Raw genomic sequence first — 48,980 nt, forward strand, 5'->3', positions numbered from 1 at the left:
TGACTCTATTCTCGATTCCAAGGTCAGAAGCCTCCAACAAACCCAGGGCGGTTCAAACGCCAGCATCGCGTTCACAGAGGTCGATATCACCACCAACGACCAAGCACTGGAATACATCAGCGAAGAACTCGGCTACTCCCAGGCCCCCGTCGTCGTCTACGAAAAAGACGGCTCAGAAGATCACTGGTCAGGACTGAACCCCGGAAAAGTCCAGCACGTCATCGAGCTACACAACACCCGAGTAAGAAACTCATCTACTCATTCCCTTAAATACTCACCAGCAACGACACACTAAAACCACTACAAAAGGTACGTTGATCCTCATGTCAGGCGAAACCATCATCACCGTCATTGGAAACCTCACCGCAGACCCCGAACTCCGATTCACCCCCAGCGGCTCAGCCGTCGCGAACTTCACCATCGCCTCAACACCTAGGACGTTCGACCGGCAGACCAACGAATGGAAAGACGGTGAAACCCTCTTCCTGCGCGGCTCCGTGTGGCGCGAATCAGCGGAAAACGTCGCTGAAACCCTCACCAAGGGAACCCGCGTGATCGCTCAGGGACGCTTGAATTCCCGCAGCTACGACACCAAAGAAGGCGAAAAGCGCACCGTGATGGAACTCGAAGTCGATGAGATCGGCCCATCACTTCGTTACGCCTCAGCTACCGTCAACCGGCGCCAACCAGGCAGCGGGGGAGGACAGGGAAACCAGGGCAACAACGCTCCCGCAGGGCAGCAGCAAGACCCCTGGGCAGCACCCGCCAAAAACCCCAACAGTGGGAACTCTGGTAACAGCGACGGATGGGGCAGGGGCCCCGAGCAGTCCGAACCACCGTTCTAGATCCACCCCGTCAGCGGGAACGCTACGCTGACCGGAGGCACAATAAATTTCCTTTCGCAGGGAACCCAGAAGAGACAACGGGGCCGGTAACTGTGTGGTGCAGGAACCGGCCCCACCTTCATGCAGACACTCAACGAGGAGCCCGCACCGTGAGAGATAAGCCCTACGCAGGCCCCAGCGATTCCAACGATTTTGATAACCTCGCCCCGGACGAAACCGCGAAGCTACTCAACCGATACCGACTACTAGGGGATTGTTTCGAGCAGTACGATGACGACGAAATGATGGGCCGGGGCTGGCTCGTCGACGGCTGGCGCGATCTCATCGACGCCAAGCAGGAAGCTCTAGCGCGTGCAGAGCGCGAGCTGACAGCAGCCGTGAAACTTGGCCGTCACGAAGGCGCGACGTGGCGCGACATATCCCAGCTTCTCGGCATCACTGCGAAGGAAGCACGCACCAGGTACGCGGCCCAGGATTAGACCCGGCTACTTTTCATCCGGCGCGGCAAGAGTGACCGAACCGACCCACACCCAGCCGCCCTGCTGGGGCCAAATAGGGTTGACATGATCACGCGTTGGGTTTGGTATTGCCCAGCACCTGCTTGATGAAGTAAATTGCGGTCCAGCCAATGGATTCGATGGCACTAGACCCGGAGCGGTGCAATGTTTTTAGCGGTCTTCAAGACCCATTGATGCTGTCTGCGACGAGGGTGCGGAACTCGTCTAGCGTTGTGGCTAGGACTTCTTCATCGTTGAGGAAGAAGGTGGGGGTGCCGGTAACGCCGAGTGCGGTTCCGTCGGCGACGTCGAGTTCGATTCTGTTTTTGGTTTCGGGATCGGTGATGGCCGCATCGTATGCGGCGAGGTCGAGTTCGAGGTCTTCGGCGAATCCGCGGAAGACGTCGGCTTTGGATTCGGATGCTTCGCCCCAGTCTGCCTGGGTTTCATACATGAGGTCGAGCATTTGTGTGAATTTTCCTTGTTGTGCGGCGGCTTCAACTGCCAGGGCAGCGTTCATGGAGTTCGTGTGGCCTGGCAGCGGGAAGTATCGTGCGGTGATCGTGAGATTCTCACCGAATTCTTGTTCCAGTTCGTCTACGAAGGGTTTAGCTGCGAGGCAGGCTTCGCATTCGAAGTCCAGGAACTCAACCAGTACGGCCTTTTCGTCGTCAGCCTGGGATATGTGGCGGCTGTTTTCTCGGGTCAGCTGTGGGCCGTCTCCGACGAGGGTTTGCTGGCGGTTGTTGTTGACGACATTGGCGATGACGACGGTCAGGATCATCGCCATGATGGCAGCAGCGATTATCGCCCAGATGATGATCCGTGCTTTTCGGGGACGGGTTTTCGTGGACGCGTCGGTCATGGTGGCTGATTCCTTAGTCGGTTGAGTGGCTCAAATGGGCGAAAAATGGTTTCCCTTTATGTTTGGCCTCAGCTGGTGTTCGTTGAGCTACAGCCTGGGTATAGCAGATGGTCTCGGGAGGGAAATCTGGGAGATTTGATCTCTTTATCAACGGTTAGAGCCAGCCGAATGGGTCTACCACGGCGTCATTGAGCAGAACCTCGAAGTGAAGGTGGCACCCGGTGGAGTTTCCGGTAGTGCCAGCGTTGCCGATCAATTCACCGCGGCCTACGGCTTGTCCTGTGAAGGCGCCAATCACGGAGAGATGGTTGTAGGTGCTCTTGAGTCCGTTGCCGTGGTCGATGACTATCCTGTTGCCGCCGCCGTACTGGCTCCAGCCCGCTTCTACGACAGTCCCATTTTGGGACGCTAATACCTTCTGGGTGGAGCAAGAGGCGGCAAGATCAAGCCCGGTATGTAGCTCACTCGCACCGGTGAGTGGGCTTAACCGGTAGCCGAATCCGGATGCGGTGGACATGGAGCTCAGCGGAGCACCCAGGAAAATAACTGGGTTGTCGACAGCAGCATTGGCAGCCTTCTCAGCGTCATCAACAACTGGATCGGAGGCCGGGGGGGCAGCCTCTTCCTGGACACTGCCGGAGGCATTGATGGATGGTTCCTTTATGCCTGGGGTTGGCCCAGCCAGACTGGACAGGGCCGTCTTGCCGAAGTTGAGTGTTGCCTTTGGGTCCGCCGTAATTCCTTCCGGGGCCTCTGGCTGGTTCTGGGCTACGAGGCTGGAATGGGTGTGGGCGTGAGCGGGGAGGGCTCCCGCGAGCAGACCAGCCGTCGTTAGAACCACGGTGGCTGGTTTAACCCAGGGTCGGCTTGGCCTGCCCGTAGGGGGCGTGGCGCGGCGTCTTCCACGCAGTTTAGGTGGGTGGGGCGAAGCGGCGTGACGTGGCCGGTCTGCGCGACGTCGACCAGCGGGTTTTTGCAACGCCACAGGATTTCCTTTCCAAACGCCGCCGAAGTTAGCTGTCGGATTCGGGTTAGGTAACGGCCCGGCCACCAAAGCGCTGATCGCGCGGTGGTGGCTTCACCCCAAGACGGTGCTCGGCACAGTCCGCAAAGTGGGTTCTCCATCCCCGCCGGATACAAAAGGAAGGCTGGTTCCCCGGCAGGGTTAGGCGTTGGAACCAGCGTCACCGCTTTCACAGCGACAAAAAAGAACTCTACACGGAACGCTGTATAGTAACAATTTCGTTATCTAATACCCCAGAGAGCAATCGAAGATAGGCGCTTTATCCAATGCGGGTTGAACTACTCCACAGCAAAGGCTCCGTTTTGGCCGCAACGCTCAGGGAAAGGACAGAACGGGTCCTGATCGAGGTTGCACCCTACGAGCACATCGATACGATTCCCACCAAAGCAACGGCGGAAATCTGGACTTCCACCACGCCTGTCTTGCGGGTCGAGGGTTTTGCGGTGTTGCCTTCGCAGAGTCGAGAATCTTCCGTCGCTGTTTCCGAACACTCGGAGAGGGTAAGCGCGGGGGAATCGATGATTCCTTCTGAGGAGGAAATTCGTGGGGCTCTGACATCGGCTGCTCTCGCTGCTGGGCCCGGGGCTATTAGGTTGCCGTTGCGGCACCGCCGTTTCGTGATGGTCGGAGTGTTGCTGATACTGGCCGGTGGTGTACTCGGGCTGCTCCTAACGTGGGGCTTGGCGGTTACTTTACTGGGGGTGGCCCTGTTGCCGGTGGGATTTGCCAGCAACGGACGACGCCTTGGTCAGCAGCCTTTGATGATCGCCGCGGGGGCCTGCGCTCTGGGGTGGTTCAGTTTCACTCTCTGGTACTGGGCGCCGTTACTTCTGGGATCGACCGAGCCCGCCGTTAGCCCACCGCAAACAGTTCTCTGGTTGGGCGCCGTGTTCTTCGCCGCGGCTTGGATAATGGCCCTCCGGGCGGCCTTGGTAAGGCGTACGCTCCGTCAGGACCTACGGAATTACCTGGCTTCGGCCGTCCAAGGATCTGAACCCAACATTTGGTAGCCCGGTGACCTACTCAGGGAGTGCGGGGGCCAGTCCTTTTTGGTTGCGATGCTTCTAATGGGTGAAGTCGTGTTCGTGGTCCCGGTGGGTTGGGGGTTCGAGTTGAAATGTAGAGTGCTCGATGCTGATCTCGAAGTGCGCGAGGACGCATTCCTGTAACAGATCCAACATCTCGTGACTGCGTCCGAGGGTGATGATCTCCTCCTCGACGACCACATGGGCGGTAAGCACAGGCAACCCGGTGGCGATCTGGGTGATGTGTAGATCGTGGACTTCTCTCACACCAGCAGTTCCGATGATGTGCGATCGGATGTCTTCGAGGTCAATATTGCGGGGTGTGCTCTCGAGGAGGACGTTGATGGTCTCACGCAACAGGATGAAGGTTCGCGGCAGGATCAGCACACCGATGAGCATCGCCACCAACGCATCGGCCTGAACCCACCCGGTGAACGTGATGATGATCGCGGCCACGATGACAGCAACCGACCCGAGGGCGTCGTTGAGGACCTCCAGGAAGGCTGCCCGGAGGTTGAAGTTCGCCGAACGCCGCGATGAGAGCACCAGTAGGGCGGCGATGTTGCCAGCCAGTCCGATGATCCCGAAAATGATCATTTCTTCCGAGGCCACCGGTGTCGGGGTAATCAGACGCTGGATTCCTTCGATGAGGACATAAAGGCCTACGGCCATCAAAATTGCCGCTTGAGCCAGGGCTGCAACGACCTCGGCGCGGCGGAAACCCCAACTCCGCTGCGCTGTTGCAGGCCGCAAAGCCAGCGAAGCCGCGGCGAGGGCCATCGCCAGGCCGCCAGCATCAGTGAGGACATGGGCGGAATCAAATAGAAGCGCCAGGCTGCCGGTCCACAAGGCGCCGAATACCTGAAAAGCGAAAACGGCTACGGTGATACCCAGTGCGATTGCAAGAGGACCCCGATGGGTGTCGGCAGCTAGCCCATGATCATGATTCTGCATACGACAAATAGTACATGCATTAATGAACTCAGCATGAACTGTATATTAGGGGGATGGAATCACTGACTACTGGATCCGTCCTGGCGAAGTTCGGGTATGCCCTCTCCGACCCCACCCGCGCCCGGGTGTTACTGGCGTTGCGGTCCGGCCCGAACTATCCCGCTGTCTTGGCGGAAGTACTCGGGGTCTCGAGGCAAAGCATGTCCAATCACCTGACATGCCTGCGCGGATGCGGGCTTGTCGTAGCGGTGCCCGAAGGGCGTAAATCGCGCTACGAGCTGGCCGATCCGCGCCTGGCTCATGCCCTGGGAGACCTACTCGATGTGGTATTGGCACCCAATACCGACCTGTGTTCCGGCTCGGACCGTGCAGATAGCGCCGCTGCCTCTACGACAGAACGGCCTTGACCGACCCGGGAGTGGAGGGCCCGGTCTGGGTACCCACCGCACCACCGTCTCTGGAGGCATTCCTCGCCCCGACCCTGCAGCCAATACCTCTGATCCCTGCCATCGCCGCACTACTGGCGTTGCTCTACCTCAGCGGTGCAATCAAACTGTGGTTGACCCACCGCCGATGGCCCATATGGCGGACAGTAACGTTCCTGGTAGCGTGCGTAATCATCATGGTCGTCATGGGCGCCGGCGTCGAAGGTTACGGCCTGCGCATGTTCTCGGTATTCATGTTCCAACAACTGACTCTCATGATGGCCGTACCTCCATTACTGATCCTGGGGCGCCCCGGAACGTTGCTGCTGCGCGCCACCCCACACAGCGGTCTGGGCAGGATCGTACTCAGAGTGGCTCACGCTGGGCTGAAAGCCCGATTGTCGAGAATCGTGCTGCACCCTGGATTCATGATTCCGGTGTTCTTAATGAGTTTCTACGGAATCTACTTCAGTGACCTCGCCAATACGCTTCTGCCGACCTGGTACGGCCACGTAGGGCTGGAACTGTTGTTTCTGATCTCGGGAATCATTTTCACTGTTCCCCTGATGTCAACCGACCCGCTACCGGCTAAGCAGTCCCACTTTGGGCGCCTCATCGACGTGTTCGCCGAAATGCCGTTGCACGCCTTCTTCGGGGTCATCGTCATGATGGCCACAGTCCCCATGGTGGACTTCTTCGCGAACCCTCCTCCCGCATGGAATGTTGACCCCCTGGCCGATCAGGTGCTGGCCGGTGGCCTGGCCTGGTCCTACGGAGAGCTTCCCTCGGTGCTGATGCTCATGTTCATCCTGGTGCGGTGGCAACGCGACGACGCCGTCACGTCAAAAGCAAAAGACCGCGAGGAACAAACCGACGGAACACCGGAACTCGACGCCTACAACGACTACCTTCACCAGCTACGCCAACGAGCAGAACGCTACTAAACCTCAACATGACAGGTACCCTCTCCTCAACATGACAGACACCCGTGCCGGGGAGGAGCTACCGAGAGGCTGCCTCCGCTATCGCCTGACGAAACTCAGCTAAGGTAGTAGCCCGGATTTCCTTCCCATCGAGGAGGAAAAACGAAGGAGGCGAGCTGATACCTAAGGCCGCACCATCGGTTTTGTCCGTTTCAACCCTCTGCGTCATGTCACGGTCATTAAGGGCAGCATCAAACCCAGGCATGTCCATACCGAGACTCTCGGCGATCGTCCGATACTTTAGCGCTGCCGATGCGCTGTTTTCTTCTGGCCCCGCACTGACCTTGGTATCCGCCCCGTCGGGGGCTTCCAGGGGGATCGCGTAAATCGCTTCAAGTAAGTCGTCGAATCTGTCCTGTTCACCGGCAGCTTCCAAAGCCAGAGCCGCAGCGAAGGACTGCTCCGAGACCGGAAAATGTCGAACGGCAAAAGTCACCTGCTGCCCAAAGTCCACTTTTAGCTGCTCAACAAAAAGATGCACCGCCCTGCAGGACTCGGACTCCGCATCCAGAAACTGCACCAGCACAGCCCTCTCGTCACTGGCTCGGGATGTCACCCGACTGCCCTCGCGCATCACCGGTGCTGCCTTCACAGGGCGAATCCGGGGGAAATCCACTGGGGCCGGGGCATCGGATTTCCCTCCAGGCCGGTCAGAGAAGTGCCCTCGATAACCGAGGAAGAACGCGGCCGAACCTAAAACGAGAACGAGGACAAGCGGAATAAGGGCGTATAGCCAAGGACTCATAAGAAAATGTTGCCTTTTCTGTGAGATGGTGAGCCAAGATCGGGGAGATCTCGCTCGAAGATTGCGAACTAACCGTCAGGTCCGTAGTGTGCCGGACGGAAGACGCCTGTCTACAGGGTCTATTTTTTCCCGACAGCTCTCAGGCTGCGGCGGGTGAAGAAAATGAGCCCTCCGATCACGGCCAGGCCGGCGAGCACCATTACCAGAATTACCCCTCCCATGCCGCTGATAGTCGAGTCAGTATTTGCAGTTGCTTCAGTGTCGGTACTGCCGGACTCCTGAGGTTCCGCGGACGGCGCTCCGCTCTCGGTGGTTTGTCCTGTTTCTCCGGCAGGCGCTCCCTCAGTGGCGGTAAAAGAATAGGTGCCTTCGATAGGGTGACTGTCGGAAGACACCACCCTCCACTGGACCGTGTAGGTACCTGCCGGTGCGCCGGGTCGCAGCAGCTGGGTGGCGACGGTGTTGGTGACGCTCACCGGTCCTTCGGCCCAGTCTGTCCCGTCGTCGTCGGAGACGATGACGGTAGCTCCGATACCAGAAGGGGGGTTACTGAAAGTGAGTTGAATTTCGCCCGGGAGGGTCGGGACGGTCTCTTCGCTGGCGGGGGCGCTGGCAGTCAGCCCGTCGTGCGCTGTTGCCGGCATAGTAGAAAGCAGCAGCGAAGCGATCACGAGAATGACAACGGAGAATGATCGGGCGTAGATTTCCCTGATCTGTGGAAGAAGCGGCACTGTCTTCGAGGGGGCTCCGACGGGGCTGGTGGTGGACGTGGGGTTAAGCACTGGTTTGCCTTTCGCGAGGGTGATCTGGTCCGCCCCATCCCACACAGGGTGGATGAGGGCGGACCAGATCAGAGTCATCACTTGTGAGGAGAGGCCGGGAGTTAGTTGGTGCGTGTCTTCCCGGAGCGGATGAAGGCAAGGACGCCAGCGATCAAACCGACGAGACCAGCGATGAGTGCAATCCAGGTGACCGGCGACGTGGACGAGGCTGTCGAGGCCTGTTCTGTCGCGGCTGGCTCAACTTCGCCGGTGCCCGCAGATGATTCTTCCGTGGCTTCTTCGGTTGTTTCAGTCGATGGTGCACCGTGGCCGGCCCCTTCGGCCGTGGTGACGAACGACGGTGCTCCGTCGTCGGGTTCCACCCCAATTTCCTCGGTCGGCTGGTCCCAGTTGGAAACACTGCCGTCAGAGTAGGACTGGATCGTGGGCAGGTTGATGATGGTTCCTTCTTCTGGCAGGGCCCGAGCGGAGAGAGAAAAGTTCTGGTACTCCTCTGCCGACAGTGAGTGCTCCTCATCATCAGCGGTCCAGATTACCGAAAGCGGTGCCTCGGTGATTTCCGCCCCCTCGATCATCACGGGTTCGGGGAGGTCGCCACGGACGATTTCAGCGGTCCAGCCTTCTACCGGCAATGCCCGCACCGAGGTAAAAGGGGTATCGGTAGGAAGCTGAACTTCGACTTTGTTGGTAAAAGCGGTCTCAGATTCACTCGGAACCCGGAACGTCAGCTGTGCGGACCCTCCTGCGCTGGTGGAATCGGGAGTCACCGAAACGTGCGCGGATGCAGCACCCAATCCGAGGGCCATCAAGGCCGTGGTGGCGGCGAGAATGGCGGTTGTCTTCACTGCAGCGGGTGGAACACGAGTCGGCAGGATCGAAGCGATGTCGATGTGGTTCATGAGGAATACCTTTCAACGGGCAGCTATGGCCAGGGAGGCGCAGCAGATGCAGCTGCTTGTTCAAGGGGGTGAAATTGGTGAAGGCGCGAGGACGCGTCTTCAGCCCATCCGACGGGTTAGAAACCAAGTGGGCATGGGACTATGCGTCCAGAGGTGCGTTGCAGGTCAACGGTTGGTGGCCCACGTCGTGAATGTGGGCTGGCGTTCCGCCAAGCATGCGTAATTAGCGGCGCGCGAGGTATTGCCCGCAGCGGCCGGACTGCTGAGGGCATCGTAGGTACCGGGTGGGGGAGCTGCGCTCTGGTCCACGCCTTGAGGTGCTCCAACGCTAGGTCCCCGCGAGCAATGACCGAAGCAGTCACGATGACCGCGACGACGTGGGCCATCATCATCGGTGAAAAGAACCCTGCCTGGACGAGCGGTAGTGACAAGCCAGCTGGTTCCGCCGCAGGGACGGAAGCGCAGTGCATTGCGAAGGACTCGACGTGATGAGAGTGCCCAGCCGTGATAGCGGGATCGCAGCTTCCTTTCCCAGGCAGAACCGCGAACGCGGCATGTAGGAAAACCTGGCCCCCGCCCAACAGCCCGAGAAGGACCCTAAAGGACATCGGCCGGTAACTAACCGCCGCCACTGGAACGAGCGTAAGCGTCGCTAGGGCAACGAGAATGGGCCACTGAGGCAGGACACCGCCACCCATGACGTGAGCTCCGGCGGCCAAGGAAAAAATCACCGCAGAGATAAGAACTGTCCGGGGAAAGAACAGGGCGCTTCGACCACCGCTCATCGTATGCGTCCTTCCTCTCACCCAGCCTGCACTTTGGTTTCCCTCCGGCCTAACAAATTAGTTCTACCGTAGTTCGCGTTGATTACTGCGTATCAAGTTCAGATGAAAACGGGCAAGAAACGGAAAAACACGGAAGCCGCGGTGACCAGCCAAAGGACGACAACAATAATCCAGGCCCAGTCGCGGAGGAAGCTGATCAGGTGGGCCGGCGCTTTGATCACACCGTGAACCATGTTACGGATCGTGAGCAAAATGAACAGGGGGATCATCGCTGCCCAGACGACCATGCAATAGAGACAAAGGATGCCGATGTCGAAAAGAGCCTGGCTCCAGAGCCACGTAACGAAGACGAATCCCAGGCTCACGCCTGCTTGCAGCCCGAGCCAATACCAGCGTCCCAGACGGGCACCGGAAAGGATGGCCAAGGCGGTGGTAATCACTACGGTGAAGGCAACGATGCCGATCAAAGGATTAGGGAACCCGAACAGCGAAGACTGCCAGGTTCCGAAGACCCGACCACAAGAGACCAACGGATTAACGTCACAGCTGGTCACATGGGCGGGATCCTCGTAAAGCGCGAGACGTTCCAGCACAAGAATTCCGGAGGCGATCCACCCGACGACGCCGGTAACTAACAACACCACACCGAAGGGGCGGGTACGGGCGAAGGAAGTCATGTCGGGTTCAACCGTTCTTTGGGTCATCAGATAGGTAGCAGGACAGAGTTAGCGAACCAGTCCTGCAGCTGGGAAACCCACATCCCCCACACTCCAGAGACCATGAGTAGGCCCAGAAGGATCAGGATGGACCCCCCAACCCGCTGCAGGTTATGGCGGTGATCCCTAAAAAACGCCAGCGCACCCATGCCGCGGCGCGCACCCAGCGCGATGAGGAGGAACGGCACGCCGAGCCCAAGGCAATAAAAAAAGGTCAGCAGCGCGCCCTTAGCAGCTCCGGAGCCATCACTGAAGGCCAATAACTGCACAGCGGACAGGGTCGGCCCGATACACGGTGCCCAACCAAGCCCGAACGTGACCCCTAAGAGGGGCGCCCCCCAGAGCCCGGTCGGCACCCTGGCATGAATCTTCGCGTCGCGTTGAAACCAGGACAATCCGCCAAGGAAGATCACACCCATCACAACGACAACCAAGCCAAGAACCTGGGTGATCCAGGCCTGTTCGGAGCTTTGCAGCCACGCCCCAAGTTGCCCAAAGACCGCACCAATAGCCATGAAGACCACGGAGAACCCCAGCACAAAAAGACCGATTCCCGCGAACATGCGCCCACGTTTCTGCTGTTCCAGGTCAACCCCAGTCAGCCCCGTCACGTAACCGAGGTATCCCGGGACCAAAGGTAAAACGCAGGGCGAGGCGAAGGACACCAGGCCCGCGAGGACGGCCACAGGCACCGCGAGCAGCAGAGAACCGGCGAGGACGGTTTCAGCGAACGGGTTGTTTACCGCCGCCGACAACCCGGCAGGGACCACACCCGAAAAAATTAGGCTCACTCTTCGGCCACCGCGTCACGGATCAACGCCTCGAGTGTGCTTTTCTCTGCCAGGCCGATGATGCGTCCAGCCACCCGTCCCTGCTTGTCCAGCACCAGGGTGCTGGGCACCGCCTGCGGCGGGACGTATTCGGTCATGGACAGCAGCATCCCGCCGTCTTTGTCATCGAAGCTGGGATAGGTGATGCCGAAAGTTCGTTCGAAAGCTTCGGCAGTGGGCTTCTCGTCACGGATGTTCACGCCGAAGAATTGCACTCCTGCGTCCCGGTATTCCTCATGAAGGGCTTGGAGATCGGGGGCTTCTACCCGGCAGGGCGCACACGCGGCGTACCAGACGTTCAAAACGGTGACCTTTCCCTTCCAGTCCACCGCGTCAACGGTAGTGCCGTCATAGAGCGTGGCAACCAACTCCATCGGTTTCCCACGGGACTCGGGAGCGTATTCCGTGACCGAGCCATCGCCGGCGATGTAGTTCTTGTTATCTCCGGCGTCAGCCTGATCCGTGAGAGGATCACTCGCAGCGCAGCCGGAAAGGGCAACTGACACGACGAGAAGAACCGCCGCCACGGTACGGGGGCCCAGGGGTGCCCGTCGGCGGGCGTTTGCGTGTATCACGGTGGTCTACCTTTCGCGGTCATGATGACCCAACTATTCTACAAGCCGTAGAAACACTGGGGTACGCCGGTGAAGTCGTAGTGTGAACAGTCTCAGCAGCAGAAGTAACCGGTACGCCGGGCAGTCACTGTCACTGTCACCGTCACTGTCACCGTCACTGTCACGGTCTTTGTCTTGATCAGGGTTTCGGTTTTTTGGGGCTTTTTATCAGCACCGATATGGCCACAGTTGCTGCACCGAGGGTGATGAAAACGTCTGCGAGGTTGAACGTGGGGAACCAACCGGTGTGGAGATAATCGACGACTCCGGCCCCATCAGCCCTATCGACAAGGTTCCCTAGAGCACCACCGAGAACAACCATCAGACCGATTAGGTAGAGGCGGGGACGGTGAGCGGACGCCTCATGCAACAAATATCCGGCCAGGAACGCGGTAATGATGCCGGTAATGACCACGATCACCCAGGGTGGGAAGGCATCTCCCATTCCGAAGGCAACCCCGGTGTTATAGCCCAACCGGATATTGATGATTCCGAAGTCAATGATCTGCCCGTCGGCAAGCCGGTTTTCCACCAGAGCCTTTATCAAAAGGTCTGCCGCGGCGAGGACGGCAGCGACCCCTAGCCAGAGAAAACGTTGGGAATGTCCCCTGGTTGGCCGGGTCTGTGGTGATCCAAGGTTGGGCCCGGACTCGGGTGCTGGTTCAGGGTTCATGCGTTGACGCTCGCGGTAATGGGGGACGGTACGCCCTGACGGGCTGTGAGTGATTTTCGGATCTTCCCTGCGCGGACACCGTTGCCGATGACCAGCACTTCAGCTAGTTCGTGAATGAGCACGACGGCGGCGAGCCCGAGCACACCAAACAGGGCCAGTGGGATTAACACAATGATCAGAAGGAGCGACATTCCGACGTTCTGAAGCATGATGCGCCGTGTCCGGCGGGCGTGATCGAGGACTTTGGGCAGGTGGTTGAGATCTTCACCCATGAGGGCGATGTCTGCTGTCTCGATGGCCACATCCGTTCCCATGGCGCCCATCGCGATCCCAATGTCGGCCGTGGCCAGGGCTGGGGCGTCGTTGACGCCGTCCCCGACCATGGCCACCGGCTGATGTTCTTGGAGGTCACGGATAATCCGGGCCTTGTCCTCCGGGCGCAAATCGGCGTGGACCACGGTGATGCCTGCTTCGGTAGCCAACGCGTTCGCGGTGACCGGGTTATCCCCGGTCAGCATCGCCACCCGGTATCCGCCGTTGGTGAGCCGTGTGATGACTTCCCGGGCCTCGGGGCGCAGTTCATCGCGGACCGCCACGGCCCCAATAACGGCCCCATTCTCTTCGATGAGCACCGCGGTCGCACCGGATTGCTGCATCCGTTCGACCTTGAAGCGCAGCGTCCCGGGGTTGATCCACCCTGGCCGGCCAAGGCGGACAGGCAACCCGTTCAGCGTGCCTTCCACCCCAGCCCCTGGCACAGAACTGACATCGGTTGCTTCCAAGGGTGTGCCAGCGGCGGTGAGGATGGCCCGGGCGAGGGGGTGTTCACTGCGAGCCTCCAAGGCAGCAGCCACAGCAAGAACATGACCCTCCCCTCCGGGTGTGATGGCGGCGATCTCGACAACCACGGGGTCGTTCCGGGTCAAGGTGCCGGTCTTATCCAACGCGATGGTCCGGATTTTGCCCAGCGTTTCCACCGCGGCTCCACCCTTGATGAGCACCCCGATCCTACTGGCGGCCCCTACAGAGGCGACGACAGTGACCGGCACCGAAATTGCCAGGGCACACGGAGACGCAGCAACCAAAACGACAAGAGCCCGTTCAATCCACAACAGAGGCTCCCCAACAATGAATCCGAAGACGACGATCAGGACCGCGGCGATCAAAATCCCTGGTACCAGCTTCCCGGCTATAGCGTCAGCCAAGCGCTGCCCGGTGCCCTTACGGGATTGTTCAGCCTCGACAATGTGCACAATCCGGGCTAAAGAATTGTTCTCCGCCGTGCTGATGACGTCGACTTCCAGAGGCCCTGAGCCATTAATCGACCCGGCGAATACCTCATCGCCCGGTCCTGCTTCGACGGGTACCGATTCACCGGTCAGCGCGGACGTATCCAGGGTGGTGCGCCCGGCACGGATAATCCCATCGGTAGCGACCCGTTCACCTGGGCGCACCACCATTCGGTCCCCTGGCACCAGCTCCGCCGGGGCTACGGTAGCCTCGACACCGTTGCGTAAAATCCGTGCCTCATCAGGGGCAAGATCCAACAGCGCTCGAAGCCCGCGCCGGGTCTTGGCCAAAGAGTACTCCTCCAACCCCTCAGCAATCGCATACAGGAACGCCAAAGCGGCAGCTTCGCTCAGCTGCCCTAACAGCAAAGCGCCCACAGCCGCGATCGTCATCAGCGTCCCCACACCGATCCTGCCCTTGGCCAGTCGGCGAAGAGTAGACGGAATGAAGGTCCAACCGGCCAGCAGCAAAGCTGCCGTCTCCAAGGTAGTTGAAATCCATTCCTGGGCCCCGCTCATCCCGACAACCCAGCCGGCTAGCAGCAGGACTCCGGCTGCTAGCGCCAAACGGATCTCGGTGACTTGCCAGAATGTCTCCGGCTCTCGCTCGTCCACCCCTTCGCTAGTCTTTTGGGGTGTGTCGTCCGGGCCGCAGCATGCATCACTCATCGCACGTCCTCCAGCGCCCTCACGTGGTGGGTTGATTCATTTCCGTTTCCGTAAACCGGGCACAGACTTACCGCATTACCCGTTGCGGCCAACAGGATCTCGGCCTGGGACAGTAGATCCATCAGTTCAGGCTGGGCCAGCGAGTAATAGACGCTTCTGCCTTCGACGCGTCCCGCGACTAAACCACAGTCCCGCAAACACGCCACATGCGCCGAAACAGTGGACTGGGCCATGCCAAGCTCGCCGGTGAGGTCGCTGACTCGAACTTCACCGGCAGCCATGGACTTCACAATGGCAAGCCGCGTCGGATCACTTAGCGAGTGAAACAACGCTACTGCAGGATCCAGCCGCCCACCTTTAGTAGTTCTACAACCATTATTCATCGTCATATGACGATGATAGCCCCAGATGGGGATTTATCTCCACAGATGGAATCAGCTTCGTTACTGTTTTCATGTAGCTTCTGTGTAGTTTTCGGTGTAGTTGAGAGGTAGCCTTTCATCATCACTTATTTTAGGGAGCTGCCATGTCCATCGATACGACCGTAGGTACCGCCGCTGTCCGTACCAATGAACTAGGTATACGAGAGATCGTTCGCCGACTCAACAACGGCATAGGGCCAACCTTGGTCGCAGGGCTGACTGGCAGCAGAGATCGTCGTATTTCGCATAAGTGGGCAAAAGACGATGGGCCCGAGCCGAACCAAGCTGCCGTTCGCCGGCTCATGTCAGCAATCCGGCTCTGGACCGAGCTTTCTGACGCACACGGGGAGCACATAACCCGACTTTGGTTCATCGGTTCGAACCCTTGGTTGGATGAGGATTCACCCGTTGAGGCGATTATGGAAGATCGCTTTAAGGAGGTTCGCGTAGCAGCTAATGCCATGCTTACCGGGAGTTTTTCGGGTTGAGTCCTCGTATCTGCGGGACCACGGGTCTGGCGTTGGTCCCTGGCCCGGTCTCTGGATACCGAATCGCCACCGCCACCTATGGTGCGCTCAATCCTGAACTGCGACATGACGGGGAGTCTCGTGATGATTGGAGTCGCTGGGACACACCTGGTCGCACCTTATACATTGCGGACACTCCCGAAACCGCGTTTCGAGAGTGTTTGGCGTGGGCACGTATGAGGCCCAGCCATAAGAAAAGACTGGAAAAGCTGGCTGCGCTCTGGGCCATCACTCCGGAGGAAGTGATGGAAGAGATTCAGGCCGACTTCGATCGACTAGGTCACATGCAGCCGGGGCACCTGGCTTTTTCTTGGCGGAACGAGCGGCTCAAACATGTGATCGATATTCCCGAGGAGACGGGGATGTGGGTAGATATGGAAGATCAGGCCACTTTGGATGCACTGTCATTAGGGCCGGCTGTCGATGTCCAGGTCTTTACTGGACTCGAGGAAGTCGACAGGGCTGCTGCATTCTCGAACGATCGAAATGTAACGACGCGCCTTGCCGAGTGGTTACGCGGCCTTACCTTGGATGACGGCAGCGAACTGGCGGGAGTTAGATTCAAGTCCAGAGTAGGCAATGGAACCTGCTGGGCATACTGGATGCGACGAACTGACCTGGGTTTGACGGAGCTTGCGGAAGCGACAGTAGGAGAGGAAATTTCACTTACCGACCCTGCAATGGCCGCCGTGACAAAAGCATGGGAAATCCGCGCGTGGTGAGATCAGACAAGGGCTCAGGATCCGCTTCGGAAGGCCCGCAGAATCTTAGCCCTCTAACGAATGGTGGTACTGGAGAAAATACCTTCTGCCGTGACAAAGGAATTGTGTGGTGTGCACTCATACGCAACAGATCGGGAATCTATGAGGATGCTCGACGTTCCGCGGACGACAGAACAGGGTGCTAACAGCGTTTGGCGGGAGTAGGACTCTCGCTGGTCTTTAGCCAGGTTTTTGGATCAGTCGGGGGAGGGCTTTGACGTAAGCGACCATGCCGAGGAGCTCGACCAAGGTTTGGGTAACGACGACCAGGGCTACGAGAGATAAAGGCTCAGGGAGGGCTAGTGCCAGTGGGAGGACGACCAGTGAGTTCCTAGTCGCCCCGCTGAAGACTACTGCGGTGGTGCTGCCTGCATCGAGGCGTGCTACGCGGGCTGTGAGTATCCCGACGGGGACCATGATGATGAGAAATCCGATGTAGATCGGGATGACGGCTAGAAGTGATGCGATCTCCTGGCCAGCGCCGACGATCTGGGACCCGATGACGGTGGCAAGGGTGAGCATCATGAGCGGGACCATGAGGGATTGCATCAAAGACATCAGGTGTTGCGCTGCCCGTGCTCCGTTCGCCCACCACTGGGTCAGTGCGGCGGCGACCAAGGGGATGATGATGAGCACGACCAGTGCTTCAATGAATGGTTCCGGTTCGATCGCAGAAACAAGATCCGAGCCGATAAAGATCAGTAGATAGAGCGGCAGGAGCAGCATCTGGGCGAGCATCAACAGTGGTGCGGCCGCGAGCAGTCGATCACTGGATCCGCCGGCGAGGCCGGAGAACACAATGACGTAATCAATACACGGGGTGAGTAGGACCATCATGACCCCGACCAAAAGGGCCTGGTCATAGGCGACGAACCGGGATAGACCGAACACGATGGCTGGCACGATCAGGAAGTTCAGGACCATCACGGTGGCCATGAATCGACCATCGCGTAAAGCCTGCCCAATTTTTGCGAAGGGGATGCCCAAGAACGTGGCAAATAACAACAGGCCTAGCACTGGATTGATGGCGGCCTCCAGCGGTTCAGCGGCGGTAGGCACTAACCATCCGAAGAGACCCCCGGCGACGATGGCTGCAAGGTACAGGTTGATTTGATGCCGTTCCATACCTGCAACGAGGCGAGCTGTATCCACAGATCCAGCCTAAACCGTGCCGCTCCGCGCGGATCCGGACCGGCTTCATGTTCCCTCGTTGACGTATTAGAACGTTATCGGCGTCCCCCCACCGGTCTTTGGTTGCGGTGCTTGGACAAGGTGATCCACTGTCGTTTAGCGGGCCTTTTCGAATCATGTACTCTACTTGCCGTTCGTTGACGGGTCCGACAACGGGGAGCGCTGTCAATAGTTCCGCTCCAACTTCACCGCCAGCGGTGTGCTATCAGATTAGGCTCACCGTATGGACCTTGACAGCGCATTGACGACATTCGACAAAGTAGCGGTGAATCTTGAGAAGCTTGAGAAGCTTGAGAAGCTTGAGAAGCTTGAGAAGCTTGAGAAGCTTGAGAAGGTTTGGGAACGAGCGCATCCGCATGTCCCAAATAGTCCTTCTATGGGCACTCATCCGGAATACACCACGCTCGCGCGCAACTGGCTTGATCTACTGCCGGGTCTGCCGCCTATCGACGGGTGGAGAATCACGGAGGGACTACCTGACATCAACGCGTTGGGCTAGGCATTCCTTGATTATGCAGAGATCGGAGTACTGCCTCGTGATGCGTGGGCAGAGGCGGAAAGGCCCGGGGAAGAGCTCGCAACATATCGTCACCTTTTGGACCAAGCGCGCCGTCGAGTAATTGCCTCTCGACTGACAGAGCTGAGCACGCAGGTAACGGAACTTATTAGGAGAGTGGTCGAGCCGCTTCCTGCTCTAGCGGACCTGGATTTTTCTACCCCCTCCAATCGGGCACGAATCGAATCGGCAGAGGTCGATGAGATTGAAGCTTGTTTGACAGAAATTGAACGTCTTCTAGGCCAAACTGTGGATCGTAAAGGCAGATGGGGTGAGTTGCGTCGCCATCTTCGATTTGGCCAACCTCACGACTGGCACGAAATTTCGACCTTCGATTGGCCGTCGGTGCAGTCAGACATCGAAGCAGCAAAAATTGGGGAGACGGATCCTGTTCCAGTACCAGATATTGACCTAGGAAGACTCAGTGAAACAAAGCTAACCGGGCAGGCAACGACTGGACTGGCCTGGAAAAATATGGACGACGATGGATTTGAGCGCCTTCTGTTCGACCTATTAGGCAATCTTCAGGGATACCGAAACGTCCAATGGTTGTCCAGAACCAACGCTGCAGATCGAGGTAGGGATCTTTCATTGGACCGCGTTCTAGAGGATGGTTCGGGAGACATGCGGGTGGAGCGTGTCATTGTCCAAGCGAAGCACTATACGTCGAAATCCGTTTCTCCAATAGACGTTCACGGAACGTTGGCCAGCTTGCCCCTATGGGGGAAAATTGACGCTCTCATCATCGCGACCAGTAGCAGATTTACCAGCGACGCAATTGCGCTAATTGACCAACATAATAATCAACCGAACTCTGTACGCATAGAGATGTGGCCTGACAGCAAACTTGAGGTGTTGTTAGGGCCGCGGCCGACGCTCGCTATCACCCACAAACTGCGTGATTAACTTCTAGCCACCTACTATCGTCGGTGCCAGCCGCCCGCGCAGGGCGGCGTTAACCACCGATGCGATGCTGCCTCGGGACATATCTGCTACTAGAGTCAGATGGATGGAGGACTGCAATGACTTACGCGATTGAAATCGCGACGTCCACCCCGCGCGCTGGACGTCGTTTCGAGCCTATCCAGGAACGTGAGCTGCATCAGGATGCGCTGGCAGCAGTCCAAGGTCTACCAGGCGCTGCTCGCGGTCTAATTGTTGTGCCTGAGTTCGCAGGTCCGCTGGGCATACCTGACTTCACGGCGTATGTGGGCGATATCGATCGCATCCGGCGCCGTCATCGCCTAGATGTAGATCCCGTGGTCAATGAGTTGGAATCAGGTATCGTGTCGGCGGCATATTCTAAGCGTCCCTCTAGCTCGCGAGATATTGCTCACGCACTGGGATGGCCAGTGGAGACTGTCGCTGAACGGCTACGGGGGCTAGTTAGACGGGGAGCCCTCATCGAAACATCGTCGGGCAAATATGTGCGGCCAGAATCATTGGAGCCAAGCGGGCGTCTTTATGCTGTCGAAGCAAAGGTAAATGACTGGCGCTCCGCGCTCCGGCAGGTACGCACTTATCGGGTTTGGGCGGACAGTTACGTCCTCATCATGGGGCCGCTAACGACGCGCGCGAGAGCAGCGGTAACGGCCGAAGTTAGGCGCGATCGTGGTGGGCTAGTCATAGAAGGTCACTGGGTTGACCGTCCTCGCCTGGGATACACCACAGCTCGCCGCCGAATCCAGGCCGCAGAATTGTTCGCGGCAGCGACCAGAGAGGGTCTAGGGCGTCCACCCCTCGCTCTGCGCGTACATGCGTAATCCCTGTTGGTAGGACGTGATCCAGGTGCTTGTCCTGTCGCGGAGTTCGGTGGCAACCCGGACCGCCGCCCAATTTGTAGCAGCCTCAGTGTACATTCGGTCGAGTTCGTTATAACGATCCCTATAGGATGACCCCGCACCTTGGATCCGCCGAACTGCAGCATCAAGCTGGACTACATGGTGACGAAATGACTCTTTTGGACCAGGCACAGTAGGTAGCCCGCCTAGCCGGGCCGCAAGTGAAGGATCCTGTTGCTCGAGAAGTGCACCGTCGCTCTTCTTGTCCAGTGTGCTCAAGAGTCCCAAGAGCGTTGGACGCTGGTACCAGCTTGCCTGCCCCGTGCTCTCAGCTCGTGTTAGGTAGTCAGTGAACGATACTACTCGTTGGCGTTTGTCCCATCCTGTGCCGACCGTTGTTGCGCCGGCAGCTACCGCGGGAAGTGCCGCGAAGTCTCCGTGAGAGACATGTACCGGCGCATACTCGCTGAGCGATCGAACTGTTCGGCATATTCCGTACACCTCATCGGCGGTCAATTTCGGCGGAAGCTCGTTGTCTGGCTGAACAAATGAGATAAACCATCCTTGTGGGGCTAGCGCCGCAAGCGCCCCCACATGAGCATCGAGGTCATGGCCGTCACTCCAAAAGGTACCTACGCCAGCGATAGTGAGCGAGGAGTGGGGCTGCAATTCCAAAGCCACCATCGATGTCTCAAGTGCGAGCGTGCTGATGTTGTTTAGACCCGAAGGGAGCAGAGGGGCTGGCGCGAGAAAAGGTGTGTTCAGTGCTGACTGGTGTTTGAAAACCCTTCGGACATGTTCGCGACGGTAAGCGTCTTGAGTTAGATCGCCGATTGGCCCACCCCAAAGACTAAATTCGGCGTAGTAGCGGAAATCACCCACGCCCGGCATCTGAAGCGCGTGCGTAGTCGCATCAAACCAGACGGGCACACCAGCGTCCTGGAGTTCTTGGACGCGAGTTCCTATTCCGGGTTTCAGGCCCGGGCCACCGCGATGGATATAAGGCGACGCCCACGGAGTAAGGACGGCACCCGTGGTTGCCCCGCCGGTGTGCGCATCTGAAATCCACCCTGCTTGAAAGGAGCGGGGGCTGTCTTCGATAAAAGTGGTCATAGTGTCGCCTCCAGCGCATCACGGAGCGCGGCGGCGTTCCTAAACCGGCGAGCTGGTTGCGAATGAAGTGCTCGGCGTATGACCTCGGTCTGCTCCGGGCTCAGATCAGGCCGATGCTCCTCAAGGGGTTTCATTGCGCCGCTCTTAAGTCTTGAAATGTACTCGTAATCGTCGCCTGTCCATGGATATGGCGAGACACCAGAAAGGGCAGTGTACATAAGGATGCCGACCTGAAATACGTCCGACATTGGCATAGGACCGCCGCTGTAACTGTTGAGGTGTTCAGGAGTTAGATACCCGGGTGTACCCGGCTGGCCCGCAACAGTGACGCCGGAGCGCAACGTATGGCGGGCGAACCCGAAGTCGAGAACTTTGTAGGTGCCGGTACTGAGCCTGCGAACGTTGTTTGCGCTTAAGTCACGATGGATTACAGACTTCTCATGCCCTGCTGCTAGACCATTAGCTACTTGTACACCCATGGATTTTGCATCTGTCCACGTCCACGGTGCTGTGAAAAGATTACCTAAATCATCGCCGTCTAAGTACTCCTCGATCCACGCCGCAGCGTGGACCGGCGAGCCCAGCTCTACCAAATCGGATTCAACCTTCACCACGTTAGGGTTGGCGATGCTCGCCAGCAGCTGCACCTCGCGCTCTGCGCGTTTTAGAGTCTCACCGGTCGTGAACTCAAGCGCCACCACTTTCAATACAAAGGTATGACCATCTCTTGAAACTCGGCGTACAGCCTTCTGTCCTCCGACGGCACCGATCGCGCCCTCATCTGATAATCCGAGTACTGCAACTGCTTCTGCTACGAGCTTGTCATCCGCGACGGTCATTGGACGAACTTACCCGCGTCTTTAGTGCAGCTTGTTCTGTGTCGGACTACGGCGTGTCGCCGGAGGCGACTTTCGCCTTGCTGAGGCCGCCTGAATGGGAGAGAACAGCGGAACTAGAGCCGGAGATCGACCGCTGCTTTCCTCCATAGCTTCCCTGCCGAGTACGCGTGTTCCTGTTCAGGACCCATCTGGTCCTTGTTCAGCGGTGCACGCGATTTCTTCCGTAAGTCGGCTTCGGCCTTGTCTAGGACTTCTTCATTATTGAGTACCAGGAAGCTCAGTAAAAGGTTATTGTTCATCCACTCTGTAAGTAACGCGTCATCGTTCCTTGAGATGCCGGGATGAGCCGATTTGCCTCGCCAGATAGCTCGGTAGCCAGCGAGAGACGACAGAGTGCGCCGCAGCGCGGAGCCTGAAGTGGGTAGTCGATGGTGTTTGGCTCGCGTCCTCAGATTTGTTGCCTTTCCCACGTACAGAAGATCTCCCATTTCTAAGGGTATGAGAGTAGACGGCCAGTCAAAGGAAACCGGGAGCGGGCCGTCAAGGTACCACCGGTAAAGGCCAGGTTCGCCGACCGGGGTTAAAGGCCAGGCTTCATTGGGGCGCAAAGAGTCGGTCCACATTCCGACGGCAAAAGACCCCATAGCATTCCTTTCACTGAGTCTTGCTGCCTGCAGTCTCAAGGCGTTCGCTTCACTATGCGGTACACCGTACTCCGAGCAACCTTGAATAGCTCTGCGATTTCGGTGGTGGTGTGTTGTCCTCCCTTATATAGGGAGATGAGGTGTGCCTCCTGGCTTTTGGTGAGTTTGGGTTGTTTGCCGCGGAGCTTGCCTTTGGCTCGGGCGACTTGCATGCCTTCGCGGGTGCGGGCGCGGATGAGGTCTGATTCGAATTCGGCGACCATGGCGAGGACGTTGAAGAGGAGCCGGCCGACGGGGTCGGTGAGGTCGTGAACGGATCCGCCGATGCTGAGTTTCACGTTCCTCTTGGTGAGGTCTTCGATAATGTCGCGGGCGTCGGGGAGTGACCGGGCGAGTCGGTCGAGTTTGGTGATGACGAGGGTGTCACCGGCTCTGCAGGCGGCGAGGGCTTCGCGCAGTCCTGGTCGTTCGCGGTTGGTGCCGGTGAGTCCGTGGTCGACGTAGATCCGGTCTTCGGGGACATTGAGTGCGGCGAGTCCGTTGCGTTGGGCAGTGAGGTCTTGTTCGTTGGTGGATACGCGTGCGTATCCGATGATGTGTCCGGCCATGAGTCTTGATGATGTGTCCGGCCATGAGTCTTACTGTAGCGCTAGAGCTACCTAAGCGAGACAGTTTTACGGGCGGGGTATACGCGAATCCAAGAGCTGTGACTGTTAGTTAGGAATGGCGGTTAATCGCAGCTTCAGTTGGCGGTCCTGTCGTCCTATTTGACGATCCCCAACCACGACACCAGGTTGTGAAAATCCATACGCGGGTCTGCATAAGCGGGGCGAGTCGAAAAGTCGGCATCCCGAGTTCGACTCGTATTGTGGACCGGGAGATTAGTGGCATCTGCGCATAATCTGTAGTGAACACCTTTAGGAGCCATATGCCGTTTGAATCGCACCTGCCTCCCGTCGGGCCCTCTTGGGCTGGTCCACCTTGGCACGTGCAGCCGGGGAGTACCGCACTGTCGGTCGAAATTGGGCGTTCATCCTCGACTGTTGTTCGGTTAGAGGGCGCTGCTGTCTATCAACAGGGTCTCGTCCTACGGTTGGTGGTGCGAATCCGGGAAACTGATCCTGAGCAATGGCGCCGAGCCCTCCGGGGCTTCACGATGTTCGGTGAACATCGTGCCCATGCCCCACTAACACCCCCGGGATTGATTTGGGGTGTCGAATTCCCCGACGGTAGGCGGACCTCCACAGAGGCTGAATCGCCATGGGCAGCAGGTGCCCCCGAGGGAGCGGAGATCGATACGTGGGCACCGGATCATCCCATCATTGAAGCCATCGGGGGACCACCGAGCCGGTTCGCCGATAGTTGGAGTCGAGAAGTATGGCTGTGGCCGCTCCCGCCACCGGGCGTGCTGAATTTCTCCTGTTCTTGGCCGGAGCGGAGCATCTCACCGACTACAACTGCGACCGAGATCGGAACAACACTGAGCGAGGCGGCTTCGCAGACCACGCCAATCTGGCCTGACGAATCTAAGTAGCAACAGGTGAGCCCGATCGACGCGAGTTGTCGCGGTTGGCCATCGGCTTACGGGCGAACTAAGACGGTCGGGATGGGACTGCTTGAAGAGGCCAGTTGATGGCTCATTGCTTCCTTCGATTCATGCCCTGAACGATGAGCAATGCGAGGGCTCCGGTAAGACCGATGAAGAGCAGCCCGGGGGCGAGTTCGGAAAGATTCCCCAGCGCATTGGGCTCACCATAGGTCGGCGCGTAGATTGGAATGCCGGTCTCTGAATCAACTACAACGGTGTCGGCATATAGTGCAGGTTCTGGGCCTGAGTAGTAACCGATAATCCAAAGTATTCCTACGCCGATCATGAATGAGACAAGAATCCACGCACTGTAAAAGTACGGATTCCTCCGATGGGTCACGGTGGCAGATTCACTGCCGGGTTCGTATTGACCAAGATCACAGGGCGCCGAACCCGCCCCAACTTCAGTGATTTGGACTGCGTCTGTCGTTTGGTCTCTCTGAAAGTTCCCCATAGAGCGACGGTACCCGAATACCCGATGATGATCCGATAAACGGATCGTCGAGGGCCGCCAAGGGATGAACCGCCCCGGACAAGTACCTACAGCACGAGGCCGGTTTCTCTGCCGCCCATCAGGGCTAGGTGAAGTAGACCATCTGAATCGGGCACTGCATCTTCCAATCGTTCCGAGGCCCAACCGAGGCAGGTAGAGGGCAGTATTATGGCTGGCACGCGGGGCAAGCCTACGGACCGGCACGCCGGATTTTGCCGCAGACAGGCTTGGGTACGCGCCGCTGCCCTTGATTCGTCTGGGATGTGTCACCGTGACCCGGATCCCGCGAGCCTCATGACAACCTGCAGCCCGCCGGTGCTGCCCGTCCAGTGCTTGATCAGCGTGCCTGGCCCCGCCCGGTGGATAACGGAGCGTAAAACCAGGGCAATGATGATCACGTCGTCCGCGTAACCGATAACAGGCAGGAAGTCCGGAACAACATCGATGGGCATGAGCAGATAGACCAGCAGCAGGACCAGCCTTATCCGAACACCCGAGGGTAGGGACCGATCAGCGGTGAGGGATCTGAGCAATCGCAAGAGGTCCGGTAGTAGCCTCAGCGTGTCCTTCATAGTGAGTGTTTCCGGGTGCTTGCGGGCATAGCACCACAGCAGGATCAACAGCACCGCATATAGAACCAGCAACCCTCCCACGACCGCCAGGACGCTCTGCCACCAGACGAACGGCACCGCTTCGATACCGTTCACGGGCCGCTGAGCTCGAGCCGCCGATCATCGAGGCAAGGTGAACGTTTTCCCGCTGCCGGTCCAAAGGATCGGCGGCAAGTGCATCGCGGCCCCTTCACCGCGGGCAGGGTCAGCCAGATAAAACGTTCCAGGTTGTTGTAATCACCGAAGTCCAGCAAGGCCCCATCGATTTTTGGTGCGAGGTCATTGCTGACGCTGAGCTGAATCGCAGTGAGGTTGTTTCCTTCGCCGGTGGGATCGGTGGCGTGATCTTCACGGTCTGCTTCTGGGGCGGAGATGGGGGACAAGGTACTAAAAACCGGTTTCCGCGGAAGGGCGAGTGAGAAATACAAGCCCTGCGAACGGCAGCCTCCCGGCCCATGGAAACAGTGCAGGACGCCGCCAAAGACCTTGATCATTTCGAGCGCGTCCTGCGTGATGGAGAACGTGTGGCCCTGCGGGAGAACCCCCTGAGCGGCGGCCTGTGATTGACGTTGCACTTTCGACTTTCTGTTAGTGGGAGGGGCTTTCCTGCTAGGCGAGGTCAACCCGTTCGCACTCCAACAACGGCTGTTCCCGGTCGGTCAGGAAGCCGGTGTCTGCTGCGGAAATACTTGCTGCAAGGACTCCGGTTCCAGGATCCGTGAGGTCGAAGATTTATTCGTGTGCGGGTTCTCCGGTGACGCGGTGGTCAGCGTGGTTGAGGCCCTCGAGTACGAGTCGGGCCAGGTGGCCGTCGGTGATGCTGTAGACGATATTCCGGCTTTCTCTGCGGGTGGTGACGAGCCCGGAGAATCGCAGTTTCGCTAGGTGCTGGCTGACTGAGGTTCGGGCTGCGCCGGTCTGTTCCACTAACGAGGTGACATCCATCGGTCCGAGGGTGAGAAGCCACAGGATATGCAGTCGGGTGGGGTCGGCAAGCATTCGAAAGGTTGCGGCGCCGGTTTCCAACCGCTCAATATCGGGGGGAGCGGGGTGATGCAGGCTCGGTTCCGGGTGGATCTGGGGATCATTCACATCAGTGAGCCTTCTGCGTTGACGGGACTTCGTGGATCGCTTCCTGGTGTCGGGGCCATAAACGCCAGGCAGCCACTGTGCCCAGTGTAGCGAGCACTGCGAGGACTGCCGCGGCTGCGGTCTGCCCGGCAGTCGCGCCGACCCACCCGGCGATGGGGTAGGTGAGGATGAAGCAGGCATGGGAGAGGGAGAACTGTGCGGTGAATAGGTAGGAGCGGGTATTGTCGGTGGCCGTCCGGCGCAGCAGCCGGGCCGAGGGGGTGTTGATCATCGACGTTCCTACCCCCAGAATCACCCATACGACGAGGAGTAACGGCCAGGACTGTTCGGTCCACGCAATCGCTGCGGCCGCGATGATCCCCAGCGGCAAAATGACTCCCCCGAGAATCATTAGAGAACGATCCGAGACCCGGTCCAGCACCCTCGGCGCGGCGAGAGCGACGACCATTGACCCTGCACCATAGCAAGCCAGGGCCAGAGCCAGATCCGTATTTGATCCCTCGAACACCTCCAGGGCGAAGATCACGGTGTTGACCAGGACCAGCGCCGTTGCGCAGGCGACGACCAGGTTCAGGGCCATCAGGCCGCGAAGGGAGGGCTCGCGCAGGAAGATCCGTGTTCCGAGGGTGGTCCGGTGCAGTAATGACCCTGACCGTTCAATGTCCGGTATCCGCGGCAACCTGGTGGTGATGACCATGAGGGCCGAGAGTAGGAACCCCGCCATCGTGCCGATGAAGAGGTCGTGGTAGGACATGAACGTCAGCAACGCCGCAGCGATCACCGGGCTGAGCAGCGATTCCAGGTCGTAGGCCAGACGGGATAACGATAGCGCCCGGGTGTAGTCCTTCTCCTTTGGCAGAATGGCGGGGATGAGTGCCTGAAAGGCGGGGGTGAAGGTCGCAGACGCTGACTGCAGGAAGAACACCAGTACGTAGATCTGCCAGATTTGATCAATGAAGGGCAGGCTCAGGGCAATGCCCGCGCGCACCAGGTCCGAACCGACCAGCACGGCCTTGCGCGGCAACCGCTCCACTAACGCAGCCATCACCGGGGCGACGAACACGTACGCCAGCATCTTGATTGTCAGTGCCGTCCCCAGAACGGCTCCGGCCTGACCGCCAGCCAGATCAAAAGCCAGTAAACCCAACGCCACCGTCAGAAGGCCGGTCCCCAACAGGGCCACAACCTGCGCTGTGAACAGCTTCCGATATGCAGTGACTCGAAGCACCTGAAGCATCGCGAACCTTTCCGTCAGAAGTACCAATCAAGCTCAATATATAGCATGCGTGAACACGCGTGCACATATTGGAATAGATGACTGACGGCTTACGCGTGACATCCGCACCATCGACCGACTTGACCTATACCCCTAGGGGGTATATATTTGTGGGTACCGGACTGGGAAGTCCGAGCCTGACTAAAGGCCGCTTACTCCTTGAAGGTCCCTCAACGCGACTGCAGCCCACGTGGACGACCACCATGTTGTTTCAGCCGCTGAATCTCGAATACTCACCCCTTCTGTTTGGAGATCATCATGTGCGGCACTTCTTCCGATCTGCCTCTGACTGACACATCATCTTCCGGATGCGCCTGCTGCGCCCCGCAGGACAGCGAAACTCAGACCGCTCCTGCAACTGGCAATATCAGCGCCAGTTTCGGTGTCGCCGGCTTGACCTGCGGTTCATGTGCATCCCGGGTTACCTCTGCAGTCGGGGAGATCGATGACGTCACCGATGTCCAGATTGATCTCGTTTCTGGCGGGACCTCCACGGTCACCGTCCTCAGTAACCAGGCTGTTCCCGCAGCAGCAGTACGCTCCGCGGTCGAGCAGGCCGGGTACCAGCTTTCTCACGCCTGATCTTTTCTCGGGTCCGGGACACGATCCCGTTTGACTGAAGGAGAAAAACCATGAAACACCAGAACCACACGAACAACGAGACGCACGGCCAAGCCATGCCCACGACGAAAACAACCTCCGCGTTGGATCCCGATCAGCCCGAAGACCACGGTCACCAGACCCGGTCCGGGGATGCAGATCATGAGATGCATTCCCACGGCGAGCATGCGGGGCATTTCACCGCAATGTTCAAGAACAAATTCTGGCTGAGTTTGGTCATGGCTGTTCCGGTGGTGTTGTTCAGCCACATGTTCGCCACGATTGTCGGCTACACGCCACCGGATTTCCCAGGTGCCATGTGGATTTCACCCATCTTGGGCACCATCATCTTCTTCTACGGCGGTGCACCGTTCCTCAAAGGTGGGATGGCGGAGCTCAAGACCCGGCAACCGGGGATGATGTTGCTGATTGCGATGGCGATCAGCGTCGCGTTCATCGCGTCCTGGGTGACCACCCTGGGGATAGGGGATTTCAACCTGGACTTCTGGTGGGAACTGGCTCTGCTGGTTGTCATCATGTTGTTGGGGCATTGGATGGAGATGCGTGCCCTCGGATCCGCCGCGGGTGCCCTTGATGCGTTGGCTGCGCTCCTGCCGGATGAGGCAGATAAGGTCACCGACGCGGGCGTTGAAACTGTCTCTGTGAGTTCGCTGGCCACCGGCGACGTCGTCCTGGTCCGGTCCGGCGCCCGGGTGCCGGCAGACGGGGAGATCGTTGAGGGGGTGGCCGAGTTCGATGAGGCGATGATCACCGGTGAATCCCGCACCGTGCAACGCACGATCGGTGAGGTAGTTGTCGCGGGAACTGTGGCAACCGATAACGCGGTCCGGGTGCGGGTAACTGCAGTCGGGGCAGACACCACTCTGGCAGGGATTCAGCGCCTGGTCGCCGAGGCGCAGGCCTCGTCGTCGAAGGCCCAGGCCCTCGCCGACCGTGCGGCTGCGCTGTTGTTCTACTTCGCGCTGGGCGCCGGTATTCTCACGTTCATCGCGTGGATCCTGTTGGGCAGTCCCGATGATGCCATCATTCGCACCGTGACGGTCCTGGTGATTGCCTGCCCTCATGCGTTGGGTCTGGCGATCCCGCTCGTGATCGCCATTTCGACGGAACGCGCGGCGAAAGCGGGTGTGCTGATCAAGAACAGGATGGCGTTGGAGCGTATGCGAACCGTCGACATTGTGTTGTTCGACAAAACCGGGACCCTCACCGAAGGACGGCACGCAGTCACCGCCACCGTCACCTCCGGAGCGATGGCTGATGCACAAATGTTGGCTCTGGCCGCAGCGGCTGAATCCGACAGCGAACATCCGGTGGCACGGGCCATCGTCACGGCCGCTATGGACACACCAGAAGCGTTGGCGTTTGGCTATCGCGGTAGTGACTTTTCGTCGATGACGGGCCGGGGGGTTCGGGCGACGGTCGATGGGTCCGAGGTCATTGTTGGCGGCCCAAATATGCTCAAGGAACTGCAGGTGGAAACCCCGTCGGACATGAGCGCTACCGTCCAGGAATGGGTTGGTCGCGGCGCCTCTGTGCTGCATGTAGTCCGCGACGGTGCCGTTATTGGTGCCGTGCGGCTTGAGGACCGGGTGAGGGACGAGTCCCGGGCCGCCGTGAAGGCGCTGCAGGATCGGGGCGTGAAGGTCGCGATGATTACCGGGGACGCACGCCAGGTCGCGGACGCCGTCGGAACTGAGCTCGGTATCGACGAGGTTTTCGCTGACGTATTGCCACAGGATAAGGACTCCAAAGTCGCCGAGCTGCAGGCCCGCGGACTGAAGGTGGCGATGGTCGGAGACGGCGTGAATGACGCCCCCGCACTGGCCCGGGCAGAGGTGGGCATCGCTATTGGTGCCGGGACCGACGTCGCAATGGAGTCCGCCGGCGTGGTCTTAGCCGGCAACGACCCGCGATCGGTTCTGGCGATGATCGACCTGTCCAGGGCCAGTTACCGGAAGATGATCCAGAACCTGGTGTGGGCAACCGGATACAACCTGATCGCCGTGCCCCTGGCCGCCGGCGTATTGGCCTTCGCCGGTTTCGTCCTCTCGCCCGCAGCGGGAGCAGTGCTCATGAGTGTCTCGACTATTGTGGTCGCACTGAACGCTCAGCTACTGCGCAGGATCGACCTCAGCCCCGAACGCTTCACCACCACCTAGCGGTGTGGGATGACGGCCGGCCATTTTCCTCCTCATTGGAGGAAGAAGTCGGCCGTCACTAGGCTGGAAATAATCAACGGACATGGAAGGGTACTGGCGGTGATGGGCACATTCAGGTTGCGGGCAATGCTCGATCAGTCGCGTTCAGCCCTGACCTTCCTGGGGTTTACCGCCATCATCATCGGGATCCTCGCAATGCATGTGTGGATGGGCGGCCACGGTCCCACAGCCCACGGTTCACCTGCACAGAGCGACTCCGTTCACGGTGCTGCTGTCGCAGCGAACCCGACGACAACGGATATCGGATCCCCAACGTCTATGGGCGGTTCGCATCAAGTGCAAACGAGTGATTCCTACCCTGTTGAATTTCAAGAAAGCACCGGCGACTCGGCGCAAGGTTGCGTAGCGTCCTGCGGGGATGAGGGTATAGCACTTGGCATGTGCCTTCTGGCCGTTATCGTCGTCGCCGCACTGGCATTCCTGGTACGTTCCGGCCAATTCGTTCCCGGATCAGTGCTCCTCCGGGGCCCGCCGCTGATCCGCCTGCGACCCCTATCGATCCCTGTTCCTTCTCTGATTCAACTCTGTATCAGCCGGACATAAAACACCGGCACCTGCCTTCGTGGTGAACGCCGATTGCGCGCACCCGACGGCTTGCACGCCCAGCATGGGCTCCATTACAGACTATTCATCAGATGAATTCACTAAGGATCAGATCACCATGAAGCGTTACCTCTCCCTGTCAGCATTGAGCGTCGCAGCCGTCATTACCCTCGCGGGGTGCGGAAGCGGCAACGAACCCGCTACCTCAGCGTCCGAGGCGACCGCTTCCACCCAGGAATCATCACCGTCGCCAACCGAATCCGGTGCTGAGGTGTCCACTGAACACAATGACGCCGACGCGATGTTCGCCCAGATGATGATTCCCCACCACCAGCAGGCAGTGGAAATGAGCGACATGATGCTCGCCAAGGACAGCATCAGCCCCGAGATCACTGACCTTGCCACCAGGATCAAAGATGCGCAGGGCCCCGAAATAGAAACCATGACCAGCTGGCTAGAAGCCTGGGACCGGCCCATCATGCCCGAAGGTGGCATGGACGGGCATGACATGGGATCCATGGGTGGCATGGACGGGATGATGGACGAGGATCAGATGGCCGACCTCGAATCCGCCGAAGGCGACGACGCGGCCCGGATGTTCCTTGAATCCATGACCGAACACCACAACGGGGCAGTGGACATGGCGCAGGAGGAAATCGACAACGGCGAGAACCCTGAAGCGATCGCCCTGGCCGAGACGATCGTGGAAACCCAGCAGGCCGAAATCCAGGAAATGGAAGCGCTACTCGCCGAACTCTAACCCGGCGCTAGTTTCGTTGGTGGGAGGGCCAGACATCTGGCCCTCCTGCCCTGTCCCCTATTTTTGTGACTCCAAAGGATTATCACCGTGCCTCGCCCCCAAATTCTCGTCCCACGCCCGCACCGGGTTACTCGAATGGCTGCCCTCACCGTCGGTCTCCTAGTGGCCACTGCCTGTTCCCCAGAAGTCCCGCAAGGCTCGGACACCAGCGAAATCTCTGAGTCTTCCGCCAGCGCGCAGGATTATCCCGCCGGCCATATCCATGGCATGAGTGTGGACCCGGGCTCGAATCGGGTGCTCCTGGCAACCCACGACGGGCTGTTCGACGTATCTGAGTCACCGGCAATTCAGATCGGACCGACCATCGACCTGATGGGTTTCACCACGGCAGGGAACGGCAAATTTTACGCTTCGGGTCATCCCGGCCCGGAAGCTGACCTACCCAACCCGGTGGGCTTGATCCGATCCGACGACCAGGGCCAGACCTGGAAACCGCTGTCCAGGCAAGGAGAATCTGACTTCCACGCCCTCGCCGCCACCGACGGCGGGATAGTCGGCTTCGACGGTCAGCTCCGGATCAGCGCCGACGGAACCTCCTGGGAACCCGTGGATGAACAGATTCCTGCTTTCAACCTGGCGGCAACACCGCGGGACAGTATTGTTCTGGCAACCACCGAGGAAGGCTTGCAACGCTCCACCGACGACGGCACGACGTGGGCCGCTGTGCCGGGGGCACCTTTACTGATGTTGACCGCCCTCTCTGAAGGGAAAGCCGCCGGGATCACCCCCGATGGCCGGATCCACACCAGTGGTGACGCTGGTCTGACCTGGGTCGAACGGGGGACAGCCCCCGGAGAAGCGTCCGCGATCGCAACTCACATGCTTGATGACTCCACACTGCGGATCTGGGTGGCGACCGAAGACAGTGTCCAGGTATCCAACGACAACGGTCAAACCTTCATGGACATCAGGTCGAACCACCAGTAGCCGCGAAGAACCCTCCAAGCGTGTTCTAGTGGTGCGTGGCCACGGGTCGGAAAACACCACCCGCACGAGAAGCTGAACCGTACCGGGCAGCCTGGAATGGCGTCTTTGTGGTTAGCGCAGCAGTCTGCTGATCGCCTGGGTTGCTTCCTTGACTTTCGCGCTGATGGCTTCAGTGGATCCGGTCGTTCCGGCTTCGTGGGCTGCGTCGACGACGCAGTGTTGTAAATGGTGTTCTAGCAGTCCCAGACTGACGGCGTGCATGGCACTGTTGACCGCTGCGACTTGGGTGAGGATGTCAATGCAGTACTGATCCTCGTCGACCATGCGCGCTATCCCACGAACTTGACCTTCGATGCGCTTCAGGCGCCGCAAATAGGCTGCTTTGTCTGGGGTATAGCCATGCACTGCTGGAACGGCCGCCGGATGATGAGTCGCTGGTGGTTCGTCTGGTGGCTCCGTCGGGGAGAACTCTGTGGGGACTGCCTTCGGCGCTTCTGTCGTACTTCGAGATCCAGATCCGGCGCTCACGTGCTTTCCTCCCATTACCAACCAATGATTCCGGTTACACCCAGATAAGATCGTTGGTCCGTCCCCAACTACACACTCCGCGCAGCAACTATAAGTATGAACGACGCTCCAGCCTGCTGGGTGAGCAATCAGGATTCGGAATGGTTCCATCTATGCGGTGCGTGCCTGCAAAGTGCGGCGGGACGGGAGCGGCAATCCGCTGCCGTTACCTTAACGTGACTTTGATACCACGGTGGGGTATTCTCATCCGAGTGGTCCTGACACCCCGTCAAGATCATATTCCCGTGCAGAATGCCGAGCCCTGCCGCTGCACCGGGACCCGTTCGCATAATCCAGATGGCAGGGACGGGGGAACCACGTTTCCACCGGGCCACCGCACGCGGTGACCCTCGGGGTTAAGTCGATCGACTAGCCAGTGTAGGACCTGCCGTATCGTCCGCGATTGCAGGGACAGCACTGATGGTGGACGGCCGGGTGACTCCCATCCGAACCCGACAGCTCACCCCGCAGGCATGGGAGAGGCAAATCACCATGTCACGTAAGACCATTTCGGCACGCCACCGCGCTGCCACCACCCACTCCGTCGCCCTAGAGGGCCTGTCTTATTCCGCTAAGGCGAATGCTGTAGCACTAGGCAAGCCAGCCATCATCGCAGCAGCGACCGGCAGCCTCGTCTTCTCCTTCGGTGCTACCGCCCAAGCAGGAACCTACACGCAGGAAGCTGCAAACACCGCCCAGGCGCCCGCCGTTTCAGCGCCCGCCGCCCCTGTAGCTGCTCCTGCCGGTACCAATGTCTACACGGTTGTCTCCGGTGACACGATGGGCGCGATCGCGGCACGCCACGGCATCAGTCTTGATGCCCTGTTGGGACAGAACGGTTTGTCATACGCGTCAGTCATCTTCCCCGGACAGCAGATCCAGCTCTCCGGCGGTGCGAGCGGGGCAGCTAATCCAGCCACTGTCCCCGCAGCGAATGCGAGCCGAGTGCTCGCACCGGCCCCAGCACCAGCAGCAGAGCCAGCCGTAATGTCATTGGCTTCCGGTTCCATCACCCCGATCGCACCTAAGAGCTCGTCGTCGGTTCCCGCCAGCAGCGTGGGTGCAGCGCTTGTCGCTTCTGCTTATGGTCAGCTCGGTGCCATCCAGGACTGCACCATCCTCGTGGAGCAGGCATTGCGCTCCATTGGCCTGAATGTTGGCGACCTCGGACCCCTGCAGTTCGACCAGTACGGGACCAGGGTCTCAACCCCAGCCCCGGGCGACCTTGTCGTCCGCCCCGGCCACATCGCGATCTACGTTGGGAACGACAAGGTGATCAGCAGCGGTATGAACGGTTCAAACCAGACCATCGAACACCCACTATCCGATCTCGCCGGTTCTTACTTCGTGCGAGTCAACGGCTAACATCGCGGCCCTACGGAAACACTCCGTAAACTGATCAAAGTGGCAGGTGTCCAGGACGGAGGACACCTGCCACTTTTGTGTTCGGCGTTTTCAACATCGTCTAACCCAATCGCGGACGCTGGGCCTCAATGATCCCCTGACCTCGCCGGAATTCTTTCTACTTGTACCTCCGCTACATCCCCGCTCCGGTGTCGGCGGATGACGATGGTCGAAGGCACCACCTACATCATCACGGAAACAGTCGACGAATTGATCGAGTTGATCGCGGCCTACCGCGCCCCGTCGCCCGGGCCCAGGCGGCACGTCAGGAGGCTGAAGTCGAGCGCTCCGCTGCCGCAGCCCACGGCGATGAAGTAGTGATCGGAGCGGCGGTAGCCGGCGCAAACAGGGAGGGCCGCGTACGTTTTACGGAGCCTGAGCAAGCGGGGTGGGATACCGCAGAGCGCCGCAACAACCTTGTAACCGCTCTGGAGGGCAACAACGACCGCGAAGCAGTGCACGCCAGGTTAGTTGCTGACGCGCACCAAGGCACGCACCCGAGCGCCGCTGTGCAGATTCGTCCTCAATCAACACCAGTTGCGAGAAAAACGATTACCAAAGGCAAAGGGCGCGCAGCCGAACGGGGCTTGGCCCGGTAATGGTTGTGCACGCATTCAGTGCGGCAAAGCGTGGCGATGCACGGTGCGTATGTGCCAAAGATAAAAAAGCGACCGCCGCAGGAACCGAATGGTTCCCGCGGCGGCCGCTGGTGAACTGATGACCTAAAAGGTGTGGCCGGTCAGTTCGTGATGTTGGTGCTGTTATGCCTTGGCGTTGCTGCGGCGAACCATGAAGGTTCCGCCGGCTGCTGCTGCCAGGACAAGGCCGCCTCCGAGGGCGATCATGGTTAGGTTGGAGCCGCTTTCCTGGGCGACTCCGGTGTCGGCTCCGCCTTCTGGCATGGCTCCCATTTGTGATGCTGCGAGGTTTCCACAGAGGGCTGGTGAGGTTGCGCCGAGGGGTAGTGCTGGGTCGAGGTCACTCGGGGAGTTGAAGACTTCCTCGGAGACACCGGCGGTGGCGGGATCCAGGCCGTGAACGACGACGACAGCGGTGCCAGCGTCGAGTGCGTCCTGGGTGCCCTGGTTGATTTCGAAGGACCGCTGGATGGTGTAGCTTCCACCCTGGCCGGCGAGGGCCAGGTTGAGGCCTTCTTCAGGTCCGGTGGCGCCCGAGGTGGTCAGCGTGGTCTGGATTCCGCCGTACTTGGCTGCGCCTTCGGTAACGCTGACGATCCCGTCAGCGTTGGCGTCGTCAGCGCCAGTGGGGCAGGTACCCATGGCGAGGCCGTGGATGTGCTGGACGTGTGGGTAGGGTCCGTCCATGAAGGTTTCGGCGAGGCCGGAAACTTCGAGGTTCACTGTGGCGGTGGTGCCTTCGACGTCAACGGTGACGGTACCGGTGCCGGTGGTGCCGTTGAGCTGCCCGAGGTTTGAGGAGTAGGAGCCAGTGGCGTGATCGGCCATGGCGGGGGCGCCTGCCATGGCAACGGTGCCAAGGGCGAGGACGGGGACTGCGAGGAGGCGCATCTTCTTATTCATTCGATAGATCCTTCTGTGCGGCGATCGCGCGTCCTGACTGGACGCGTCTTATTGTGATTCGTAACACTCGGGGAAAAGGATGGGCCACGTATAAACGTTTCTGGGACCCTCTGGGGAAATTTTCTGCTTCGAGGTCGTATGCGCGGCTACTACGCCACATTCTCAGGTAAATCGCAGAAACCCGCTGTATCATTTTTCCTATCCTCTAGTGCGAGTGATTATTTACTGGGCGTTCGCGTCCGAACCAGAAGCGCCGGGAAACACGACAAGCGACCTCCATCGCATGTGTTTTCCGGCGCTTCTATGTCTACGTCACGTTGTCCTGAAGCACACGCATGTTCGTCGAGAGTCCCTCGCCGGTAGGTGAGCTGGCGAGAAGCGAACCACTAAAGTCGTCAACATAATGTAGGCGAACCTGGTAACCTCACCCAAAAAAAGATTTTTAGGTACGGCTAAAAATGGTATCTTGACGTATGTTCCGCTCTAGCGCGTCATCGCAGGAATCGCCGTCTGATGAGGCTTCTGAGCCAGGCGCCATGACCGGCCAGCGGCTCGTCTGGCTTCTAGGTCCAGCCTTGGTCGCTGGCGTAGCCTATCTCGACCCAGGAAATGTTGCCAGCAACATGACCGCCGGGGCCACCTTCGGCTTCCTTTTAGTCTGGGTTGTTGTCCTGGCCAACACCATGGCGTGGCTGGTGCAGTACCTCTCCGCGAAGCTCGGAATCGTTACCGGCAAGAGTTTGCCGGAAATTCTGGGCGAGAGGATCGGATCGAAATGGGCCCGGCGTTTGTTCTGGGCCCAGGCCGAGCTAGTGGCTATGGCCACGGACATCGCAGAGATCGTCGGTGGTGCGATCGCGCTGGCCCTTCTTTTTGGGTTGCCTCTCCCCTTGGGTGGAATAATTACCGGCGTCGTGTCCCTCGTCGTACTCCTTCTGCAGGGCAGTGGACGCCAAAAAACTTTTGAGCGCGTCATCATTTCGCTCATGCTGATCGTGGTTATCGGGTTTTCCACTGGTGTGGTCCTGCACCCTCCCGAAGCTACGGAGGTCATTGGCGGTCTCGTCCCCAGCTTCGACGGCAGCGAATCTGTCCTTCTGGCCGCTTCGATCTTGGGTGCCACCATCATGCCGCACGCGATTTACGCTCATTCGGCCCTGGCCCGAGACCGTTTCCCCGACCGGCTATCTGGCATACCAACTAGTCGGCTTCTATGGGCCACTAGATGGGACGTCACGATTGCACTGGTGATAGCCGGGGCGGTGAACCTTGCGATCCTGCTGCTTGCGGCGACCTCGCTTCAAGGAGTTGAAGGAACCGACACGCTGGAGGGCGCCCACGCGGCGATCGCTACCGCCATGGGGAGCGTCGTTGCCACTATCTTTGCCCTTGGGTTGCTGGCCTCGGGGTTGGCCTCGAGCTCTGTTGGTGCCTATGCCGGCGCAGAGATCATGCATGGGCTGCTGCGGGTCCGTGTGCCGATTCTCCTGCGGCGCCTTGTCACCCTCATTCCGGCCCTGCTGATTCTTGTTCTTGGTATTGATCCCACCTGGGCCCTAATCCTGAGCCAAGTGGTCCTTTCCTTCGGTATACCGTTCGCCCTGATCCCTCTGGTCTGGTTGAGTGCCCAAAGCTCCGTGATGGGCCACCACCGAAGCCGCTGGTGGACAACGGCCCTTGGAGCGATTGTCTCCTTGCTCCTAGTGACTTTAAACATTACCCTGCTTTACCTCATCTTCACCGCGTCCTAGAGAAGAGATCTCAACCCGGTCGCCTCAGCAATCTCGCTTACGCTGCCGGGGGGCTAAACATCGCTCAAACGTATGATTGAGCCTTATGGGAGATACCGGACGCATCGCTGTCCCGCTGGAATCGAGGGCGGGCCATCACAGAGCCCGGAGACAGGGACGACCTGCGGACGCGGCGATCGAGGATTACCTTAAAACGATTTATCAACACACCGAGTGGCAGAGTGATCCGATCACGCCTTCCGTTCTGGCTTCAATGCTGAGAATATCGCCAGCATCGGTCACCGGAATGGTGAAAAAGCTTGCCGCGAGTGGCCTCGTCGAACACAAACCCTATGGGCCGCTGCTCCTCACCGCTGAAGGTCACTCTCGTGCCGTTGCCGTAGTCCGGCGCCACCGGATAGTCGAGACTTGGCTCGTGAATGAGATGGGCTATTCCTGGGATGAGGTGCATGATGAAGCGGAAGTTCTGGAGCACTCCATCTCTGACAAGCTCCTCATAGCCATTGATGACCGACTGGGTAATCCCGAACACGACCCCCACGGAGACCCGATCCCCACCGTTCAGGGCCACACCAGAAGACCGAACTTCACTCTCCTCAGTAATGCTCACCCAGACGATGAGGGGACCGTACTTCGGATTAGCGACCGAGACCCCGATTTACTGCGGCTGTTGGCCTCTCACAACATGCGGCCTGGCGCTCATGTTCAAGTTCACCAGTTCAGCAAGACCACTATCTTCATCTCGATTAATAACTCAGGAAAGATTATCGAACTCCCCGGCTCAGGTGCCGACATCATCTGGATTACCGCATCAGACCCAGGCCTCCTGAAACGTCCCGGTAGTGCGCCAAGTCAGACGGTAGACGAGCTCCATTAGACGTGTAATTGCCATGGGCAACAGGCGCCCGCCTCAACGACGGTGGTGAAAATGTGGTCACGTCGCAGCTACATAAGATCCCAGCGGCCAGCAGGGATTTCATAGTGGGCGTTTCCCGGCAATGTCTTCAGGACAAGCCTGAAAAACAATGTGACTGCAACGTTCGCGCACTCATTCTGGATGACCGGCCCAATAATCGGGCCGGTCACCGCCATCTTCTAGCCGGTTTTTTCAGTGAGTAGCTCAACTAGTGCATCGGGGTAGCGTGATGATGCGAGCCAGTAGGGGGTGCGGTCCTCAGGGTCCGTTATCTCGATTTTAACGACTGGGTCGATCCATCCGCGGATGCAAAGGTAGGTCAACCCGTGAAGGTTTGGTCCGCGCTCGGTGGTGGCTTCCGCTTTGCTAAAACCCTCCACATGGCCGACATAAGTCCGATCTATCTGTGCCCTGCCAACTCGAAGGGAAGAGGCGGTCACGAGAATCTTCGGAGTTGACATGACCATGGCAAAAACAAGCACCATCAGGGTGATGACCGAGGCGATGATCCCGATAGTTATGTCGATGGGCACAAAAATCACCGAGGGGACAAAGGACAGGGCCACGGTGATGGCCCAGACTCCGACGGTCGGACTGAGACGTTCCATGTAGAGAACTGACTCATCCCCATAGTGGTCTTGCTTGATGCCGGTAGGAGAGGATTCTGCCGTGCCCTCGGACAGATTCGCTTCATCAAGGGCGGTCCCCTTGATGTTCCGGGCGTGAGGCCTGCGTTTCACTACAAATCCTTTGATGGTGGGTCCTTATAGTCCGGAGTATGAGTAGAGCCCGGAGGAATGGACGTTGACGATAGTGAAGTTGAAGGTGACTTAGATTGTTTCATCCCGCAGAGCGGGACGGAAACTTCTCTGAGCAGTGCGGTGGTGACGTTGCTGGCCCGCGGTTTCATGCGGACGGGCGGATGCCCCACCGCAGCCCGTGTTTGGTTCGGGTGTGTGTTCGTCTTGTACGTCTACTGGAGGAGGACACCCATCTTTGCGGTAGGACGAACCGAATCATGTGCACGAGAACTATACGGGAGCAGAAGGCTGCCACACCCTACCGAGGAGATTCCGTGATCGACGTCAAGAAACCCCACCAGCGTTGGGTCCTGGCGGGTCTCGCTACCGCCTCCCTCCTGGGCTCCGCTGCGTGCGCAGCCAGTCCGCCGACGTCCTCCGGCGCCGGAGGAGATGCCGCCAACGCCGCCGAGCCGGCTACCGGCAGCGCTGAGAGCAACGATTTCACGGACGGTTCGTACTCGGCGACGGGGTCCTACCAGACCCCCGGCGGTGAGGAGTCGCTAGGGGTGACGATCACGCTCGCATCGGGCAGTGTCAGCGATGTGCAGACCGAGCCGATGCCGAGCAACCCCACCACCGAGCTCTACCAAGGCAAGTTCAGTAGCGGAATCGGGGGACAAATTGTCGGGACCCCTTTATCTGAGCTGAGCGTCGATAAGGTATCCGGGTCCTCCTTGACCAGCGGCGGCTTCAACGACGCGATCGAACAGATCAAGCGCGAAGCCGCACAGTGAGCCCCACGGGCTGCCCTGGGCGGTTCAGCTTCGACGCCATCGGTACGGTCTGGCAGATCGACACTCCGGCGAAGCTATCGCCGGAGGCCCGTGCCGCCGTGGCCGCCGTGATCGAGGAATACGACGCCGTCTACTCACGATTCCGTCGTGACTCGCGTGTCTTTGTACTCACGGAAGGCGGCAGCATCACCCTTCCGCCTTCCGGTGAAGCTTTAGGATCCCTCTACCGCACCCTGTACAGCCTTACCAACGGCGCGATGTCGCCGCTGGTCGGCGGTTCGCTGGAACAGCTGGGGTACGACGCAGGCTACTCCTTCATGCCGCGCGGCGCACCTGTCCCGGCGACGGCTTGGGACGAGACCTTCCAGTGGGACGGAACGATCATCCGGTCCACCTTGCCGGTCACGATCGATGTAGGAGCGGCAGGCAAGGGACAGCTCGTTGACCTCGTGTCGGAGTCGCTGCGGAGGGCCGGCTATCCGCAACACACCATCGATGCCGGTGGGGACATGCTGGCCGTCGGTCCCTCAGCTCTCCGGGTCGCGCTTGAACATCCGTACACCCCGGACTCGGCCATCGGTGTGGTGACGCTGCAGAACCGGGCGCTGTGTGCCTCCGCCTCCAACAGGCGCCGCTGGGCAGACGGCCTCCACCATGTCCTGGATGCCACCACCGGGCGGTGCGTCGATACAGTCGTAGCTACCTGGGTACTAGCTGATAGTGCTCTCATCGCCGATGCGCTGGCCACGGCCCTTTTCTTTGTTCCGCCCGACGTGCTGCTGGCCGAGTTCGAATTTGACTACGTTCGGATTACCTCCGAGGGCCGGGCGCACTACTCATCGTCACTGGCAGGAGCGTTGTTCTCATGATCGGACAGCTGAATTGGCTTACCAGATTGGATACTTTCCTCGGGCGCGTCACGATGTACCGGCTGGTTCTGGCACTGCTCCTGGTCCTCGCGGCCTATGCGTTTGTCCTGTCTGGACTGGGGCTCCTGGCCTTCAGCCCGAAAGAGTTGGGTGCCACGCTGGCGGCCGCCGTGGTCACCTCGTGGGGCGGCACCAGAATGATGGCGATGATCGTCCGGACGCGTCCCCACACTGAGTCATCACTCATTACGGGGTTGCTGCTCTTCTTCGTGATGTTTCCCTCCGATGCCGCCGCTGGTGTTGGTGGAATTGCGGCGGCGGGACTGATCGCGGCTGCCTCGAAGTACCTGGTTGCCTTTCGTGGCCGACACATCTTCAATCCCGCCGCTTTCGGCGCCGCAGCGGTGACGCTGCTAGGACTAGGAGCCGCAGCCTGGTGGGCTGCCAATCCCGCAATGTTGCCAGTCGTGCTGCTGTGCACAATCGTGATTCTGTACCGAACACGGAAGCTCACCATGGGCGCCGTGTTCCTTGTCCTGGCCGTCGGAATCCTCGTGATGCGCCTAACCGCCGGCGGCACGGATCCCGCCAGCGCACTGCAGCTGGTCCTCGTGTCCTACCCAGTGCTCTTCCTGCTAGGGTTCATGCTGACCGAGCCCCTCACACTGCCGCCCAGACGTTGGCAGCAACTACTGGTCGCCGCCCTCGTAGCCATAGTTCTGTCCCTGCAAATCAGTATTGGACCAGTATTCATCGGGCCGGAGTACGCACTCCTCATTGGGAATGCTGTCGCCTTCACTATGGGCCAACGGCGCCGTATCCGTCTTCGTTATACAGAATCACGGCAGCTCACTCCTACGAGCGTTGAGGTTTCCTTTGCACCAGCGAAGCCTGTGCGGTTCAAGCCCGGACAATATATGGAGCTCACGCTGCCACACGCCCGACCGGACCGGCGCGGAATCCGTCGCATTTTCAGTATCAGTTCTTCACCCGGGGACGCCTCGGTCCGTTTCGGCCTTCGCCTTTCAGATCCCCCAAGTTCCTTCAAATCGGCGCTGTTGAACCTGCGTCCCGGCGCATCCGTAAATGCCACCATGGTTGCCGGCGACTTCGTGCTGCCCGCGAACCCCGCGGTGCCGCTCATGTTACTCGCCGGCGGAATCGGAGTGACGCCCTTCCTCAGCCAATTGCGGTCTATGGAAGGGACGGACCAAGGCCGCGACATCGTTCTCGTCTACGTTGTCAGCACACCGACCGAGCTCGGCTATGTCGACGAGCTATCGCGATCACGAGTAATTCTGTTCTGTCCAGGCAACCCCGGACCACTTCCGGAAGGCTGGATCCATGGAGGCACAGGCTTTCCCACAGCCAAGGATCTGCGCTCGCTCATACCCGACGTGGACCGGCGGCACGCGTACATTTCTGGGTCACCAACAACCCTGGCCCATGCCAAACTCGTGATCCGCGAAGCCGGCGGAAAATCGATCCGGACCGACGCCTTCCTCGGCTACTAGGTCAGAGAAGTCGTTGGTGAGCTAGAAAGCATCCCCAGTCTTGCCTTGGGATGCACTGTGCGAAGAATGCGTAGGGTCTCCTCTCGGCTGACCTGAAAGCGGTTGTTCCAGCCGGACGGAGACCCTTTTGTTTAGTGAGGTGGTCAGGGCACTACAACTAGGCTGCGGGAGTGATTCCGCCGGTGCAGGCGGCGCCCGGCTCGCGACTCTGTTCACCCTGAATGTACCGTTCGAGGAACACTGGGAGTCGGCTGTCATCGGCTGAATCCATGCCAAGCTGAATGCTCCAGGCACTCACCATCACGGGGGTTTCCTGCTCCGCGTTAGGGCTTAACAACACGTATCCGCTGGAGCCCACCAAATCGGTCAGGGTGTCAACCTCCGCCTGGGGAAGGTCGGGCTGGTAGGTAATCCAGACCGCGCCGTGCTCCATTGAATGAACGGTGTTCTCGTTGGGAATCTCAGAGGTATAGACGCCACAGTTGGTCCAGATAGCATTGTGATCCCCACCAACGGGCGGTGACTGTTCGTACTCGACCGGACCTTCGATGTGATTGAAGGTGAGGTCTTCATATTCCTCAATACCTTCGATCGGCTGGCTAGCGAGAGCTTCAATGCGCTGATTTTCCTGCACCTGACCCACAATCACGATGGTCACGGAAACGACAATGGCGACAACAACTGCACCGATACTGCCGAGGAACAACGTGGTGCGCCGGCGATCACTAGCCCGTTGCTTTGACTGAATGGCTTTCAACCGCGCCTGGCGGTCGGCATTGTCCTGGACTGGCTTCTTGTTCAACGCGTGAATCCTTTTTCAGTAAGTGTGATTAAAGTGAATGTACAGTCGGGGGCGCTACAGCTCATCCAGCAGGTCCTCCATAGCGGCTATTTCAGCCACCTGGGACGCCACCATTTTCTCGGCGGCAACCCTGACCCGCGGCTCCTGGACCAGTTCCGCTCCCGCTTGGGCCATGTCCGCGCCCGCCGTGTGGTGAGCGATCATCAGGGTCAAATACAGGCGCTCCGCTTCGGCGCCTGAAGCGTCCGATAGCTCGGAGATCTGCTCAGGGGTAGCCATCCCAGGCATCAACCCGGTGTCTCCCAGCATTCCGCCTTCATTGCCATGGTCCATGCCCCCCGCCATCCATGCCATAGTGGGTTCACCGGAGCTCTGCGGCAATCCCCATTCTTCGAGCCAGGCATACATCTGGCCGATCTGATGCTGCTGGGTCATTGCGACATCATAGGCAATGGTCCGGACTACCTCACTGTCAGTGCGGTCACGTATCAAGCGGGACATTTCCACCGCCTGTGCGTGGTGGACCTGCATATCGCGGGCGAACCCAGCGTCCGCGCTATTAGCCGCCGGGTATTGCGGGCCAGTGCCCACCCGACCAGCCACGAACGCCAAGGCAAGAATGCAGACCACCAGAGCTCCGGCCAGGACAATGAGCAGGCGCTTCTGCCGTGTCTCCAAGTGCAGCGTCATCTACCTTTTCCTCACTCGTTGTCATTTCATCTTCTCAACGTGCTGCACCACAGCCAAGGTTCCACAACTGCCGCATGAAATACCCCCTAGGGCACTTGCATTCTGAGGGGCGACAAGGGTTTATCGTCCTATAATTCTATGCTGTGTAGAAGTAACAAGTGGTTCCTCGGTCGTTACTAAAAAGGCGCAGTCAACACCCACTACTGTGAGGTTGGGAAGAAACCGCAAATGGGTGCCAGGCAATGGGTGGGGCGGTTCTCCTTCTTTATCAGAACAAGAAGCTTAACTGGAGACCGAAGACCGGGGTAGCGGGATTCTCCATTACTGGGAGTGATGTTTGGCCGGGTTGATCCCTCTTGTATGAGGCCTACGCTGAGGACTCACGTGACGGTTTTTGACCCATTTGCGGCAGTACTGTCGCTGACCTAGAACGATGGATTCAGAGACGCCGAAGATGAACCGAACGAACCGAAGTAGACACGCGGATGGGTTCGTCTCGTTACTGGTGACCGTTTGAGTCAGTCGCGTACCTACGTTTGTGGGCGGGGTGTTGTGTAGCGGTTTTTATCGCCAACTGGTGTCCCTGTCGGTGACGGTCGAAAATTGAGCCATTGTGACGGCGGCGGATTTCAGCGGTCGTTGCAACAGTTTATGAGTCTGTCGGTGGTGAGATGAGTCTAGCGAGTTGCTCTGCGGGGCTTTGCCAGCCGAGGATTTCTCGCGGTCGGCGGTTAAGCTGATCAGCGACCCGGGCGAGGTCTTCGATGGTGTGAGTCGCTAGGTCTGTCCCTTTGGGAAAGTACTGGCGGAGTAGGCCGTTGGTGTTCTCGTTGGAGCCGCGTTGCCAGGGGCTTGCGGGATCGCAGAAGTAGACCGGAATGAGGGTCCGGCGGGTGAAGTCCTGATGGCACGCCATCTCGGTACCTTGATCCCAGGTCAGTGATTTACGTAGATGCGCCGGGACCACGGTCATCGACTCGGCCAGGCGGTCACGGAGGTTCTCTGCTCCTCTGTTGCCGGCTAGATGCACGAGGATCGTGAATCGTGTGGTGCGTTCCACGAGTGTTCCGATCGCCGATCGGCTGCCCTTCCCGATGATGAGGTCCCCTTCCCAATGGCCAGGCACTAGCCGGTTCGTGGCCTCGGCTGATCTGTCGCGGATCATCACCATGTCGGGGAAGCGTTTGGTGCGGTGTTCTTTCCTCCTGCGAGGTCGGCGTCCAGTTCGTCCGGTTCGCAGAGTCAGCGCAGGGTTGACCGTAAGATCGAGGCTTCCTCGGCCATACAGGGCTTGATAGACGGTTTCGGGGACGACCTGCATCTCGGTGCGGCCGGGGAACTCGGACCGGAGCCGGTTGCTGATCTGGCGTGGGCTCCAGCGTTCGAGGAGGTGTGTCCTCACGAACTCTGTCAGCTCTGCGCTGGCGGCGATCTTCCCGAGCCGTGGACGGCTTCTCCTGCGTTCGGCGCTGCGCTGGGCTGTCCGCGGCCTGTAGCTCCCGGAGGGATGGTGGGTGTTGCGCCGGATCTCTCGGCTCACGGTCGAGGGACTGCGCCCAAGCTCCCTAGCAATGGCTCGGACGCTGCGCCTGGCATGGAGCAGGTCCGCGATGGTGATTCGGTCCGTCTCCGAGAGGAAACGCGCCGAGATGACCGATGGCTTTCGCCGTGAGATCGGCGGGTACTTCGTGACCACCCCTGTCTTTGAGACGGCGGTATGGCCGTGCCGCCACCGCGTTCCCGAGCTTCGGCTGATCCCGACAATCCGGCAGGCTTCAGAATTGCCCATTCCCTGTTTCATCAGCTGATCATAGTGAGCACGCGCAGCGTTCTTCGGAGGTGCTCCACGAGCCCTTCGAGCTCGTTTCATCACGGCCATAGTTGCAACTCCTTGTAGTCAGGTGTTGCAACGACCGCTAGACGCCAAGCCCGCAAAACGGCTCACTATTCGACCATCACTGACAGTCCCATCCCGGAATCTGTTCGTCTAGTCGCATTCTCCGGTCCGGATCGAGGCCTCGGCGGCGTAGGAGTGCGCGTTGGGTGACTAACCAGGTCGCCAAAGTGTTCTCGGTTCGCTCGTTTTGTTTCCCGTATCTGGGTGGGTGTCCCTTTCGGGCGAGCACATCAGCTACTTCGGCCAGGCGTCGATCCCACTGACTGCTTTCGGACACTGGACGCGGGATGCCTACCCAGTCTCCAAGAGCTGCCCGTATCAGTTCCTGCCGCGCACCACTCATTTTTCCTCTGCGGAGCTGCTTTCGCTGCCCGGCAACCCATGTCGCGAGACCCCGTTCGCCAGGATCATCCGATAAGATGCGCGGCATCCGCCCGTGTTGGTGGCGGAACTCCCTCGCTCGTATTAACCAGCAGTCCCAAGAGGGCCGTGGTGGTTTCCGCCACAGATCTGCAGCCGTTGGGGGAGCTGGGCGGTTGTGGAGTATGAGTCGTTTGCAGGCCAGATCCGGCTGGGTACGTTCGAAATGTCGAATGACTTGGCGGACACGTTCTTTCGGTACTCGGCAATGCAGGGATATCTGGTTGATAGTCAGCCCACGCAGATACATGAGCCTCCACTCGGCCGTGGAGATGCACGGACCCCAGTCGTCGGGGTCCTCTTCTACGGTGTTGGCTGGAAGGGCCACGACCACAGAATATTGCTATCCCCTCCTCATGGCGAGAGATGAAGAGTTCCTCCAAGCGTTAGACACCGCAGGGTCCTGAAGCAGGGGAAATGTCCCTCTTGGTAGATCAAAGCGCTACGAAAATGACGCCATACTTCCGAGGGCACGTATTTCTGCCTATACGTGTTTCTGTGTTTCAGTATCGGACTGAACCACGAACCCCCGCCCTCAGGGCTATACAGGAGTCTCGTGCGATGCTGTAGACACGGGTACAGGATCGGGAATCTCCGGGCACGATTCGTGCTCCGAGGCTGACGTATTAGAACGTTATCGGCATTCGCATGAAGAGTGAGAAGGGTTAGGGAAGACTTCGACTGTCCTTCTATTGCTTTCTTAATTGCATCGAAAGCAAGTAGATGAGTGCCTGAAATCAAGTAGTACTACTCGTATGAGATCGAGCCTCGGCGTCGTACTGTAAACCACAGGGGAGCGAAACCCCTGCACGGTCTCAACGTCAGACTGAGTTTTTGATCGGAAGTGCCTGCCAGCCTTCATACGAAGGTCCACGCATGTCCATCGCTCACGCTGTTCGGGAACCGTTCAAGCGGTAAACCGTCCGCTGATACAGGTCGGAGTGGTTCCTCGGGGCGAGAGCCGGCGAGCCGCTCCGACCTATTCGCTAGCGTCCCTACTGGCCTGAAAAACGTGCAGGTACGTCAGCGTTCATGCCGCTTTGGAAAAGCACGGACCCCAGTCATCGGGGTCTTTCTCCACGGTAATGGCTGGAATGAACACGACCCACAGAGTATTGCTATCTTACGGTGTCGGAAAGACTATTCGGCCCTAATCTGTCGGGCCATGGGGACTTCGAGCTGGTCGAATGCCGCGCTGAGTTCGTCAGCTCCAGGAAGGGCTTCCTTCTCTCCTGCGGGGAGGGATTCGTAGGTGTAGGTGGACACGGCCATGGGTGAATCCGCTCGTCCTAGGGCGTATCGGACGGTGTGCTCGTTTTTGCTGCCGCAGATGAGGATCCCGACGGTTTCGCGGTGTGTGGGGAGTTTGAGTTTGTCATCGACCAGGGCGACGTAGAAGTTCAGTTTCCCGGCGTATTCGGGCTGGAATTTGCCGGTTTTGAGTTCGATCACGAAGTACCGCAGCTGTTCGACGTGGAAGAACAGCAGATCGATGTAAAAGTCGTCCCCGCCGACGTCGAAGTGGACCTGCCTGCCGACGAACGCGAAGCCCGCGCCGAGTTCCCGTAACGTGTCAACGATCCGCTCTGTCAGAGCCCGCTCGAGGTCTCTTTCGGCTACCTCGCCGCTCAGTCCCAGGAATTCGAAGGCGTAGGGGTCTTTAGCGACCTGCTGCGCGAGTTCGGAGTCTGTGGGGGAGAGGCTCCGGGTGAAGTTCGACGGGGCCGCCCCGGTGCGATCCATGGACTTGTTCATGATCATGTTCAGCAACACGTTCCGCGACCACCCGTACTCAACCGCAGCTGCGGCGTACCAGTCCCGTGCTCCCGGGGGAAGGGACTTGTCGAGGATTGTTCGGATGTGCCCCCAAGGCAATTGCGCCACAAGCTGTGGCGCAATTGAATCCCCACCCCATTCCCGGGCAAACGTCGTCATATATTGCAGGTTCCGCGGCGAGAAGCCTTTCATATCGGGGAACTCCTCTCGGAGGTCCTCAGCAAGCCGGCTAATAACTTTGGTTCCCCAGCCCTGCTGGTCCTGCCTAACCAATATTTCCCGGCCAATCGACCAGTACAGCTCGATCAGCTCAGTGTTAACTGTGCGCTGGGCTCGGAGACGGGCATCACGAACGCGCACTTTCAGAGCAACGAGAGTCTGGTCGTAACCATCGGGAAGAACAAGGTCAGCAGATGTCATGGATTCATTGTCCCGAGCGCAGCGACATTGCCGCGAATCGTCAGGCTGAGCCAGGGCCCGGACTGACGTATCAGGTGTTATCGGCCTAGGTAGTGACCAAGAAAGAGTGCCGGGCGAACGTTCACCAGTCCGGGAGGCTCAGCGCTTGTGTCGCGTACGTTTAGGAGTCTTGCCATATGAACCGCCCTGGGTTTGTTGGAGGCTTCTGACCTTGGAATCGAGAATAGAGTCA

General features: G+C 59.1%; 48 protein-coding genes and 2 riboswitches. Of the genes, 21 read left to right on the forward strand and 27 right to left on the reverse strand.

Going from position 1 to position 48,980, the window contains the following annotated elements; all coding sequences use genetic code 11:
• The first annotated feature begins 7 nt into the window (after positions 1–7).
• From HMI57_RS17125 to HMI57_RS17135, 3 genes are all read left to right on the forward strand, one after another.
• Positions 8–295, forward strand: a complete 288-nt coding sequence (locus HMI57_RS17125) for a glutaredoxin family protein (protein WP_346655258.1) — start codon at positions 8–10, stop codon at positions 293–295.
• 28 nt (positions 296–323) lie between these two features.
• Positions 324–845 (forward strand): single-stranded DNA-binding protein, encoded by a 522-nt coding sequence (locus tag HMI57_RS17130; RefSeq protein ID WP_171587213.1) that lies wholly within the window; start codon positions 324–326, stop codon positions 843–845.
• Positions 846–994: 149 nt separating this feature from the next.
• Positions 995–1,324: a hypothetical protein gene (locus tag HMI57_RS17135; RefSeq protein WP_171587214.1), complete on the forward strand. Its 330-nt coding sequence runs from the start codon at positions 995–997 to the stop codon at positions 1,322–1,324.
• Positions 1,325–1,523: 199 nt separating this feature from the next.
• On the opposite strand, the gene HMI57_RS17140 is transcribed toward HMI57_RS17135, so the two are convergent.
• The 3 genes from HMI57_RS17140 to HMI57_RS17150 all read right to left on the reverse strand — a co-directional run bounded on the left by HMI57_RS17140 (position 1,524) and on the right by HMI57_RS17150 (position 5,210).
• Positions 1,524–2,207 carry a thioredoxin domain-containing protein gene (locus HMI57_RS17140; protein WP_171587215.1) on the reverse strand — a complete coding sequence of 228 codons (684 nt, stop codon included), beginning with the start codon at positions 2,205–2,207 and terminating at the stop codon, positions 1,524–1,526.
• A 154-nt stretch (positions 2,208–2,361) separates the two neighbouring features.
• Positions 2,362–3,048 carry a M23 family metallopeptidase gene (locus HMI57_RS19225; protein WP_346655253.1) on the reverse strand — a complete coding sequence of 229 codons (687 nt, stop codon included), beginning with the start codon at positions 3,046–3,048 and terminating at the stop codon, positions 2,362–2,364.
• A gap of 147 nt (positions 3,049–3,195) precedes the next feature.
• Positions 3,196–3,389, reverse strand: a riboswitch (cyclic di-AMP (ydaO/yuaA leader).
• A gap of 906 nt (positions 3,390–4,295) precedes the next feature.
• Positions 4,296–5,210, reverse strand: coding sequence for a cation diffusion facilitator family transporter (locus HMI57_RS17150; RefSeq protein WP_171587216.1), 915 nt, complete (start codon positions 5,208–5,210; stop codon positions 4,296–4,298).
• 53 nt (positions 5,211–5,263) lie between these two features.
• Between HMI57_RS17150 and HMI57_RS17155 the strand changes: the two genes are divergently transcribed.
• Positions 5,264–5,617: a metalloregulator ArsR/SmtB family transcription factor gene (locus tag HMI57_RS17155; RefSeq protein WP_171587217.1), complete on the forward strand. Its 354-nt coding sequence runs from the start codon at positions 5,264–5,266 to the stop codon at positions 5,615–5,617.
• Positions 5,614–6,579 carry a cytochrome c oxidase assembly protein gene (locus HMI57_RS17160; protein ID WP_171587218.1) on the forward strand — a complete coding sequence of 322 codons (966 nt, stop codon included), beginning with the start codon at positions 5,614–5,616 and terminating at the stop codon, positions 6,577–6,579. The genes HMI57_RS17155 and HMI57_RS17160 overlap by 4 nt, the downstream gene beginning before the upstream one ends.
• 58 nt (positions 6,580–6,637) lie before the next feature.
• On the opposite strand, the gene HMI57_RS17165 is transcribed toward HMI57_RS17160, so the two are convergent.
• The 3 genes from HMI57_RS17165 to HMI57_RS17175 form a co-directional block, all read right to left on the reverse strand.
• Positions 6,638–7,138, reverse strand: coding sequence for a thioredoxin domain-containing protein (locus HMI57_RS17165; RefSeq protein WP_171587219.1), 501 nt, complete (start codon positions 7,136–7,138; stop codon positions 6,638–6,640).
• Positions 7,139–7,482: 344 nt separating this feature from the next.
• Positions 7,483–8,223, reverse strand: coding sequence for a copper resistance CopC family protein (locus tag HMI57_RS17170; RefSeq protein WP_171587220.1), 741 nt, complete (start codon positions 8,221–8,223; stop codon positions 7,483–7,485).
• 23 nt (positions 8,224–8,246) lie between these two features.
• Positions 8,247–9,044 carry a YcnI family protein gene (locus HMI57_RS17175; RefSeq protein ID WP_171587221.1) on the reverse strand — a complete coding sequence of 266 codons (798 nt, stop codon included), beginning with the start codon at positions 9,042–9,044 and terminating at the stop codon, positions 8,247–8,249.
• A 345-nt stretch (positions 9,045–9,389) separates the two neighbouring features.
• On the opposite strand from HMI57_RS17175, the gene HMI57_RS17180 reads away from it, so the two are divergent.
• Complete coding sequence (locus HMI57_RS17180) at positions 9,390–9,533, forward strand: hypothetical protein (protein WP_171587222.1); 144 nt, start codon at positions 9,390–9,392, stop codon at positions 9,531–9,533.
• 394 nt (positions 9,534–9,927) lie between these two features.
• Here the strand turns inward: HMI57_RS17180 and HMI57_RS17185 are convergent, their stop codons facing one another.
• The 6 genes from HMI57_RS17185 to HMI57_RS17210 all read right to left on the reverse strand — a co-directional run bounded on the left by HMI57_RS17185 (position 9,928) and on the right by HMI57_RS17210 (position 15,009).
• On the reverse strand, positions 9,928–10,506 hold the full coding sequence (locus tag HMI57_RS17185; protein WP_171587223.1) for a vitamin K epoxide reductase family protein: 579 nt from the start codon (positions 10,504–10,506) through the stop codon (positions 9,928–9,930).
• Positions 10,507–10,532: 26 nt separating this feature from the next.
• On the reverse strand, positions 10,533–11,327 hold the full coding sequence (locus HMI57_RS17190) for a cytochrome c biogenesis protein CcdA (RefSeq protein ID WP_346655259.1): 795 nt from the start codon (positions 11,325–11,327) through the stop codon (positions 10,533–10,535).
• Positions 11,328–11,332: 5 nt separating this feature from the next.
• Positions 11,333–11,917, reverse strand: a complete 585-nt coding sequence (locus HMI57_RS17195) for a TlpA disulfide reductase family protein (RefSeq protein WP_216607671.1) — start codon at positions 11,915–11,917, stop codon at positions 11,333–11,335.
• Between the two features lie 211 nt (positions 11,918–12,128).
• Positions 12,129–12,662: a signal peptidase II gene (gene lspA / locus HMI57_RS17200; RefSeq protein ID WP_171587224.1), complete on the reverse strand. Its 534-nt coding sequence runs from the start codon at positions 12,660–12,662 to the stop codon at positions 12,129–12,131.
• A complete protein-coding gene (locus HMI57_RS17205) occupies positions 12,659–14,620 on the reverse strand; it encodes a heavy metal translocating P-type ATPase (RefSeq protein WP_171587225.1) in 1,962 nt (653 codons plus the stop codon). Before HMI57_RS17205 ends, lspA begins: the two co-directional genes overlap by 4 nt.
• Positions 14,617–15,009: a metalloregulator ArsR/SmtB family transcription factor gene (locus HMI57_RS17210; protein ID WP_171587226.1), complete on the reverse strand. Its 393-nt coding sequence runs from the start codon at positions 15,007–15,009 to the stop codon at positions 14,617–14,619. The genes HMI57_RS17205 and HMI57_RS17210 overlap by 4 nt, the downstream gene beginning before the upstream one ends.
• 137 nt (positions 15,010–15,146) lie before the next feature.
• On the opposite strand from HMI57_RS17210, the gene HMI57_RS17215 reads away from it, so the two are divergent.
• Complete coding sequence (locus HMI57_RS17215) at positions 15,147–15,530, forward strand: hypothetical protein (protein ID WP_171587227.1); 384 nt, start codon at positions 15,147–15,149, stop codon at positions 15,528–15,530.
• A 32-nt stretch (positions 15,531–15,562) separates the two neighbouring features.
• Positions 15,563–16,291: an RES domain-containing protein gene (locus HMI57_RS17220; RefSeq protein ID WP_228721186.1), complete on the forward strand. Its 729-nt coding sequence runs from the start codon at positions 15,563–15,565 to the stop codon at positions 16,289–16,291.
• Positions 16,292–16,510: 219 nt separating this feature from the next.
• Here HMI57_RS17220 and HMI57_RS17225 read toward each other — a convergent pair whose 3' ends face one another.
• Complete coding sequence (locus tag HMI57_RS17225; RefSeq protein ID WP_171587253.1) at positions 16,511–17,455, reverse strand: bile acid:sodium symporter; 945 nt, start codon at positions 17,453–17,455, stop codon at positions 16,511–16,513.
• A 289-nt stretch (positions 17,456–17,744) separates the two neighbouring features.
• On the opposite strand from HMI57_RS17225, the gene HMI57_RS18915 reads away from it, so the two are divergent.
• On the forward strand, positions 17,745–18,020 hold the full coding sequence (locus HMI57_RS18915; RefSeq protein ID WP_216607667.1) for a hypothetical protein: 276 nt from the start codon (positions 17,745–17,747) through the stop codon (positions 18,018–18,020).
• Positions 18,021–18,194: 174 nt separating this feature from the next.
• On the forward strand, positions 18,195–18,983 hold the full coding sequence (locus HMI57_RS19635; RefSeq protein ID WP_216607669.1) for a restriction endonuclease: 789 nt from the start codon (positions 18,195–18,197) through the stop codon (positions 18,981–18,983).
• 1,984 nt (positions 18,984–20,967) lie between these two features.
• Here HMI57_RS19635 and HMI57_RS17235 read toward each other — a convergent pair.
• The 7 genes from HMI57_RS17235 to HMI57_RS17265 form a co-directional block, all read right to left on the reverse strand.
• A complete protein-coding gene (locus tag HMI57_RS17235) occupies positions 20,968–21,810 on the reverse strand; it encodes a serine/threonine-protein kinase (RefSeq protein WP_171587229.1) in 843 nt (280 codons plus the stop codon).
• A 679-nt stretch (positions 21,811–22,489) separates the two neighbouring features.
• The gene (locus HMI57_RS17240) at positions 22,490–23,062 is read right to left on the reverse strand and encodes a recombinase family protein (protein WP_171587230.1); all 573 of its coding nucleotides are present in this window, start codon (positions 23,060–23,062) and stop codon (positions 22,490–22,492) included.
• Between the two features lie 1,029 nt (positions 23,063–24,091).
• Complete coding sequence (locus HMI57_RS17245; RefSeq protein WP_171587231.1) at positions 24,092–24,496, reverse strand: hypothetical protein; 405 nt, start codon at positions 24,494–24,496, stop codon at positions 24,092–24,094.
• A 305-nt stretch (positions 24,497–24,801) separates the two neighbouring features.
• Entirely contained in the window at positions 24,802–25,242 is a 441-nt protein-coding gene (locus tag HMI57_RS17250) for a DUF1232 domain-containing protein (RefSeq protein ID WP_171587232.1), read from the reverse strand.
• Entirely contained in the window at positions 25,239–25,640 is a 402-nt protein-coding gene (locus tag HMI57_RS17255; protein ID WP_171587233.1) for a peptidase, read from the reverse strand. The genes HMI57_RS17250 and HMI57_RS17255 overlap by 4 nt, the downstream gene beginning before the upstream one ends.
• Positions 25,641–25,878: 238 nt before the next feature.
• Positions 25,879–26,238, reverse strand: a complete 360-nt coding sequence (locus tag HMI57_RS17260) for a metalloregulator ArsR/SmtB family transcription factor (RefSeq protein ID WP_171587234.1) — start codon at positions 26,236–26,238, stop codon at positions 25,879–25,881.
• Position 26,239: 1 nt separating this feature from the next.
• Positions 26,240–27,475, reverse strand: a complete 1,236-nt coding sequence (locus tag HMI57_RS17265; RefSeq protein ID WP_171587235.1) for an MFS transporter — start codon at positions 27,473–27,475, stop codon at positions 26,240–26,242.
• Between the two features lie 297 nt (positions 27,476–27,772).
• On the opposite strand from HMI57_RS17265, the gene HMI57_RS17270 reads away from it, so the two are divergent.
• From HMI57_RS17270 to HMI57_RS17285, 4 genes are all read left to right on the forward strand, one after another.
• Positions 27,773–28,096 carry a heavy metal-associated domain-containing protein gene (locus HMI57_RS17270; RefSeq protein ID WP_171587254.1) on the forward strand — a complete coding sequence of 108 codons (324 nt, stop codon included), beginning with the start codon at positions 27,773–27,775 and terminating at the stop codon, positions 28,094–28,096.
• Positions 28,097–28,320: 224 nt separating this feature from the next.
• On the forward strand, positions 28,321–30,294 hold the full coding sequence (locus HMI57_RS17275) for a heavy metal translocating P-type ATPase (RefSeq protein WP_228721189.1): 1,974 nt from the start codon (positions 28,321–28,323) through the stop codon (positions 30,292–30,294).
• A 721-nt stretch (positions 30,295–31,015) separates the two neighbouring features.
• Positions 31,016–31,657 (forward strand): DUF305 domain-containing protein, encoded by a 642-nt coding sequence (locus HMI57_RS17280; protein WP_171587237.1) that lies wholly within the window; start codon positions 31,016–31,018, stop codon positions 31,655–31,657.
• 135 nt (positions 31,658–31,792) lie between these two features.
• Positions 31,793–32,644, forward strand: a complete 852-nt coding sequence (locus HMI57_RS17285; RefSeq protein ID WP_346655254.1) for a F510_1955 family glycosylhydrolase — start codon at positions 31,793–31,795, stop codon at positions 32,642–32,644.
• 111 nt (positions 32,645–32,755) lie between these two features.
• On the opposite strand, the gene HMI57_RS19460 is transcribed toward HMI57_RS17285, so the two are convergent.
• Complete coding sequence (locus HMI57_RS19460) at positions 32,756–33,172, reverse strand: metal-sensitive transcriptional regulator (protein ID WP_346655255.1); 417 nt, start codon at positions 33,170–33,172, stop codon at positions 32,756–32,758.
• A 314-nt stretch (positions 33,173–33,486) separates the two neighbouring features.
• Positions 33,487–33,700: riboswitch (cyclic di-AMP (ydaO/yuaA leader) on the forward strand.
• A gap of 3 nt (positions 33,701–33,703) precedes the next feature.
• On the opposite strand from HMI57_RS19460, the gene HMI57_RS17295 reads away from it, so the two are divergent.
• Positions 33,704–34,576, forward strand: coding sequence for a LysM peptidoglycan-binding domain-containing protein (locus tag HMI57_RS17295; protein ID WP_171587240.1), 873 nt, complete (start codon positions 33,704–33,706; stop codon positions 34,574–34,576).
• Positions 34,577–34,774: 198 nt separating this feature from the next.
• Positions 34,775–34,933 (forward strand): hypothetical protein, encoded by a 159-nt coding sequence (locus HMI57_RS17300; protein WP_171587241.1) that lies wholly within the window; start codon positions 34,775–34,777, stop codon positions 34,931–34,933.
• A 443-nt stretch (positions 34,934–35,376) separates the two neighbouring features.
• On the opposite strand, the gene HMI57_RS17305 is transcribed toward HMI57_RS17300, so the two are convergent.
• Complete coding sequence (locus tag HMI57_RS17305) at positions 35,377–36,156, reverse strand: CHRD domain-containing protein (protein ID WP_171587242.1); 780 nt, start codon at positions 36,154–36,156, stop codon at positions 35,377–35,379.
• Between the two features lie 473 nt (positions 36,157–36,629).
• Between HMI57_RS17305 and HMI57_RS17310 the strand changes: the two genes are divergently transcribed.
• Positions 36,630–37,907 carry an Nramp family divalent metal transporter gene (locus HMI57_RS17310; RefSeq protein ID WP_171587243.1) on the forward strand — a complete coding sequence of 426 codons (1,278 nt, stop codon included), beginning with the start codon at positions 36,630–36,632 and terminating at the stop codon, positions 37,905–37,907.
• Positions 37,908–37,992: 85 nt separating this feature from the next.
• Positions 37,993–38,784 carry a metal-dependent transcriptional regulator gene (locus tag HMI57_RS17315; protein WP_171587244.1) on the forward strand — a complete coding sequence of 264 codons (792 nt, stop codon included), beginning with the start codon at positions 37,993–37,995 and terminating at the stop codon, positions 38,782–38,784.
• A gap of 218 nt (positions 38,785–39,002) precedes the next feature.
• Here HMI57_RS17315 and HMI57_RS17320 read toward each other — a convergent pair whose 3' ends face one another.
• Positions 39,003–39,563, reverse strand: a complete 561-nt coding sequence (locus HMI57_RS17320; protein WP_346655256.1) for a DUF3093 domain-containing protein — start codon at positions 39,561–39,563, stop codon at positions 39,003–39,005.
• A 335-nt stretch (positions 39,564–39,898) separates the two neighbouring features.
• Here HMI57_RS17320 and HMI57_RS17325 point away from each other — a divergent pair, with 335 nt between their 5' ends.
• Genes HMI57_RS17325 through HMI57_RS17335 form a run of 3 tightly spaced genes read left to right on the forward strand, consistent with a single transcriptional unit; the run spans position 39,899 to position 42,743 of the window.
• Positions 39,899–40,360, forward strand: coding sequence for an FMN-binding protein (locus tag HMI57_RS17325; RefSeq protein ID WP_346655257.1), 462 nt, complete (start codon positions 39,899–39,901; stop codon positions 40,358–40,360).
• Positions 40,357–41,229, forward strand: coding sequence for an FAD:protein FMN transferase (locus tag HMI57_RS17330; RefSeq protein WP_171587245.1), 873 nt, complete (start codon positions 40,357–40,359; stop codon positions 41,227–41,229). Before HMI57_RS17325 ends, HMI57_RS17330 begins: the two co-directional genes overlap by 4 nt.
• 26 nt (positions 41,230–41,255) lie before the next feature.
• Positions 41,256–42,743, forward strand: a complete 1,488-nt coding sequence (locus HMI57_RS17335; RefSeq protein ID WP_228721181.1) for an FAD-dependent oxidoreductase — start codon at positions 41,256–41,258, stop codon at positions 42,741–42,743.
• A 157-nt stretch (positions 42,744–42,900) separates the two neighbouring features.
• On the opposite strand, the gene HMI57_RS17340 is transcribed toward HMI57_RS17335, so the two are convergent.
• The 4 genes from HMI57_RS17340 to HMI57_RS17355 form a co-directional block, all read right to left on the reverse strand.
• Entirely contained in the window at positions 42,901–43,545 is a 645-nt protein-coding gene (locus HMI57_RS17340; protein WP_171587247.1) for a DUF3105 domain-containing protein, read from the reverse strand.
• 54 nt (positions 43,546–43,599) lie between these two features.
• The gene (locus HMI57_RS17345) at positions 43,600–44,235 is read right to left on the reverse strand and encodes a DUF305 domain-containing protein (protein ID WP_171587248.1); all 636 of its coding nucleotides are present in this window, start codon (positions 44,233–44,235) and stop codon (positions 43,600–43,602) included.
• Positions 44,236–44,884: 649 nt separating this feature from the next.
• Positions 44,885–46,036, reverse strand: a complete 1,152-nt coding sequence (locus tag HMI57_RS17350; protein ID WP_228721182.1) for an IS30 family transposase — start codon at positions 46,034–46,036, stop codon at positions 44,885–44,887.
• A 1,656-nt stretch (positions 46,037–47,692) separates the two neighbouring features.
• Entirely contained in the window at positions 47,693–48,748 is a 1,056-nt protein-coding gene (locus tag HMI57_RS17355; protein ID WP_171587249.1) for a PDDEXK nuclease domain-containing protein, read from the reverse strand.
• Positions 48,749–48,980 lie beyond the last annotated feature (232 nt).

Origin of the sequence: Arthrobacter sp. 260, from assembly GCF_013116745.1 — a bacterium.
Taxonomy (GTDB): Bacteria; Actinomycetota; Actinomycetes; order Actinomycetales; family Micrococcaceae; genus Arthrobacter_D.

Coding starts and splice junctions, on each gene's coding strand:
- HMI57_RS17130 (WP_171587213.1), top strand. CDS start 324: ATGTCAGGCGAAACCATCATCACCGTCATTGGAAACCTCACCGCAGAC.
- HMI57_RS17140 (WP_171587215.1), bottom strand. CDS start 2,207: ATGACCGACGCGTCCACGAAAACCCGTCCCCGAAAAGCACGGATCATC.
- HMI57_RS17150 (WP_171587216.1), bottom strand. CDS start 5,210: ATGCAGAATCATGATCATGGGCTAGCTGCCGACACCCATCGGGGTCCT.
- HMI57_RS17155 (WP_171587217.1), top strand. CDS start 5,264: ATGGAATCACTGACTACTGGATCCGTCCTGGCGAAGTTCGGGTATGCC.
- HMI57_RS17170 (WP_171587220.1), bottom strand. CDS start 8,223: ATGACTCTGATCTGGTCCGCCCTCATCCACCCTGTGTGGGATGGGGCG.
- HMI57_RS17175 (WP_171587221.1), bottom strand. CDS start 9,044: ATGAACCACATCGACATCGCTTCGATCCTGCCGACTCGTGTTCCACCC.
- HMI57_RS17180 (WP_171587222.1), top strand. CDS start 9,390: ATGACCGAAGCAGTCACGATGACCGCGACGACGTGGGCCATCATCATC.
- HMI57_RS17185 (WP_171587223.1), bottom strand. CDS start 10,506: ATGACTTCCTTCGCCCGTACCCGCCCCTTCGGTGTGGTGTTGTTAGTT.
- lspA (WP_171587224.1), bottom strand. CDS start 12,662: ATGAACCCTGAACCAGCACCCGAGTCCGGGCCCAACCTTGGATCACCA.
- HMI57_RS17205 (WP_171587225.1), bottom strand. CDS start 14,620: ATGAGTGATGCATGCTGCGGCCCGGACGACACACCCCAAAAGACTAGC.
- HMI57_RS17210 (WP_171587226.1), bottom strand. CDS start 15,009: ATGACGATGAATAATGGTTGTAGAACTACTAAAGGTGGGCGGCTGGAT.
- HMI57_RS17215 (WP_171587227.1), top strand. CDS start 15,147: ATGTCCATCGATACGACCGTAGGTACCGCCGCTGTCCGTACCAATGAA.
- HMI57_RS17225 (WP_171587253.1), bottom strand. CDS start 17,455: ATGGAACGGCATCAAATCAACCTGTACCTTGCAGCCATCGTCGCCGGG.
- HMI57_RS18915 (WP_216607667.1), top strand. CDS start 17,745: ATGGACCTTGACAGCGCATTGACGACATTCGACAAAGTAGCGGTGAAT.
- HMI57_RS17235 (WP_171587229.1), bottom strand. CDS start 21,810: ATGACCGTCGCGGATGACAAGCTCGTAGCAGAAGCAGTTGCAGTACTC.
- HMI57_RS17240 (WP_171587230.1), bottom strand. CDS start 23,062: ATGGCCGGACACATCATCGGATACGCACGCGTATCCACCAACGAACAA.
- HMI57_RS17245 (WP_171587231.1), bottom strand. CDS start 24,496: ATGGGGAACTTTCAGAGAGACCAAACGACAGACGCAGTCCAAATCACT.
- HMI57_RS17255 (WP_171587233.1), bottom strand. CDS start 25,640: ATGATCAAGGTCTTTGGCGGCGTCCTGCACTGTTTCCATGGGCCGGGA.
- HMI57_RS17265 (WP_171587235.1), bottom strand. CDS start 27,475: ATGCTTCAGGTGCTTCGAGTCACTGCATATCGGAAGCTGTTCACAGCG.
- HMI57_RS17270 (WP_171587254.1), top strand. CDS start 27,773: ATGTGCGGCACTTCTTCCGATCTGCCTCTGACTGACACATCATCTTCC.
- HMI57_RS17275 (WP_228721189.1), top strand. CDS start 28,321: ATGTTCAAGAACAAATTCTGGCTGAGTTTGGTCATGGCTGTTCCGGTG.
- HMI57_RS17280 (WP_171587237.1), top strand. CDS start 31,016: ATGAAGCGTTACCTCTCCCTGTCAGCATTGAGCGTCGCAGCCGTCATT.
- HMI57_RS17285 (WP_346655254.1), top strand. CDS start 31,793: ATGGCTGCCCTCACCGTCGGTCTCCTAGTGGCCACTGCCTGTTCCCCA.
- HMI57_RS17295 (WP_171587240.1), top strand. CDS start 33,704: ATGTCACGTAAGACCATTTCGGCACGCCACCGCGCTGCCACCACCCAC.
- HMI57_RS17300 (WP_171587241.1), top strand. CDS start 34,775: ATGACGATGGTCGAAGGCACCACCTACATCATCACGGAAACAGTCGAC.
- HMI57_RS17305 (WP_171587242.1), bottom strand. CDS start 36,156: ATGAATAAGAAGATGCGCCTCCTCGCAGTCCCCGTCCTCGCCCTTGGC.
- HMI57_RS17310 (WP_171587243.1), top strand. CDS start 36,630: ATGTTCCGCTCTAGCGCGTCATCGCAGGAATCGCCGTCTGATGAGGCT.
- HMI57_RS17315 (WP_171587244.1), top strand. CDS start 37,993: ATGGGAGATACCGGACGCATCGCTGTCCCGCTGGAATCGAGGGCGGGC.
- HMI57_RS17345 (WP_171587248.1), bottom strand. CDS start 44,235: ATGACGCTGCACTTGGAGACACGGCAGAAGCGCCTGCTCATTGTCCTG.
- HMI57_RS17350 (WP_228721182.1), bottom strand. CDS start 46,036: ATGAAACAGGGAATGGGCAATTCTGAAGCCTGCCGGATTGTCGGGATC.
- HMI57_RS17355 (WP_171587249.1), bottom strand. CDS start 48,748: ATGACATCTGCTGACCTTGTTCTTCCCGATGGTTACGACCAGACTCTC.